Origin of the sequence: Lentzea sp. NPDC005914, assembly GCF_040629405.1 — a bacterium.
Lineage (GTDB): Bacteria > Actinomycetota > Actinomycetes > Mycobacteriales > Pseudonocardiaceae > Lentzea.
This window is the reverse complement of the sequence record NZ_JBEXVQ010000001.1, coordinates 571,485-628,802: the sequence shown is the minus strand read 5'-3', so window position 1 is coordinate 628,802 and position 57,318 is coordinate 571,485. Positions and strand designations below refer to the sequence as shown.

The following is a 57,318-nucleotide window of genomic DNA, read 5'->3' as shown; positions in this document are numbered from 1 at the left end:
ATCTTCCCCACCAGCACCACCCTACCTCGTACGCTGCCGGGGAAGATCATGTGACAGCCCGAACGGGGAGCTCCGTGCAACAGTTCCTTCAGCAACTTCCCGCGCTGATCGGTGTCCTGCTGGGTGCCGCCGCGACGTTCACCGCCACCACGGCGGCGGAACGGGCCCGGTGGCGGCGAGCGCAGGCCGTCCGCTGGGACGAGAAACGGCTCGCCGCGTACTCCGAGTACGCGCACGCAATGAAGAAACTGATCTCCATCGCCGTGCAGCTGGCCACCACGCGCGGCGTGCATCCGGACGCCGTGACGGCAGGCCCGGAGAAGGACGTGCCCACGATGGCGGCGGCCGAGGAGGAGCGCACTTCCAAGTGGGAAGCGGTGCTCCTGCTCGGCAGCGGCGACGTCATCATCGCCGCCCGCGCCTGGCACAACAGCGTGTTCCGCCTGCAGCGCGTCGCCGCCGGGCAGTCGGAGGAGCCGTGGGCGGACGCCGTCCAGGCCGTGAGCAACGCCCGGCGAGAGTTCTACAAGGTGGCGAAGAAGGACCTCGGCATCGACATCGGCACCGATCCCGCGAGCTATGAATGGCAGCTCGCGAAGCTCGTCCCGATCGAGAACAAGAAGCCGGAGATCAGCAACTAGCGGCGGTACACGCCGAACTCGTACAGCGAGTAGCCCCACCCGGTGCCGCGCTGGGTGGCGTGGACCCGGACGTAGCGGCCGGTCGCGGTCACGTCGATCGAGTCCACTCCCCCGTTGCCGGACGTCGTCCCGTACACGGACCTCCAGTCGCTCCCGTTGCCGGACACCTGGATCTCGTAGGCGCGGCCGAACGCGCTCTCCCACACCAGCTGCACGTGCTGGAACGTCGTCACCGCGCCGAGGTCGACGCTGAGCCACTGCGGGTCCGACCAGTCGCTGGCCCAGCGCGAGCTCGGGTCGCCGTCGGTCGCGTTGCCCGGCGGGAACGGGGCGCCGTTGCCGGTCTGCTGGTACGACGAGGCGGTGGCCGGCTTGCCCTGGGCGACGTTCACGCCGTCCGGACGCGGTGCCACGACCCTGATGGACCTGGTCTCGATGCCGATGTTGCCGCGACCGTCCTCGGCCATGACGTAGACCTTCCACACGCCGAGCCGATCGGGTGCGGTGACGGTCAGGCGGTTGCCGCCGACCTGGACGGGCGTGCCCGCGAGGCCTCCGCTGTTGTCGACGTACTTGGAGTTCCACGCCGCCGACCACGTGATCGGGTCGCCGTCCGGGTCGGACGCCGCCACGTCGATCGTCAGCGGAGCGCCCGCCGCGACTGTCTGAGCAACGTTCATCGCGGTGATCACCGGCGGGGTGTTCGAAGGTGTGGCGCCGCCGAACGCGCGTTGCACCGAGTAGAAGGACAGCCGCTTCTTGCCCGCCGGGGTCAGGTTGAACCACACCGCGCCGAAGTCGTACTCGGTGCCGTAGTGGAAGAGGGTGCCGCCGAGGGAAACGCCGGTGTGGCCGGCGATGCAGTCCCAGGCCTGGGTGTAGCCGTCGCGTTTCTGCACGTCGGTCGGCTCCGCGGGCACGCCGTTCGCGTCATTCGGCACTTCCCACTCACCGGGCGGACCGGCCTCGGTGAGGATGTACGGCTTGGTGTAGCCGCCGTTGATCCAGTCCTGGCGCACCTTGCAGACGTTGCCGTAGGAGTTCACGGCGTAGAGGTCGAGGTCGGGCGTGTACGCCTTGAGATACACCCACGCGCCGGTCCACGCGTCCGTGTTGGTGACCGGGTGGTCGGGATCGATGGCGTGGATCGCCCGTGCCGCTTCGTTGAGGTAGCGGGCGTAGGCGACGCGCTGGTTCTCCAGTTCGGTGCCGGCGTAGCAGTTCTGCAGGCCGAGGATGGACTCGTTGCCCACGTTCCACATCAGCACGCCGGCGTGGTCCTTGTAGGCGGTCACCCACTGCCGGATCGTGGCCAGCACGTCGGTTTTGTACTGGGTGTCGGTGACGTAGTTGACGCAGCCGCCGGAACCCGGACCGCCGCCGGGCTGCAGCCAGAAGCCGTTGATCACGCGCAGGCCGCCGGCAGCGGCCGCGTCGAGCAGGGGCTTGGTCGACGCGTCGGTGCCCCAGGTGCGCAAAGTGTTGACGCCCATGGATTTCAGCTCCGGTACGTACCGCGCGGCGTCGGCGGCGGGCGGACCCCAGGTGAGGCCCTTCACCGTCCACGGCTGACCGTTCACCGTGAGCTGCCAGTTGCCCTGCGAACCGGTGACGTGCACGCCGGTGGGCGCGGCACCGACCGGTCCCGGTACGGCCAGAAGTCCTGCCAGCACGGCGAGAACCGTGCCGATGAAGCGGACGCGAACCATCGCGCCTCCTGCCACAGGTAGGGGGTGAATGCGGGGAGAGCGCTCTCACAACCCTGGCGGCGAACGTTACGACCAGACGTCGGCGGTGTCAAAGAACCGGTCTTGACACCTCGGCGGCTCCAGCGGGAACCTGGTTCGGAGAGCGCTCTCCCGGCCGGTTCCCCACGTCGGCAGGAGGACAAAGGTGTCCCGGAAACTCAGCGCACTGGCGGTCGCGGCCGCTCTCGTCACTGTCTTCTACCCCGCGGCTCAGGCAGACGACCTGGTCACGCACCACGAGTTCCAGGCGAACTGCTCCGTCACGCACCACCTCCCGGACGACCCGATCGTCTTGCCGGGACTGCCGGGCGCGTCGCACCTCCACACGTTCCTCGGCAACAGCTCCACGAACGCCCGCAGCACCAACGACTCGCTCAAGGCCGTGGAGACGAACTGCAAGACACCGGACGACAAGTCCGCGTACTGGTTCCCGTCGGTCTACAACGGCGATCAGATCGTGCCGCCGAACTTCCCCCAGGTGGTCTACTACAAGTCCGGAATCCTGCGGTACCAGGACGTCGTGCCGTTCCCGCCGGGAATGCGGTTCGTGGTGGGCAGTCCCGGCGCTTCGCAGGAGGAGTTCCGCACGGCGCCGGGAGCGGTCGAGGGCTGGGAGTGCGGCGACAGCTCCCACAACTGGGACATCCCGGCCTGGTGCGTGCCGGGCAGCCAGCTCAACATCCGTTACCAGGCACCGAGTTGCTGGAACGGCCGCGACCTCGACTCCGCGGATCACAAGTCACACATGGCCTACCCGGATCGCGCGACCCTGGTGTGCCCGTCGTCGCACCCGGTGGCGGTGCCGATGATCGAGTTCAAGATGGCGTTCCCCGTCTCCGGTGACATGTCGCGCGTCCGGCTGTCCAGCGGGCGCGGCTACAGCTGGCACTACGACTTCATGAACGCCTGGGACGCGCCCACGCAGGCCGCACTCGTCCGCCACTGCGTCAACGGCGGTCTGCAGTGCGACCCGCGTGGTTTCGATCAGTACAAGCCGGACCGGGGCGCCGCCCTGGGACCGGACTACCGCCTGCCGAGGTGAGGTCGATCAGGCAGAGGCCCGTACGACGAGCTCCGGTTCGAAGATGACGGATCTCGGCCGCTGTCCCGGTTTTTCCAGGCTTTCCAGCAGAAGCTCGGCCATCGCGGCGGCCATCTCCTCCACTGGCTGCCGCACGGTCGTGAGCTGCGGACGGCAGGCCAGCGCGGGCGAGCTGTCGTCGAACCCGATCACGGCGACGTCCTCGGGAACGCGTTTCCCGTGCGCCTGCAACACGAACACGGCAGCTTGCGCCATCAGGTCGTTCGCGGCGAACACCGCGTCGAGGCCGGGGCAGTCGAGCAGCAGCCGTTCCATCGCGGCCGCACCGCTCTCCGCTGTGAAACCGCCCTCGGCGGCGGGAACGTACGGGAAACCGTGGCGGGCCATGGCATCCCGGAACCCGTTGTGCCGGTCCTGGCTCGCCGGCACGTCCAGCGGGCCGGAGATCGTGGTGATGGTCGTCCGGCCCGCCGCGACCAGGTGATCGGCGGCCATCCCGCCGCCCGCCCGGTGGTCCATGTCGACGTAGCTGACCGGCATGGACCTGCCTGGCCGCGCGTACAGGACCGCGGGCACCGAGGCTTCCAGCAGCCGTGCGGGCAGTGGATCAGCGGAGTGCGTGGTCACCAGCAGGGCGCCGTCCGCACTCCCCTGCCGCAGGAACTCCACGACCTCGGTCCGCGCCTCGTCCGAGTCGGCCAGCATCAGCACCGGGTGCACGGCGCGCAGACGCAGGAAGTCGACCACGCCCGCCGTGACCCGGCCGAAGAACGGATCGGTGAAGACGTCCGATCCCCCGCCCGCACCGGAGATCACCAGCGCGACCGTGCCAGTGCGGCGCGTGACGAGAGACCGGGCCACGCGGTTGGGCGTGTACCCGGTCTGCTCGATCGCGTTGCGCACCGTTTCCCGCAGTTCAGGGTCGACGTTGCGGGTGCCGTTGACGACCCTCGAGACCGTCGCGCGGGACACGCCCGCGACTCTCGCGACGTCCTCCAGCGTGGGCGCGCCCTTGCTCATACGCCCGTTGTACCACGTGTGGAGAGCGTTCTCCCAACATCAAGAACTGACGGTGACGTCCGCTATCGCACCCCTCCAGAAGTCGACGTTCTGCCCACCCCACTTGGCCCGTCCCACCGCCAGCGCGCCGGTGCTCGCGATCGCCGGACCGGCCGGTGCGGTCGCGACCAGTGCCCCGTCGACGTAGAGCCGGATCTCATCGCCTTTTCGCTCGCCCTTCAGTTGGTACCAGCGGCCGAGCTCCGGCTTGATCTCGTACCGGGCCCGGTTGCCGCCCGGCGTGCTGAACGCGAAGGCGCCCTGCCCGTACTGCAGGTAGAAGGGGTTCTCCTGCTGCCTGCCGTCCTGGCTCACCGCGGTCGCGTAGTTGCCGGGCAGCTCGTCCAGCCGAACCCGTGCGGACACCGTGTAGTCCTTGGTCGTGTCGATGACCGGACCGTACGTCTCCGCCGAGCCGTTGGTGAGCTCCAGCGTCTTGTCCTTCCACACCGTGCCGGTGGGGCTGAGCGTCAGCGGGTTGGCGCCGCTCGAGTCCCTGGCCACCGTTCCCCTGCCCTCGTCGAGCTTCCACCCGCCGCGGCCCGCGTACGGGTACGGCTTGCCGGAGTTCGCGCCCGCCTCGATCACCCGCCTGTTGATCTCGCGGACCGGTCCCGGGTCGACCTTGATGCGCTTGCGGTCGTAGGTCCAGAACCCGTTGAGCTCGGTCTCCAGGTCCGTGACCTGCGTGTAGACCGACGCGGACAGCTCGTCGCGCGCCTGCCCGAGGTAGAACGTGCGGGTGTTGTCGACGTACTTCGCCGTCAGCGCCGCCTTGTCCGCCACGCCGCTGTAGATGTTCGCCGGCGCACCCGGCCACTGGTGTCCCGGCGTCCGCAGGGTGAACCCGCCGTGCTCGCCGTCCATCACCACGCGCTTGCCGTCCGGACGCGCCGGGTCGGTGTTGTTGTAGTCGTGGTGGTCGATGACGTCACCCCTGCCGGAGTCTCCCTTGGACGCACAGCAGTTCACGCCGCTGTGCGCGTTGACGATCCGGCTCGGGTCGGCGGCCTTGACGGCGTCGGTGATCTGACCGGTGACGGTGCGGTCCCACTCGCCCCAGCCCTCGTTGAACACGATCCACGCGAAGATCGACGGCGAGTTGTGCAGCTGCTCCATCATCTCGCGGTTCTCGGTGAGGAACGCCTGCTGCGCCAAGGGGTTGTTGCCGTCCTCGACGGACACGAAGTCCTGCCACACCAGCAGTCCCAGCCGGTCGGCGTGGTAGTACCAGCGGGCCGGTTCGCCCTTGATGTGCTTGCGGACCGAGTTGAAGCCGAGGTCCTTCTGCGCCTTCAGGTCGAACACGAGCGCGTCGTCGCTCGGCGCGGTGTTCAGGCCGTCCGGGAAGAAACCCTGGTCCAGCATCATGAGGCTGAAGATCGGCTTGCCGTTGAGCGTGAGCTTCTTCTGGCCGTTCACGTCCGCGACGCCGGTGGAGCGCATGCCGAAGTAGCTCTTGACCTGGTCCCGGCCGAGCTTGATCTCCAGCTGGTACAGGTAAGGGTCGTCCGGCGTCCACAGGTGCGGGTTGGGCACCGGGAGCTTGAGCGCGGTGTTCGCGGGCCCGGTGACCGTGCCGACCTGCCTGCCCCTGGCGTCCTTGGCGATCGCCGTGACCGGGGTGTTCCCGGCGGACTTGACGGTCAGGGCCAGCTCGTTGGTGGTGAGGTCCGGCGTCATCTTGATGTCGTCGATCCCCTTGTCCGGCACCGGTTCCATCCACACCGTCTGCCAGATGCCCGACGAAGGCGTGTAGAAGATGCCGCCGGGGTCGCGCGACTGCTTGCCCTTGGGCTGGTTGGGCCCGGTCGTGTCGGTCACCGCGACGACGATCTCCTGCTCACCGCCGCGTTTGAGGGCGTCGGTGATGTCCGTGCTGAACGCCGTGTAGCCGCCGGAGTGCTCGGCGACCTGCTTGCCGTTCACCCACACCCTGGCCTCGTGGTCGACCGCGCCGAAGTTGAGCTTCACGCGTTGCCCGGACCAGTCGCGCGGGACGGTCACCGTGCGGCGGTAGAACATGTGGTCCTCGTGCCGCTCGAGCCCGGAGAGCTGCGACTCGATCGGGAACGGCACGATCACGCGTTCCTTCAGGCGCTGCCCGAACACCGGCTGCTGCCCCGCCTTCGCGCCGGCGAACTCCCACGGCCCGTTGAGGTTGAGCCACCTGTCGCGTTCCAGCTGCGGCCTCGGGTACTCCGGCAACGGGGTGCGCGGGTCGGCCTTCTCGCCCCACGGCGTCCTGAGCCGCTGCGTCGACGAGTTCGCGACCGTGCGCGCGGTCTTCTCGACCTTCTTGCCGTTCACCGCGAGCTGTCCGCCGCCGTCGTAGAAGAGCCGGACCCGCTGGCTCTTCAGCACTCTCTCGCTCAGCCGGACCGTCAACCGGTTGCGGCTCGCGGTGATCAGGTCGACCGGCATCGGCGTCGCGTCGACGTCGATCCTCAGGTGGGCTTTCAGGTCGGCGACGTTCGTGACGCGGCCGTCGAACTCCGCCGTCAGCACTCGTCCGTCAGCGGAGATCTGGGCGGTGCGCGGCACGACCTGGAAGTCCGCGGGCGGTGTGAACGCCGACTCCGGCACGACCTGCTTCGGCGTCGTGGCGCTGGACCAGCGCAGGAACATGTTGGCGCCACCGGTGTCCTGGAACATCTCCAGCCGGAAGTCGTACTGGCGCCCGGCGGTCAGCGGCACGGGCGCGCTGGTCTGCTCGCGGTCCCAGTCGCCCACCCAGTGGTCGATCACCGGTTTGTCGTCGACGAACAACCGGAAACCGTTGTCCCCGGTGGCGTAGAACGTGTAGTCGCCGGTCTGCGGCACCGCGATGCGACCGGTCCAGCGCGCGGTCGTGTGTTCGGTGCGGCCCGCCAGGAACCCGAACACCGACGTCAGGTCCTGGTGGTTCACCTCGCCGTCGAGCACGGTGCCGGCGAGGGTCGCGAAGTCGCGCGCGCCCGGCGCCGACATGCTGAAGTACTCGCCCTTCAGGCCGTGCACGGGCTCGGCGGCACCCGCGGGTGGTGTGCCGGGCGCGACGCCCAGCGCCAGCAGCAGCGCGACGAGTACGGGGGCGGCTTTTCTCATCGACGAAGGTCCCCTTCGTTTTTACAACGTTGTAAGAGCGCTCCCATCTATCCAGGCACAGCCTTCGAAGACCGGCTACGGCCGATCGGAGGTATCGGGCATGTCAAACAGGACAAGTTCGGTCACACTGTGAGAGCGCGCCCACGAATCACGACTGCAGCGGGATCTCCAGGCTGACGGTTCCGCGCAGGTCCAGCCACGCCCTGTCCCGTCCGCGCACCAGCCGCAACACGACCTCTTCGCAGTGCGGGCAACGCGCCACGATCCCCGGCGCGTTCTGGTACACCCGCAACGTCGCCACCGAACCCTTGTACCCACAGCCCGCGCACTGGCCCGTGGCCACCGTCAGGTCCACCGCGAAGATCTCCCGCAGGTCCCCCGCGAGCGAGTTGCCGTCGACATGGCTCATCGGAGATCTCCTGTCAGCCGAAGCGTTCGGTGCGAACGCGGCGCGGATCATGGCCCAGCGCCACGAAGATGTCGGACACCGTCTCGACGAACCCGGTCGGCCCGCACACGAACACGGCAGGGGTGAACTCGGCGGGCCAGGCGTGCGTGTTGATGGTGGCCACACCCAGCCGGCCCGGCGGCTCCGGAGATCCTTCCGGAGCTTGCCGGGTGTACACGATCTTCACGTCCAGACCGGCGTCCTCGCGGGCACGTTGCCGCAACTCGTCCGCGAACATCACGTCGTCGGGCGTGCGCACCGAGTAGATCAACCGGAACGGCACACGGCTGCCCTCCCCGGCCCGCACCCGGATCATCGCCATCAGCGGCGCGATGCCCGATCCGCCCGCCACGAGCGTCACCGGCGCCTGATCGGTGGCACGCCACACGAACCAGCCGCCGACCGGGCCGCGCAGTTCGATCTGGCCGCCCACGGGGAGCACGTCGCACAGGTACGGCGACACCTCGCCGTCCTCGACCCGTTGCACGGCGAGCTCCACCCGATCCGATGCCGAGGAGATCGAGTAGCTGCGCTGCACCGAGTAGCCGTCCTCGGCGGTCAGCCGCAGGTCGACGTGCTGGCCCGGCAGGTGCCCGGGCCAGTCGGGCACGTCGAACACGAGGCTGCGCGCGCTCTTCGTCAGGTCGGAGGCGGACGCCAGTGCGGCCACCCGCCAGGTCAGTCGCCCTGATATCGCTGCTCGCGCCATGGGTCTCCGTAGTCGTGGTAGCCGGCGGTCTCCCAGAAGCCGGGCTCGTCCTCAAGCAGCAACTGGATCCCGCGGACCCACTTCGCCGACTTCCAGAAGTACAGGTGCGGCACGAGCAGCCGGGCCGGGCCGCCGTGCTCGGGCGTGAGGTCATCGTCGTCGTAGCGGTAGGCGATCCACGCCTGGCCGTCGAGGAGGTCCTCCAGCGGCAGGTTGGTCGTGTAGCCGCCGTAGGAGTGGATCAGGGCGAAGTCCGCCGCCGTCTCGACGTCCTCCAGCAGCACGTCCAGCGAGACGCCCTTCCACCGGGTGCGCAGCTTGGACCACTTGGTGACGCAGTGGATGTCGGTCGTGATCTTCTCGGCCGGCAGGTCCATCAGCTGCTGCCACGACCACGTGTACTTCCGCCCGACCTCGGTGCTGACGGTGAGCTCCCAGCGGTCGGTCGGCACGCGCGGGGTCGGTCCCGCGGTGAGCACCGGGAAGTCCTCGGTGAGGTACTGACCGGGCGGGAGCTGCACGTCCGGTGACTGACGCCGCCCGGTGAAGCCGGGAGAGACGATGGCCATGGCGCCAGTACACAGCACCGGCTCCGAACATGCACGCGTACCGGCACGGTGTCGAGGAACTCGGTCCGGCCACCGGCGGTGTCGGCGGTGTCAGCGGCGGCGGTGTCGGCGGCGATGTCGGCGGCGATGTCGGCGGCGATGTCGGCGGCGATGTCGGCGGCGATGTCCGCGGCGACGTGCCCGTCCAGCCGGATCAGCACGAGCCGCGGTCCGTCCACCTGGTGCGCCCCCGTGTCGAGCGGCCACTCCGGCGCCTCGCCCCGCACGACCTGCGCGAGCTTCCACGCCAGACGCGCGAAGGCCCGGCGAGGAGTGCCCCATGCCAGCGGACCGCACGGGACAGGGCGAGCCGCCTCGCCGGTGTGGCGACGTGACCCTCCGGCCAGACCAGCACGAGGCCGGGCGAGGAGTGCCCCGCGCCCGGCCCGAGGCGCCACGTCAGCGGAAGACGACCGTGCCGTTGCCGTTCAGCAGCACCCGGTGCTCGCAGTGCCAGCGGACCGCGCGGGACAGCGCGAGAGCCTCGGCGTCACGGCCCGCCGCGGTGAGGGCGCGCGGGTCGTAGGAGTGGTCGACCCGCAGCACCTCCTGTTCGATGATCGGCCCCTCGTCCAGGTCGGGCGTGACGTAGTGCGCGGTTGCCCCCACGTACTTCACGCCCCGGTCGTAGGCCTGGTGGTACGGCTTGGCGCCCTTGAAACCGGGCAGGAACGAGTGGTGGATGTTGATCACCCGGCCGGCCAGCTTGGCGCACAGGTCGTTGGACAGCACCTGCATGTACCGGGCCAGCACGACCAGGTCGGCCTGGTACTCCTCGACCAGTTCCACCAGGCGTTGCTCGGCGCTGTGCTTGGTGTCGGCGTTGTTGGGCACGTGCACGAAGTCGAGCCCGGCCGCCTCCGCCATGGGACGCAGGTCCTCGTGATTGGACACCACCGCGGCGATCTCACCGCCGAGACTGCCCGCGCGCCAGCGGAACAGCAGGTCGTTCAGGCAGTGACCGGCCTTCGACACCATCACGAGGATGCGCGGCTGCCGCTCGTCCCACAGGTCGAAGTCCATCTCGAACTCGGTCGCCACGGCGGCGAACTCCTGTGCGAGCTCGTCCAGTCCGGCCGAGGAGCAGGAGAACGCGGTGCGCAGGAACAGCCTGCCGCGGACGTCGTCGTCGAACTGCTGGTGCTGGACGATGTCGCAGCCGTGGCCTACCAGGAACGACGTCACCGCGTGCACGATGCCCGCCCGCTCCGGGCAGTTCAGGGTCAGGGTGAACTTCCCCATCACGCCACCACCAGGTACTCGGCGCACGCGTCGCTCAGCCAGGCCACGAGGTACTCGGCGAACGAGGACCGCACCAGCAGCGTGACGGTGTCGGCGCCGGTCACCTGCAGGATGATCCCCGTCCGTGCGAGGAGCGTCTGCACGCAAGTGCCGACGGGAGCCGAAGACGGGTGCAGGTCCACGGAACATCCGTGAGCCAGCACGTCCCGGACGTGCGGCCCTTCCAGGACCACGGTCGTGCGCTGAGCCGAAGTGTCCACAACGGACCCTCGGAGACCACCGAACGCGCCACGCAACACCTCCTCGATCGCGACCTGCAGGCCGGGAGCCGCCACGACGAGGAACTCGTCAGGGCCGAGCCACAGCACCTCGACGTCCCCGAACGGGCCAGAGCCCGTCGTGAAGGTGCACGCGACCGCGGGGAACTCGACGCCCAACGCGGACCCCAGCGCCGACGGGTCCGGCACGCGCACCGTGACCTGCGAGCGGAACGGCACCTCCGCGACCGTCAGCGCGGGTGCGAGCGCCGCCAGCCGGTCGGTCCAGGCCGCCAACGGACTGGTCGGGTCAGCCGTCACGACGGGCTCCTTCCTTGTCGTAGAGCACGGATTCGGTGACGGTGACCGGCACGAGCGCGTCCTCGACCGGTACGTACAGCGTCTCGCCGATGCGCTCGTGACCGGACCTCACGAGAGCCAGGGCGAAGGTGCGGCCCAGCGCCGCGCTGGGATAGCTGGACGTGACGTGGCCGAGCATCCGCACCGGCGGTTCGGGCAGGCGGTCGGTCTCGACGATCTGCGACCCCTCCGGCAGCAGCACCGAGGGATCCACGGGCAGGAGGCCCACCAGCTGCTTGCGGTCCGTGCGATTGTTCTCCGCGCGGGCGAACGAGCGCTTGCCGATGAAGTCCGGCTTCTTCTTCGACACCGCCCACGACATGCCGAGATCCTGCGGTGTCACCGTGGCATCGGTCTCCTGGCCGATGATCGGATAGCCCTTCTCGGCCCGCAACACGTGCATGGTCTCCGTGCCGTACGGCGTGATCCCGTACTTTTCCCCGGCCGCCATGAGCGCCTCCCAGACGGCGAGGCCGTGCCAGGCGGTCACGTTGATCTCGTACGCCAGCTCGCCGGAGAAGCTGATCCGGCAGACCCGCGCGGGCACCCCGGCGACGACGGTGTCGTGCCAGGTCATGAACTCGAACGCCTCGTTGCTGACGTCCAGACCGGGCGCCACCGCAGCCAGCACATCGCGGGATCGAGGGCCCACCAACGGGATCGTCGCCCAGTGCTCGGTGACCGACGTGCAGTGCACGTCGAGGTGCGGCCACTCCGTCTGCAGCCACTCCTCCATCCAGTCGAGGATCTTCGCGGCGTTGCCGGTGGTCGTGGTGACGATGTACCGCTCCTCGCCGACCCGGATCACCGTGCCGTCGTCGATCACCATCCCGTCCACGCCGCACATGACGCCGTAACGGATCCGGCCGACCTTCAACGAGCTCATCAGGTTCGTGTAGAGCATGTCGAGGAACTTGCCCGCGTCACGGCCCTGGACGTCGATCTTGCCCAGCGTCGAGCCGTCCATCATGCCGACGCTCTCGCGCGTGGCAGCGCACTCTCGCAACACGGCCGTGTGCAGGTCCTCGCCCAGCCGCGGGTAGTACCAGGGCCGCTTCCACTGGCCTACGTTCTCGAACAACGCCCCGTGCGCCACGTGCCACGGGTGGATCGCCGTGACGCGCACCGGGTCGTGCAGCTCGCCGCGGTCGCGTCCGGCCAACGCCGCGAACGACACCGAGGTGTACGGCGGCCGGAACGTCGTCGGTCGCTGGTCGGCCAACTCGACGCCCAGCGCCTCGGCGACGATGCCCGCCGCGATCATGCCGGACGTCTTGCCCTGGTCGTGAGCCGTGCCAATGGTCGTGTACCGCTTGATGTGCTCCAACGAACGCAAGCCCGCACCAGTCGCACGCAGTACGTCTGAGACGGTCGCATCCCTTTGCAGGTCAACGAAACTCGCGTCGTCATCCCCCGGCACCCGCCACAGCACCAGACCGGAACGTGACGTGCACCGCGAGTCCGAGGCAGGCAACGGAATCTGACCGCGCGGCGTGAACCCGGCTGCGATCGCGGCCGCGGCACCGGCGTTGCGTCCCTGCCGCGCGCACGCCGTCAGATCCATCTCACCGGTCGCGGACCCCGCGACGTGGACGGTCTCCAGTTCCTCGCCCGGCACGAAGGCGCCGAGCTCGGCGTCGTAGCGCAGCTTGCCGCGGGCCTGGCTGAACAGGCTGACGACGGGGTTCCAGCCGCCGGACACGAGAAGTGTGTCGCACGCGACCTGAACGGCGTCTCGCGCGCCATCCGCCTCGGCGACCAGCACGCCGGCCACTCGCCCCGTGCCCTCGGTCCCCACCACCACGTGCCCGGCCCTCACCTCGATCCCCCGCGCCGCACACTCGGTGGCGAGCCGGGCGGGAGCTTCAGGCCTGGCGTCGACGATCAGCGCGATGTCCACACCGGACTCCGCGAGGTCGATCGCCGCGCAGTACGCGCTGTCGTTGGTGGTGAACACGACCGCGCGCGACCCCGGCAGCACGCCGTAGCGGTGCAGGAACGTGCGAGCGGCCGACGCCAGCATGATCCCGGGCCGGTCGTTGCCGGCGAACACCACGGGTCGTTCGTGCGCCCCGGTCGCGAGCACGGTCTGCCTGGTGCGGATCCGCCAGACCCGTTGCCGGGCAACCGAAGCCGGTGCCGCGAACCCGAGGTGGTCGGCGCGCTTCTGCAGCGCGAGCACGAACCCGTCCTGGTACATGCCGAACGCCGTGGTGCGCTCCAGCACCAGCACACCGGGCGTGCTCCGAAGCTCTGCCACGACGTCCGCCACCCACTCCGCGGACGGCCGGTCGTCGAGGTACTCGTCCACACCCAGCAACGCGCCGCCGGCCTGGTTCTGCTCGTCCACCAGAACCACGCGCGCACCACTGCGAGCTGCGGTCAACGCGGCAACGAGTCCAGCAGGTCCCGCGCCGACGACGAGCACGTCGCAGTGCTCGTGCTTGGCGTCGTACCGAGCCGGGTCGGGCTCAGCCGCCAGCCGTCCCTGTCCCGCCAGGCCGCGCGCGACCAGACCGTCGTAGAGCTCGACGGTCGTCGCGAGCAGCATCGGCTCGGGGAACGGTTCCTCGATCTGCACCAGCGACGTCGGGTCCTCGGAGCCCGCCGCCACGATGCCGCGCGGCCGGCCGAACTTCACGCTGCTACCGATCTCGTGCACGCCATGAGCGAGCAGCGCTGACGCGAGAGTGTCGCCGGGATGCCCGGTATAGCTCTGACCGTTGAAGGTGAAGCGCAGCAAGGTGTTCCGGTCGATCTGGCCACCGGTGGGCGTGCGGAACGTCACGAGGTCACCTCAGGCATCGGCTCGCCCGCGCGGTAGACGGCGAGCAGGTCGTGGGAGCGGGTGTCGCGCACGGCGTTGAACCACCGCCGGCACCCGGCGCTATGACTCCAGCGCTCGGCGAACGGGCCGCTCGGGTTCTCCCGGAAGAACACGTACTGCGCCCACTCTTCGTCCGACAACGCCGACGGGTCCTCGGGATACGCGACGTGGGCCTGGCCGCCGTAGTGGAACTCCGCTTCCTCGCGCGGCCCGCACCACGGGCATGGGATGAGTTGCATCGTCAGCTCCTAATGCGCGACGGCGGCGGCGCCGTGCTCGTCGACGAGAGCGCCCGTGGTGAAGCGCTCGAGGGTGAACGGCTCGTTGAACGGGTGCGGCTTGTCGTGGGCGATGGTGTGCGCGAAGCAGTCACCGACACCGGGCGTGGCCTTGAACCCGCCGGTCCCCCAGCCGCAGTTCAGGTACAGCCCGCCGACGGGGGTGAGGCCGACGATCGGTGACGCGTCCGGGCTGACGTCGACGATGCCCGCCCACGTCCGCAGCAGGTGCGCCCGCGCGAAGACCGGGAACAGTTCGAGGGCCGCCGACATCTGCTGTTCGATGATGTGGAACGAACCCCGCTGGCCGTACCCGTTGTAGCTGTCGATCCCGGCGCCCATCACCAGTTCTCCCTTGTGCGCCTGGGAGACGTAGACGTGCACGGCGTTCGACATCACGACGGTGGGGTGCACGGGCTCGAGAAGCTCGGACACCAGCGCCTGCAACGGATGCGAGGCGAGGGGCAGCCTGAGCCCCACCATCTTGGCGAGCACCGAGCTGTGCCCGGCCGCGCACAAGGCGACGCGACCAGCCGCAATGCGACCACGAGAGGTCTCGACGGCGGTGATCCGGCCGCCGGACGTCTCCAGCCCGGTGACCTCGCAGTTCTGGATCAGGTCGACGCCCATCGCGTGCGCGGCTCGTGCGTAACCCCACGCCACGTAGTCGTGCTTCGCGATGCCCGCACGCGGCTGGTACGTCGCCCCGAGAACCGGGTACCGCACGTCCGGCGAGATGTTGACGATCGGGCAGATCTCCTTGACCTGCCCCGGATCCACCCACTCCGCGTCGATGCCGTTGAGCCGGTTCGCGTTGACCCGTCGCACGCTGTCCCGCACGTCCTGCAGGCTGTGCGCGAGGTTCAGCACACCGCGCTGGTCGAACAGGATCGGGTAGCCGAGGTCGTCCTCCAGGCCCTCCCAGAGCTTCAGCGAGTGCTCGTAGATGCCGGAGCTCTCGTCCCACAGGTAGTTCGACCGGATGATCGTGGTGTTGCGGGCCATGTTGCCGCCGGCGAGCCAGCCCTTCTCCAGCACCGCGACGTTCGTGATGCCGTGGACCTTCGCGAGGTAGTACGCCGTGGCGAGACCGTGCCCTCCCCCGCCGACGACCACCACGTCGTAGGAGGCCTTCGGTTCCGGGTTCTCCCACAGGAAGTCCGGGTGCTCGGGCAGATGTGCTCCGGGCGGGCTGGTCATGCGACGCCTCCAGCGAAATCATCTGGTCGACTACTGGTATATCAGTCTGTGCGCTACCGTAGGACACATGAACACTCGGGTCAACGACGAGCCCGCGGCCGCCTCACTCACCGAGCAGGCGTACGGCGTCCTGCGCGATCGCCTGGTGATGCTGGAGATCAAGCCGGGCGAGCCGATCAACGAGGAGCGGCTGCGCACCGAGCTCGGTGTCGGCCGCACCCCGATCCGCGAGGCGTTGAAACGGCTGGAGCAGGAACGGCTCGTCGTCGCCTTCCCCCGCCGCGGCACGTTCGCCACCGACGTGAACATCTCCGACCTCGCGCACATCTCCGAGGTCCGCCGCACGCTGGAGCCCCTCGCCGCCTCCGCCTCGGCCGAACGGGCCACAGCAGAAGACCGCGCCGCGCTGACCGAACTGCGCTCGCGGCTCGACACGACGCCGTCCGGCGACAACATCGAGCTGCTGCGCACCGACGTCGGCGTGCACCGCGCGATCTACCGCTGTGTGCACAACCCGTTCCTCGAGGACACCCTGATCTCCTACGACAACCTGGCCACCCGCATCTGGTGCGTGTTCCTGCCGCGACTGTCCGGAATGGCCGGTCACGTCGACGAACATGTGCCACTCCTGACCGCGATCATCGAGGGAGACGCCAAGAAGGCGGGCGAGCTAGCTTCGCAGCACGTCATCGGTTTCGAGCGCGCGATCCGGGCGTTGATCTAGCACGAGCGGGTCGCTGCGCAGGTCCTTCACCAGCGCCACGCACGCCACGACCATCACCAGCACGAACGGTGCCGCGGCGATGATCGTGAGGTTCTGCAGGCCGGTCAACGCGGTCGCGCCGCCACCGCCGACGAGCAGCATCACCGCCGCCACACCACCGGTCGCCACGCCCCAGAACACCACCAGCCGCCGGTGCGGCTCGATCGCGCCGCGCTGTGACAGCGTGCCCATCACCAGTGAGGCGGCGTCGGCACCGGACACGAAGAAGATCGCCACCAGGACCATCACGACCACACCGGCGACCGCCGCCAGCGGGAACTGGTCCAGCATCCCGAACAGTTGTGACTCCGGGTTCGCCGCGCCCGCCAGGTCCGTGCCTTCGCGCTGCAACGTGATCGCGGTGCCACCCATGATCGTGAACCAGATCAGGCTGACCACCGACGGCACCAGGATCACTCCGCTGACGAACTGCTTGATCGTCCGGCCGCGGCTGATCCGCGCGATGAACATGCCCACGAACGGCGTCCACGAGATCCACCACGCCCAGTAGAAGATCGTCCACGACGACAGCCAGCTCTCCATCGCCTCGCCACCGGAGGCGCTGGAGCGGGAGATCATGTCGCCCATCTCGCGGAAGTAGTCCCCGACGGCCGCGGGCACCAGGTTGAGGATCAGCACCGTCGGCCCGACCACGAACACGAACACAGCAAGCACGGTCGCGAGCACCATGTTGATGTTCGAGAGCCACTGGATCCCCTTGGCGACACCGGACACGGCCGATGCCACGAACGCGACGGTCAGTACCGCGATGATGCCGACCAGCACGCCGACGCCGGGGTTCTCGTCGACGAACCCGCCCGCTTTGAGCCCGCTGCCGATCTGCAGCGCGCCCAGCCCGAGCGACGCGGCGGACCCGAAGAGCGTCGCGAAGATCGCGAGGATGTCGATCAGCCTGCCGAGCGGCTTCTCCGACACCCGGTCACCGAACAGCGGGGCGAACGCGGCGCTGATCAGCTGCTTGCGGCCGCGCCGGAACGTCCCGTACGCGATCGCCAGCCCCACCACCGCGTAGATCGACCACGGGTGGATCGCCCAGTGGAACAACGACGTCGCCATCGCCGTCTCGACCGCCGCGTCCGTGCCGCCCTCGACCGTGCCCGGTGGAGGCTTCACGAAGTGCGCCAACGGTTCCGCGACGCCGTAGAACATCAGCCCGATGCCCATGCCCGCGCTGAACATCATCGCGACCCACGAGATGGTCCGGAACTCCGGCCGCTCGCCGTCCTGGCCGAGCGGGATCCGCCCGTAGCGACTGAAAGCGAGCCACAGCGCGAAGATCACGAAACCGGTCGCAGCGGTGAGGAACGCCCAGCCGGTGTTCTTGATGACCCAGCCGAGCACGGTCTTGGACACGCTGCCCAGGCTGCCGGTGCCGACCACGCCCCAGGCGAGGAACGCCGTGGCGACGGCCGCGGACAGCGCGAACACCGGCCTGTCTGTTTTCGTGGTGGGAAGGAACTTCGGTCCGGCCATGGCCTGCTACCACCTCGTCGTGGACGTGGCTTCCTGAACCCAGCGGTGGAACTCCCCGATGTGGTGCTCGGAGGGAACCAGCACACCCCCTTGCGCGTAGGCCCGCGACGACATCGCGGGCTGGCACCGTTCACATGCTTCGAAGTCCTGCTCGTTGACGCGGTGGAACAGCTCGACCGACCGCGACACGTCCTTGCCGGTCGCGACGACGTCCTTGGCGTAGAGCCAGTCGCACTCGACGATCGTGCGGTCGGCGGCCATCGGGAACATCCGGTGGATGATCACGTGGTCCGGCACGAGGTTGATGAACACCTGCGGCCGCACGGTGATCGCGTAGTACCGGCGGTCCTGGTCCGAGTCCACCCCGTCCAGCCGGTCGAACCCCTCGCCGCCGTCGATCGTGAAGCCCTTGATCTCCTCGCCGAACACCGCGCCGTGCCCGACGTAGTACTGCGCGGCATACCCGTCCGCGAACTCCGGCAGGACCTCCGTGAGCTCCGGGTGGATGGTCGCGCAGTGGTAGCACTCCATGAAGTTCTCGATGATGAGCTTCCAGTTGGCCTTCACGTCGTAGGTGATCCGCCGGCCCAGCTCCAGCTCGCTGACCTGGTAGTTGCCGATCGCGTCGAGGTTGCCGAGCCGCTCCCGGACGTCGCGCTGCACGGTCTGCTCGAACGACGGCGGCTCCTCGGCCAGGCACAGCCACGCGTAGCCGAGCCACTCGCGGAGGTGGACGGTCTTCAGCCCGTACTCGACGCGGTCGATATCGGGCATGGAGGTCAGGTTCGGCGCGGCCACCAGCCTGCCGTCGAGCCCGTAGGTCCAGGCGTGGTACGGGCACTGGAAGTTGCGCTTGACCGTGCCGGTCTCCTCGACGCACAGCTTGGCGCCGCGGTGCCGGCAGATGTTGAGGAACGCGCGCAGCTCACCATCTCTCGCGCGAGTCACGAGCACGCTCTCGCGTCCGATCTGGACAGTCTTGAAGTTGCCGGGGGCCGGCAGATCGGCGCTGCGCACCGCGCAGAACCACATCTGCTCGAAGATCTTCTCCTGCTCCAGCTCGAAGTTCGCCGGATCGGTGTAGGTGTGGCCGGGCAGGGTCGGGATGAGGCTCGACGGCAGCTCGGTGTGGGTCATGCGCGGATCCGCTTCATCTCGGGGTCGAACAGCGGTTCCGCCGCCACGACCGCTGGCACTCGGTCACCGAAGTACTCGATCTCGACCGGCGTTCCCTCGATCGCGAACTCCGCGGGCAGCCAGGCATAAGCGATGTTCTTGCCGATCGAGTAACCACGCGCGGCACTCGTGACGTACCCGACCGCGTTGCCGCTCGCGAACACCGGCTCGGACCCCATCACGACCTGGTAGTCGTCATCGATGGTCAAACACGTCAGCTTGCGCGAGACCGTGTCCTCGGACCGGCCCTCCAAAGCCTTGCGGCCGTGGAAGTAGCCCTTGTTCATGCGGACCGCGAACCCCAGCCCCGCCTCGAACGGGTCGTGCTCGGCGGTCACGTCCGCGCCCCACGACCGATAGCCCTTCTCCAGCCGCATGCTCGTGAACGCACTGCGCCCGGCGGCGATCACACCGTGCTCCTGGCCTGCTTCCCACAAGGTGTCCCACAGACGGCGCCCCATGTCGGCGGTCGTGTAGAGCTCCCAGCCGAGTTCGCCGACGTACGACAGCCGCATGGCGGTGACCGGCACGTCACCGATGAACGCCCGTTGCGCCTTGAAGTAGCCCATGGCCTCGTGCGAGAAGTCCGCACGGGTCAGGGGCTGCAACAACTTCCGCGCGGCCGGTCCCCACAATCCGATGCAGCAGGTGCCGGGGGTGATGTCGGAGATGTGCACCCCGCCGTTCGGGGGCAGGTGCCGGCGCAGCCAGTCGAGGTCGAGCGGACCGTTCGCCCCGACCTGGAACCGGTCGGAGCCGAGCCGCGCGATCGTGAGGTCGCTGCGCACTCCCCCGTCCTCGTTGAGCAGCAACGTGTAGACCACCGAGCCCGGCTTGCGGTCGAGCTGGTTGGTGGTCATGGTCTGCAGGAACGTCAGCGCCTCCGGGCCGCTGACTTCCAGGCGCTTCAACGGGGTCATGTCGAACATCGCGACCCGCTTGCGCGCGACCAGCGCTTCGGCACCGGCGATCGGCGACCAGAACCGGGACGCCCACTCGTTGCGCTCCGGAATCTCCGCGACCTCGGGCAACTGAGCGTTGGCCTCGTACCAGTGCGGCCGCTCCCAGCCGGACGCCTCCAGGAACACCGCGCCGAGCTCGGCCTGCCGCTCGTGGAACGGGCTCACCCGCAACGGCCGCGGCCGCTCGGCGGGCTGCAGCGGGTGCAGGACGTCGTAGACCTCGACGAAGCTCTGGCAGCTGCGCTCGTGCACGTACTCGGGCGAGCGCTGCACGTCCTCGAACCGGTTGAGGTCGCAGCCGTGCAGGTCGATCTTCGGCTGACCGTCGACCATCCATTCGGCCATCGCCTTCGCCACCCCGGCGGAGTGCGTGATCCACACGGCTTCGGCGACCCAGAACCCGTCCAGGCCGGGGTGCTCGCCGAGCAGCGGGTTTCCGTCGGGGGTGAAGGAGAACAGGCCGTTGACGCCCTCCTCGACCTTGGCGTCGCCGAGCACCGGCAGCAGGTCGACGGCGGCGTCCCAGGAGGTCTCGAAGTCCTCCGGCGTGAACGCGATCTCGGACGGCATGGTCGGCGCCACGTCGTGGTCGAGGATGTCGTCCGCGGAGATCGGCATCGGCCGGTGCCCGTAGGCGCCGATGCCGATCCGGTCGACGTGCTCGCGGAAGTAGAGGTCCGCGTCCTGGTGGCGCAGCAACGGCTTCGACATCTCGGACAGCTCGTCGTTGACGCCCTGGAGCACCGGCAGCGGGGTGGTCTTCGCGTACTGGTGCGCCATCGGGACCAGCGGGATGTCGAGGTCGACCATCCGCCCGATCCGCGGTCCCCACATGCCGACGCACGACACCACGATGTCAGCGGCGAACGTGTCGTGCTCGGTGACGACGGCCTTCACGCGGCGGCCGCTGCGTTCGATCCCGGTGACCTTGTGGTGTGCCAGGAACTTCGCACCGCGGTCCATCGCCCTGCGCGCCTGCGCCTCCGCGGCGCGAAGAGGCTTGGCGAGACCGTCGGACGGGATGTGGAACCCGCCGAGGATCTTGCCGGGGTCGAGCAACGGGTGCAGCCGGGCGCACTCCTCCGGGTCGCGCAGGAAGCTCTCGACGCCCCACGACGTGGCCCAGCCGTGCCTGCGCTTGAGGTCAGTCCAGCGTTCCGGCGTGGTCGCGACTTCGAGCCCGCCGAGCTGCTGGAAGCACCACTTCCCGTCGAGCGTCATCGCCGTGTACTTCTCGACGGTGTACTTGGCGAACGAGGTCATGGTCCGGCACCCGGTCGTCTGGAAGACCAGGCCCGGTGCGTGCGAGCTGGACCCGCCCGTGGCGAACAGCGGTCCCTGTTCGAGGACGGTGACGTCGGTCCATCCGCGTGCGGTCAGCTCGTCGGCCAGCGCGCACCCGACGATGCCCGCTCCGATGAGCACGACACGGGGGTTCACAGGACCACCACCGAACGCAGCACGCGGCCGTGGTGCATGTCGTCGAACGCGCGCTCGACGTCCTCCAGCCCGATCGTCTCGGAGACGAACGCGCCGAGGTCCAGCCGGCCCTGCAGGTAGAGGTCGATGAGCATCGGGAAGTCCCTGCTGGGCAGGCAGTCGCCGTACCAGGACGACTTCACCGCGCCGCCGCGGGAGAACACGTCGATCAACGGCAGCTCGAACTTCATGTCCGGCGTCGGCACACCCACCAGCACCGCGACACCGGCGTGGTCGCGGGCGTAGAAGGCCTGGCGGAAGGTCTCCGGGCGGCCGACCGCGTCGATCACGACGTCGGCGCCGTTGCCCTCGGTCAGCGAGCGGATCATCTCCACGACGTCCTGGGTGCGGGCGTCGACGGTGTGCGTGGCGCCGAACCGTTCCGCCCACTGGAGTTTCACGGGGTCGAGGTCGACGGCTATGATCGTGCGCGCGCCGGCCAGCCGTGCGCCCGCGATGGCCGCGTCGCCGACGCCGCCGCATCCCAGCACCGCCACGCTGTCGCCGCGGGTGACCGCGCCGGTGTTGATCGCGGCGCCGATGCCCGCCATGACACCGCAGCCGAGCAGGCCCGCGACCTCGGCCGGTGCCTTGGGGTTCACCTTCGTGCACTGTCCGCTGTGGACCAGAGTCTTCTCGGCGAACGCACCGATGCCGAGTGCCGGGCTGAGTGGCGTGCCGTCGGCCAACGTCATCGGCTGGGACGCGTTGTGGGTGTTGAAGCAGTACTGCGGCCGGCCGCGCAGGCACGAGCGGCAGGAGCCGCACACCGCGCGCCAGTTGAGGATCACGAAGTCGCCGGGCTCCAGCTCGGCGACGCCCGCGCCGACGGCCTCGACGACACCGGCGGCCTCGTGCCCGAGCAGGAACGGGAACTCGTCGTTGATCCCGCCTTCGCGGTAGTGCAGGTCGGTGTGGCAGACCCCGCAGGCCTGCACCTTCACCAGCGCCTCGCCGGGGCCGGGGTCCGGCACGAGGATGGTCTCGACGGAGACCTTGGCGCCGCGCCCCGCCGCCACAACACCGTTGACTGCGTGTGCCACTGAGACTTCTCCTCTTCTACAGGTGGGGGTAGAGCGGGTGCTTCTTGGCGAGCCGGGCGACGCGCGCGGACAGGTCGGTCTCGTCGAACGACGGCTGCAGCGCGGCGGCGATGATGTCGGCGACCTCGGTGAAGTCCTCGGCGGTGAACCCCCGCGTGGCCAGCGCGGGCGTGCCGATGCGCAGGCCGGAGGTGACCATCGGCGGACGCGGGTCGAACGGCACGGCGTTGCGGTTGACGGTGATCCCGACGCGGTGCAACCGGTCCTCGGCCTGTTGTCCGTCCAATGAGGACTCGACCAGGTCGACCAGCACGAGGTGCACGTCGGTGCCGCCGGAGAGCACCTTCACCCCGGCCGCGGCCGCGTCCGACTGGGAAAGCCGTTCGGCGAGGATCGCCGCGCCCTCGAGGACCCGGTGCTGACGCTCGCGGAACTCCTCCCCCGCGGCGACCTTGAACGACACCGCCTTCGCCGCGATGACGTGCTGCAACGGCCCGCCCTGCTGACCGGGGAACACCGTGGAGTCGACCTTCTTGGCCAGCTCCTTCGTGCACAGGATCACTCCGCCACGGGGACCGCCGAGGGTCTTGTGCGTGGTGGTCGTGACCAGGTCCGCGAACGGCACGGGGCTGGGGTGCAGGCCTGCCGCGACGAGGCCGGCGAAGTGCGCCATGTCCACCATGAGCCTGGCGCCCACCGCGTCGGCGATCCGGCGGAACTCGGCGAAGTCCAGCTGCCTCGGGTACGCCGACCAGCCCGCGATGATCAGCTTCGGCATGGTCTCCAGCGCCAGCCGTTCGACCTCGGCCATGTCGACGCGGCCGGACTCGCGATCCACGTGGTAGGCGACGACGTGGTAGAGCCGGCCGGAGAAGTTGATGCGCATGCCGTGCGTGAGGTGACCGCCGTGTGCGAGGTCGAGACCCATGATCGTGTCGCCCGGCTGCAGCACCGCCGCCATCGCCGCGGCGTTGGCCTGCGCGCCCGAGTGCGGCTGGACGTTGGCGTGCTCCGCGCCGAACAGCGCTTTCACGCGCTCGATCGCCAGCGCTTCCACGACGTCGACGTGCTCGCACCCGCCGTAGTACCGGCGTCCCGGGTATCCCTCGGCGTACTTGTTCGTCAGCACCGAGCCCTGCGCCTGCAGCACTCCGACCGGCGCGAAGTTCTCGGAGGCGATCATCTCCAGCGTCGACTGCTGGCGGTGGAGCTCGGCCCGGATCGCGGCGGCGACCTCGGGGTCGAGCTCGTCGAGGTCCTGGTCCAGAACTGTGGTGGGGACGGAGAGCGACACGGGCCAACCCTTCCGAGCGAGTTCCGTAATACGCAACACTGTTCGCATTATGCAACTGCAGGGCCTCACCGTGAGGCTCGCCAGGATGCTTGTCAAGACCCTGTCGCACGGACGGAGCAGGGTTCGTTTCTTCGTGAATCTCTTTCACAGCAGGGAATGCGTCTGCGAACGGTGTTGACGCGCGCCCCGAACGTGAGTCATCCTGCTGTTGCGCAGTGCACACCGTGTTCCGTAATACGCAACGGAGGCTTGAGGGATGATCACCGTTTGCGCCGTGGACGATCTGCCCGCAGGCGAGTCTCTGCGGATTCCGGGTGAGGTTGCGATCGCGGTCTTCAACGCGGACGGCGAGTTGTACGCCATCGACGACACCTGCAGCCACCAGGACGCCTCGCTGTCCGAGGGCTGGCTCGAGGGCTGCTTCGTCGAGTGCCCGCTGCACGCGGCGACCTTCGACCTCCGCACCGGCGTCCCGACCTGCCTGCCGGCCAAGAAGGCCGTGCGCACGTACCCGGTCGTGGTGGAGGACGGCGTGATCTACGTGGACACGCGCGTGCGCGAGCCTGTCGCATGAGAACGGTGGCGGTCGCCGGCGCCTCGCTGGCGGGCCTGCGTTCTGTGCAGGAGCTGCGACACCAGGGCTTCACCGGCCGCGTCGTCGTGATCGGCGAGGAGCCTCACGCGCCCTACGACCGTCCGCCGCTGTCCAAAGCGTTCCTCGCGGGCACCCGTCCCGCCGCGGACCTCGCTCTCGGCGATCTGGACGAGCTCGACGCCGAGTGGCGGCTCGGAGTCCGTGCCGACCGCGTCGATCCCCACGCGGGCGAGATTCACCTGTCGACCGGCGAGGTCGTCCGCGCCGACGGTCTGGTGATCGCCACGGGCGGCCGTGCCCGGACCCTTCCCGGCGATGTGGCCGGACTGCACACGTTGCGCACACTCGACGACGCCGTGGCGCTGCGCGCGTCGCTGTTCCCCGGCGCCCGAGTCGTGGTCGTCGGCGCGGGCTGGATCGGGGCCGAGGTCGCGTCGACCTGCCGCGCGCTGGGCCACGAGGTGACCGTCGTGGAAGCCGCCCAGGTGCCGATGGAACGCGCACTCGGCGCGCTCGGCTCGCTCTGCGCCGAACTGCACGCCGACCACGGTGTCGACCTGCGCCTGGGTGTCGGCGTCGCGTCCTTTCTGGACAACGGCGCCCAGGTGACGGGCGTGCTGCTGCAGGACGGCACTCAGCTGCCCGCCGACGTCGTGGTGGCGGGCATCGGCATGGAGCCCGTGACCGAGTGGCTGCACGGCTCCGGGATCCCGCTCGGCAACGGCGTGCTGTGCGACACCGGCTGCGTCACGCCGATCCCGTCGGTGGTGGCCGTGGGCGACGTCGCCCGTTTCCGCACCCGCGACGGCCGTCAGGTGCGGCACGAGCACTGGACGAACGCCTCGGAACAACCGGTCGTGGCCGTGCGCAACCTGTTGGCGGGCACCACGATCGACTCGTTCCGCCCGTCCGGGCTACGTCTGGTCGGACCAGTACGGCGTCCGCCTGCAACTCGCGGGCGACACCACTTCTGCCGACGAGGTGGTGGTGATCGACGGCTCGCCGGACGACCGCAAGTTCGTGGCCGAGTTCCGCCGCGCCGGGCACACCGTCGGCGTCCTCGCGATGAACAACGCCAAGCTCTTCGGCAGGCTCCGCAGGCAGCTCACGTCCGCGGCGCTCCCCTAGCCGAGCTGGTCTCGGCGACGGGTCAGGTAGGCGATCTCCGCGGTGTTGCCCGCCAGCTCGACGGCCCGGTCGTAGGCCGCGCGGGCCTCGGTGCCGCGGCCCAGCCGGCGCAGCAGGTCGGCGCGGGCCACGTGGTAGGCGTGGTAGCCGGCCAACGCTCCGTCCAGCCGGTCGATCGTCGCCAGTGCCACCTGCGGGCCGTCGATCTCGGCGACCGCGATGGCCCGGTTGAGCGCGACGACCGGCGACGGGTCGAGGCGGACGAGCTGGTCGTAGAGGGCGACGACCTGCGACCAGTCGGTGTCGCGCACGTCGCGGGCCGAGGTGTGCACGGCGTTGATCGCGGCGAGGATCTGGTAGCGGCCGGGAGCCACCCCGGCGGCCAGCCGCTCGCGCACCAACTGGTGGCCCTCGGCGATCAGCGCCGGGTCCCAGGCTCCGCGGTCCTGCTCGGTGAGGGAGACCAGTTCGCCGCCCGCCGAGACTCGGGCGGTGCGGCGGGCATCGGTGAGGAGCATCAGCGCGAGCAGCCCGGCCACCTCACCGTCGTCCGGCAGGAGGGCGCGGATCAGGCGGGTGAGCCGGATCGCCTCGGCGGTCAGGTCCTGGCGCACCGGATCGGTGCCGGGACCGGTGGCGAGGTAGCCCTCGTTGAACACGAGGAACAGTGCGGTGAGCACACCGGAGACGCGGGCGGGGAGATCCTCGGCCGACGGCACGCGGTACGGGATGCGCGCCGCCTTGATCTTGGCCTTCGCCCGCGTGATCCGCTGCCCGATCGCGCTCTCGGCCACCAGGAACGCGCGGGCGATCTCGGGCACGGTCAGACCGCCGACCATCCGCAACGTCAGCGCCACGCGGGCCTCCACCGCCAGCGCCGGGTGGCAGCAGGTGAAGATCAGCCGGAGCCGGTCGTCGTCGATGACGCCGAGAGGCTCGGGCGGGTCGTACGTCATCTGAGCCTCCCTCTGCTTGTCGTCGCGCTTGTTCTCACGCCGGATCCGGTCGATGGCCTTGCGGGTCGCGGTGGTGGTCAGCCACGCGCCGGGGTTGGGCGGCACACCGTCGGCGGGCCACCGCTCGACGGCGATCGCGAACGCCTCGGCCGCGGCCTCCTCTGCGATGTCCAGGTCACCGAAGCGCCTGGTCAGGGCGGCGACCACCCAGGCCCACTCCTCGCGGTGCGCCCGAGTGACCGCTTCCTCGGCGTTCACTGAAATGGCCGCACCTCGATCTTGCGGTCGCAGACCTTCGACGCCTCGGTGGCGAGCTTGAGCGCCACGTCCAGGTCGGGGGCCTCCCACACCCAGACGCCGGCGAGGTACTCCTTGGACTCCACGAAGGGCCCGTCGGTGAACAGCGGCTGCTCGCCCCGGTTGTCCACGACCGTGGCCGCCTCGGTGTCCGCGAGCCCGCCCGCGAAGACCCAGTAGCCCCCGGCGATCAGCCGTTCGTTGAACTCGCTGATCGCGGGCTGCCGGTCCGTGCTGCCGGGGTTGCTCTTGTCGTCGATGACGGAAACCAGATACCGCATCCGAAGATCCTCTCGTGTGGTGTGCAGGGTGTCAGGCCGACGGGTACTGCGGGCGCCCGGCCGGCCGGTAGACCTGGATCGTCACGCCCTTCGAGTCGACCCGTGACTCGACCAGCTCGAGCGCGTGGTCCAGGCCGTTCTCCGGGAACAGCCGCGTTCCCTGGCCGAGGATCACCGGGACGACCATCAGGGTCATCTCGTCGACCAGGTCGTTCTCCAGCAGCCAGCGGACGAGCGTGCCGCTGCCGTGCACCTGCAGCTCACCTCCCGGCTTGGCCTTCAGGTCCGCGACGGCGGCCGCGAGGTCGCCGGTCAGGGCGGTGGTGCCCGCCCACGACGGATCGGTGACCTTCGCCGACGCCACGTACTTGGGCTGCGCGTTCAACGCCCGCACCACGGGCTCCCAGCCGGGGGCGTCCTGCTCCGTCCAGGATCCTCACGAGCCGGCGAACAGCTCGTAGGTACGCCTCCCGAACAGGAAAGCGTCGGCCCGCGCGTAGGTCTGCTTGATGAACGCGTGAGTCTCGTCGTCACCCTTCCCCAGAGCCCACCCGCCGCGCACGAACCCGTTCCTGCGGTCCTCCTCCGATGCGCCGCCGTTGCCCTGCACCACGCCGTCGAGGGTGATCTGGGTGATGGTCGTCAGCTTCATGATCGCGGTTCCTCCGTCTTCGCGCCGCCCGTCGCGGCCTCACCCCTCCTACGAACTCCCCCGCCCCGATCCGACACCGCCTGCGAAACTTTCTTCGAAGATTTTTTCGTGCGGCTAGCCTCGGGCAGATGGAGGACGTGCGAGTCGACATCACCGGCACCACCACGGTGATCTGGATGAACCGCCCGGACCGGCGCAACGCGGTCGACCGCCGCATGGCCACCGAGCTGCGGGACGCGTTCCTGGCGTTCGACGCGGACCCCGGCCAGCGCGTGGCCGTGCTCGCGGGCGAGGGCGGGACGTTCTGCGCGGGCGCGGACCTGACCGTCGTCGGAGATCCCGAACGTCGCAACGACCTCGACCCGGACGGCGCCGGTCCGATGGGGCCTTCCCGGTTGCGGCTGAGCAAACCGGTGATCGCGGCCGTCAGCGGGTACGCGGTCGCGGGCGGGCTGGAGCTGGCGTTGCTCGCCGACCTGCGCGTGGTCGAGCGCGACGCGGTGTTCGGCGTGTTCTGCCGGCGGTGGGGCGTGCCGTTGATCGACGGCGGCACGGTCCGGCTCCCCCGGATCGTCGGGTTGGGGCGTGCGCTGGACCTGATCCTGACCGGACGACCCGTGGCCGCCGACGAGGCGCTGGCCATCGGACTGGCCAACCGCGTCGTCGAACCCGGTCAGGCGGTGCCCGCCGCGATGGAGCTGGCCGAGCAGATCGCCGGGTTCCCGTTCGAGTGCGTGCTCGCGGACCGGGCCTCCACCTACGCGGCGCTCGACCTGCCGCTGGCCGAGGCGTTGCGGGCGGAAGGTGCCGCCGGGGTGCCGATCGTGCGGCAGGAAGGTGTGTCCGGCGCCGCCCGTTTCGCGAGCGGCGCCGGACGACACGGCCAGTTCTAGTGGTGTGGCTCGGAACGTTGCCGGGGGAATTCGCGGTCAGACGGGTGCATCGTGGTGCCGCCCCCACGTCCTCGTACTGGTTGTACGGGGGCGTGGGGGCGGTGCCGCGAGGCGCCCTGCTGAGCGTGGATTACCTCGCCGACGTTCCGAGACGCGCCACTAGCGCACGATGCCGCCGACGATCGGCAGCACGACCTTGCTCACGCCCAACGACACGTTCAGCGCGATACCCGCGGCTCCGGTGTCCGTGGCGACGTAACCGCTGTGGTTCGTCACGATCACGACGCCGATCCGGTGCCCGGCCGGGATCAACGCGTCCTTGGCGTGCATCCGCCAGGTGACGTCCACGGTTCCGGTGGTGGGCAACGGGATCGAGGTCTCCAGTGAGGCGCGGTTCTTCGCGTCGATGGACCCGCGGGTCAGCATGGTCGCGGTGACCGCCTGCACCGAGACGTCCGGTGGGCGGGCGCATCCGGTGCGGTCGCGCAGGTTCGCGCGCGTGCAGGTCTCGGTGGAGAGCTCGATCGGCGAGCGGTCGGTGAGCACGGCCTGGGTGCTCGGGCCGTAGTCGACGAGCAACGCGGTCAGCGGGGTCGATGGGCGGTTCGAGGCGACTCGGGCGGTGAGGCTGACCTCGCCGGACAGGCGGGCGGGCTGCGTGAGCGGTGGCGTCACGTAGACCAGCCTGCGCGGATCCGCCGTCTCCGGGTTGGCCAGCATGAGCGACTCGCTGAGGTTCGCGTTGTCCCCCAGACGTTGCGTCCCGGTGCCCGGGGTGGTGGTCAGCGAACCCGACATGCCACCGGCCGCCGGCCCGAAGTACAGCGTGGTGCCCGCGGTACCCGGCCGCGGCCAGGCGGTGTCCTGCTCCCAGCTGCCGTCGGGCTTCTGGACGTCGGCCATGGGCTCGTTCATGATCCCGTTCTCGACGCCCTTGAGCCAGTGGTCCATCCACAGGCCCATCACGCGCTGCCACTCGGCCTGGCGGAACGAGATCGGGTCGAGGTGACCGCCGCGGTGCAGCCAGATCTTGCGGGGCACGTTGCGGTCCGCGAGCTGCTGCCACCAGCGGCCGAACTGCGAGGTCTTGACGTTCCAGTCCGACTGGCCGTGCACGACGAACACCGACGCCGTCACGTTCTGCGCCGTCTGCCGGTAGTCGCGGGCCTTCCAGAACGACGTGTAGTCGAAGGACTCGTCGCCGTCCTCCTTCGCCAGCTTGTCGAACACCGGCTTGCACTTCGCCTTCTGCGCGGAGCTGACCACGTAGTTGGCGAGGTAGGTCGGGTAGTCCTTGGAGTGCGCGCCGCGATAGGCGATGCCCTGGTCGCGCGAGTACTCGTACCAGCTGGAGATCGCCGCGATCGGCACGATCGTCTTGACGCCGTGGATGTTCGCCGCCGCGGCCGCGTTGGGCAGGGTTCCGTTGTAGGACACACCGAGCATGCCGACGTTGCCCGTGCTCCAGCTCGCCACCGCGGGCCTGCCGTCGGCGTAGAAGGCCTTGGCGCGGCCGTTGAGCCAGTCCACGACGGCGCGGACGCTCGCGGTGTCCTCGGGGCCGCCGGTGGTCGGGCAGCCGGTCGAACGGGAGGTGCCTTGCATCTCCATCTCGACGACCGCGTAGCCGCGTGGCACGAAGTACTCGTCGTACCACCGGCTGAAGCCGCGCGGCACGTCCATCGCCTGTTTCGCCGTGCCCAGCCCGTAGTAGGGGCTGGCCTCCATGACGATCGGCACCTTCCCGGCCGTGTCCGGACGCATCACGTCCGCGGCGATCCGGTCGAGCTTGCCGTCCGCGTCACTGTCGATCGTGGACTCGACGTAGACCGTCTCGGTGACCGCCGCAGGGGCCGCCTCCGAGACAGGTGTGATCATCGTCGTGGCCGTCAGCAGGATGGCCGCGACGAGGGTGACCCTTCGCATGAGTTCCTCCGTCGGAGGGCCCGTTCACCCGCAGGGGTGTGGTGAATCGGGCCCTTCCAACGGATCTCACCGAATCCGGTGGTGCCACCGGTACGGCCGAAAGGTCTGAACAATTACCGGTTCAGGCCGCGACGAGCTCCTTGTCGCGGTCCGGCGTCTTGACCTTGGGCTTCTTGTTCGGCAGCGAGAGCCGGAAGACCTTGTGCCACGCCGAGAACACCTGCTTGGGCAGCGGCCCGGTCACGTACTCCAGCTCGTACTTCTCGAACAGCGCGCGCACCTTCACCGCGACCTCGGCGTACCGGTTGCTCGGCAGGTCCGGGAACAGGTGGTGCTCGATCTGGTGCGACAGGTTGCCGGTCATGAAGTGCATGGCCTTGCTGCCGCTGATGTTCGCCGAGCCCATCATCTGGCGCAGGTACCACTGGCCGCGCGTCTCGTTCTTGATCGACCGGCGCTCGAAGACCTGCACGCCCTCGGGGAAGTGCCCGCACATGATCACCGAGTGCGACCAGATGTTGCGGACCAGGTTCGCGGTGAACGTGGCGGCGAGCGTGGTGAGGAACGACGGGCCCGACAGCAGCGGGTGGATCACGTAGTCCTTGAGCACCTGCTTGCGGATCTTGCGGCCCACGGCCTTGGCCCGCGCGCGGAACTCGGGGTTCTTGCGGCGGCGCTTGTGCAGGTTCTTGCCGAGCTCCAGGTCGTACGCTGCGATGCCGTACTCGAAGAAGCAGGCGTTGATGAAGTTCCACAGCGGCTGCGCGAGGTAGATCGGGTGCCACTTCTGGTCCTCGTCCACGCGCATGATGCCGTAGCCGAGGTCGTTGTCCTTGCCGATCACGTTGGTGTACTTGTGGTGCAGCTCGTTGTGCGAGTGCTTCCACTGCTCGGCGGGCGAGACGTGGTCCCAGTCCCAGGTGGTGGAGTGGATCTTCGGGTCGCGCATCCAGTCCCACTGGCCGTGCAGGATGTTGTGGCCGATCTCCATGTTGTCCATGATCTTCGCCACGGACAGGCCGGCGGTGCCGACGATCCACGCGGGCGGGAAGAGCGAGAACAGCAGGATGCCGCGGCTGACCAGCTCGAGCTTGCGCTGCGCCGAGATCACCTTGCGGATGTAGGCGGCGTCCTTCTCACCTCGGCTGGCGAGCACCTCGTCGCGGATCGCGTCGAGCTCGCGGCCGAGCTCCTCGATCTGTTCCGCGGTCAGGTGGGCGGTGGGGTCGATGGCGGTCATGTAGCTCGCTTTCGGGGGGACAGTGGCTGGGGGTCGGGCCACTTCGCGGGCGGAGGGGAAAGTCTGTGGCTAGCGTTCGAGCTCGCACGGGCCGGCTGCGGCGGACACGCAGGTCTGCACCACCACTCCCGGCTCGGCCTCGGTGATCTCGCCGGTGCGCAGGTCGCGGACGGCGCCCGCCTTGAGCGGGGTGCTGCAGCCGAAGCAGATGCCCATCCGGCAGCCGGACGGCATGAGCACGCCGGCCGCCTCGCCGACGTCCAGCAACGGTGTGGCGCCGTCCGCGTCGACGGTCTTGCCGGTGGTGCCGAACGTGACCTCGCCGCCGTCGCCGGCGACGACGATCGTGGGCCGGAAGCGTTCGGTGTGCAGGCTGTCCGACTTGTCGTGCTTCGCCCAGTGCGCCTCGGCGGCGTCGAGCAGGCCGGTGGGTCCGCAGGCCCAGGTCTCGCGCTCGGCCCAGTCGGGCACGAGCTCGGCGAGGCGGGTGAGGTCGAGCATGCCGTCGGTGTCGGTGTGCAGCTCGGTGAGCCGCAGTTTCTCGTCCGCGACCAGGTCGTGCAGGTCGTTGCGGAAGATGACGTCCTTGGCCTGGGGCGCCGAGTGCACCAGGACGACGTCGTCGAGTTCGGAGTCGCGCAGCATGCCCATGACGGGCGTGATGCCGCTGCCGGCGGTCAGGTAGAGCACCTTCGCGGGCTTGGTCTCGGGCAGCACGAAGTCGCCGGTGGCCTGGTCGAGCTGGATCACCGTGCCCGGCTTCATCCGGCGCACGAGGTAGTTGCTCACCTTGCCGTCCGGGATCGCCTTCGCGGTGATCGTGATGCGGCCGTCGGCCCGGTTCGCCGGCGAGGTGACCGAGTAGGCACGCCACAGGCGCACCCCGTCGACGTCGACGCCGATCCGCACGTACTGACCGGCCCTGTGGCCGCGCCAGCCCTTGCCCGGCCTGATCACGATGGTGGCGGCGTCCGGGGTCTCCAGATGCACGGCCTCAACGCGTCCTCGCAGGTCAGCGCCCGCTCGAAGGGGACTGACCAGGTCGAGGTAGTCCGACGGCAGCAGCGGCGTCGTGACCATCTCCAGCAGTTTCCACGCCCTGCTGCGAAGGGCGGCACTCGTCATGACTCCAGCTTGATGCGCCTCAGGGCGTAAAGTCCTGTCCGCAGGACGTGAATTTGGTCGGCTGAATTGTTCGCGGGGAACAAAACATGAGCCACGCAATCCGGAGAGCCACCGAACTGGCCCTTGATGAGACGACGGTCACCGCGCTACGGGCGGCGCTGAAGACCACCGCCGACGAGGTGGTCCAGGCCATCATCGACGAGGTCCCGTCGTACGCCAACGCACTTTCGGGCCGCATGGGCGGCACTATCCGCCGAGCCGTCCGCACGGCCCTCGGACACTACCTCGACCTCGCCAGTGGCAACGTCACCAGCGGCGACGCGGGCGACGCGGCCTACGAGCTGGGCCGGGGCGAGGTCCGCGACGGCCGGTCGATGGACGCCCTGCTCAGCGCCTACCGCGTGGGCGCCCGCGTGGCCTGGCGAGGCCTCGCCGCGGGCGCCGTACCAGCTGGTCTCCCCGCCGCCGAGGTCGCCAAGTTCGCCGAGCTGACCTTCGCGTACATCGACGAGCTCTCCGCCGCGAGCGCCGCGGGCCACGCCGACGAGCTGGCCGCCAGGGGCCTGGCGCACGAGCGCCACCTTGAGCAACTGGCTCGCGACCTCCTCGCCGGCGCGGGCTCGGACGTGCTGCTGGCCTCCGCCCAGCGCGCCGGGTGGCAGCCTCCCGTGTCGCTGACCGCGGTGCTGCTGCCCGCCGCCCAGGCCCGCCCGGCCTACCGCGCGCTCGACTCCAGCACACTCGTCCTGGACGACCTGCCCGACGCTCTCGGCGTGCTGCTCGTGCCCGACGGTGACCGGGCTCATCTCCTGCGGCAACTGTCCGAGCGCACCGCCGTCGTCGGTCCCGCGCGCCCATGGACCCGTGCATCCGCCTCTTACGAACGCGCCGTACGCGCGCGCTCGCTGTCCACCAAAATCCGCGACACCGAGGAGCACCTGCCCGAACTCGTCCTGAGCGCCGACATCGACGCGTTCGCCGACCTCCGCGCCCGCGCACTGGCACCGTTGCGGACGTTGCCCGTCGCGACCGCGCGCAGGCTGGAGGAGACGCTGCGGGCGTGGCTGCTGCACCACGGCAGGCGGGAGGAGGTGGCGGCGGCGTTGTTCGTGCACCCGCAGACCGTCCGGTACCGGATGTCGCAGCTGCGGGAGCTGTTCCCGGATCTGGCGTCGCCGCACCGGGTTCTCGAGCTGACGCTCGCGGTAGGCCTGGGAGTCACCTGACTTCCTAACACGACTCTCGGAAGTCCAGGTCTGACACGTATCGCGCCCACAGGTCCCGGTCGAGCCCGCCACCGGTGACAGCACAGGCGGTCTCGTCGAGCTTGCCGCGCAGCTCATGTGTCGGCTTGAGGTCCCACAACACGACGGTGCCGTTGGAGCCGCCGGTCGCCAGCAGGTCGCTGGCGGGCGAGAACTCCAGGTGGTAGACGGCGTCACCGTTGTCGGCGAGCGAGGTGCCGAGCTGCTCGGGCAGGATCCTGTTGCCGAGGTCCCAGAGGAAGACGCCGTTGGTGATGCCGCCGGTGACCATGATGTCGGCCGACGGCGCGAACGTCGCGGTGAGAACGCTTTGGGTGCCGTGCGGGACGAGAGGGTCGCCGAGGCGTCTGGGATGCTCGGGATCCTTGATGTCCCACAGGATGGCGGCGCCCTTCGCGTCGCCGGTCATGAGCAGGTCGCCGGCCGGGGACACCGCCGCGCTCGCCACGCGGTCGGAGTGCCCGAGCAGGCCCGCACCCAGCTGGCGGGGGTGCGCTGGATCGGTGATGTCCCACAGCCGTGCGCCGTTCGGGTCGCCAGGCCCGCCCTGCCACCGCCCCGACGAGTCGCTGGATCCCACGGCGGCGGAGCCGTTGCTGTTCGTCGTCGTGGGGATGGTCGGCGCGGCGACTGCCGTGGTGGTCATGGGTGCGGCTCCCGAGCCGCGGACCACGGCGAGCACACGGCCGTCGCGCACCTGGTCGACGGCGAGGACGCCTTCCTTGTCGAGCAACTGGGCGGACTTCGAGGTGCGTGCGGGATCGGCGACGTCCCACACCGTCGTGCCCGAGTCGCCGCCCGCGGTCAGCCTGGTGCCGTCGGGTGAGAACACCAGCCGCCGGATGATGTTGGTGGACCCGGTGAGCGCGGGATCCAGCCTGCGCGGGTGGTCGCGGTCGGCCAGGTCCACGAGGACGACCTTGTCGTTGCCCTCGGTGAACGCGAGGAGTCTGCCGCCGGGGGCGAACGCGACCGCGTCGACGCCCTCGTGGTCAGAACGCGCGGTCAGCGTGTCGATCTTGCGGGGACGAGCGCGGTCGGTGATGTCCCACAGTTCGACGGTGTTGTCGCGGCCGGCGGTGGCGAGCACGGTCGCGTCCGGGGACAGGGCCATGCCGTAGATCTCCTTGTACCGCCCGGCCCGGTGGACGGCGATCGGCGGCCCGAACGCACGCGGACGGCCTGCCCTGGCCAGGTTCCACAGGGTGATGCGGCCGGAGGTGCTGCCGGACGCGACCATCTGCCCGTCCGGGGAGAACGTCGTGATCCGGTCCTCCTCGCCGGCCTGCAGCCGTTCCGTGCGCGACGGGAAGTCGATGCTTTCGGTGTCCCACAAGACAAGCCCGGTGTCACGCCCTGCCGTGGTGGCGAGCGCGTCGCCGTGCGTCGAGAACGTCACGCGCGACCCGATGCTGACTCGGACGAGGTCCCTGGCGGGCTTGGGGTTCGCGGGATCGCTGATGGTCCACAGGCTGGTGCCGCGCAACTGGCCACCGAGGGCGAGCTTCTTGCCGTCGGCGGAGAACGAGATCGTGCCGACCAGGTCCTTGGGGGTGAGCGTGATCCGGGCGAGCGACCGGGGCGCGGCACGGTCGTGGATGTCCCAGAGCACCACCGGGTCCTCGGTTCCCCCGCCCGACGTGGCCATCAGAGCGCCGTCGGGAGAGAACGCGAGAGCCTCCACCTTCCCGGCATAGGCGGTGACCGGAGCGCCCGCGGGGTGCACGTTCGCCGGATCGCTGAGATCCCACAGCTGCACCGCGGGGCTGTCCTCCCCGGACGTCGCCGAGAGGGTGCCGTCCGCGGACAGCCATCCGCCGACGTTCTTGTCCTTCTGCCCCTGCACGGGCGTGCCGGTCTGACGGGGATGTTCCGGGTCGGCCACGTCCCACATCGTGACGGCGCCGTTGGTGCCGGTCGCGACCAACCGGCGGTCACCGGCCGCGAACGCGAGGTTCAGCCTCGACTTGAAGCCGATGAACGGGTCGCCGAGACGACGCGGCCGCAGCGGGTCGCGCAGATCCCAGAGCATGATCGCGCCCGAGTCGAACCCGGCGGCCAGGTACCGGCCCGTCGACGAGTAGGCGATCGAGCTCACCTGCTCGCTGACCCCGACGAGCTGGCCCGCGTAGGGCGTGGTGGTGAGGGTGCGCTGGAGTGCCGCGTAGGTCTCCGCGTCCGGGTGGATCTTGTGGGCCGCGAGGCCGAGCATCAGCGCCGTGCGCGGGTCGGACTCGCTGACCGCGCTCGCCTTCGCGCCCAGCTGCCGCACGGTGGCGACGAGGGCCTGCTCGCGTGCTTCCTGTTGCCGCTGGGCGGCGGAACGCTGCTGCACGAACGCGATCACACCCGCCACCAGCGCGACCACGATGAGCGCCGCGGACGCGCTGACGATCACGCGCCGCCGTGAGTTGCTGCTGCGCCTGCTGGCGGTCAGGAACTCACGGCCGGACTGGCTCAGCTCGGTCTCATCAACAGCACGGGCGCTGGTCAACTGGCGACGTTCCCAGAGGTCGTCGTCCCTGCGTTTTGCCGTGTGCCACGCGGCAGCGGCCTGCTCGATCGACCGGCGGGCCCTCAGCGTCTCCGCCGCCTTCCCGATCGCCTGCTCGAGCGGCGGCCACGCCGTGAAGAACTTCTCGTGCGACGCGCTGACCCTGGCCTCGCCGTTCTCCGCCGAGTCGACGGTCAGCAGCCGGTGCTCCACGAACGCGTCCAGCTCCGGCACCGGCACGCCGTGCCACCGCGTCGGGTTGCCCTGCTCGTCCACGGTCACCAGTCGTAGCAACGCTTTCAGGACGTCCTCGCGGCTGCGCCCGGTCTCGGCCAGCGCCACCTCGGCCTGCCGGGTCAACGCTCCCCGCACGCCGCCCAGCGCGTCGTACTGGGCAGCCGACAGCTCACCTCCGCGCGGCACGCCCTTGGCGAGCTGCTCGAGCGTGAAAGCCAGCAGCGGCAGCGCGTCCCCGCTCTCGGTGTCCTCCACGAGCCTCGCCACGAGGTCCTCGCCGACCTTGATCCCCGCCAGCCGCGCGGGTCCCTCGATGACCGTCCGCAACGTCTCGCGCCGCAACGGCCGGACCATGTAGGTCCGCGACCGCACGGCGGCGAGGTCGGGATCGACCGTCCAGTCGGCCAGGAACTCCGGCCTGATGGTCGCCACGACGTCGACCGGCCCCTTCAACGCCAGCCGCAGGTCCGCGGCGAACTTCGCCCGGTCCTCCGCCTGCGTGAGGAGCTCCTCGGCCTGGTCGATCACGATCAGGAGCCGCCTGCGGCGCTTGCCCGGCACGGCCAGCAGCAGCTCGTCGAACACCTCGCCCCGCTCCAGCGCGGCCTGCACGTCGCCGATCGGCCGCCCCGGGCCCAGATCCCGGAACGCCCCGGCGAGCTCGCGGACGAGTGCCTGGTGCGGATCGACGCCGGGCGTGAACACCGGCAACGTCCACCAGTCCGGCTCGTCGGCCATCCGCGGCACCAGACCTGCCCGCACGAGTGATGACTTGCCACACCCCGACGGCCCGAAGACGAGCAACACGGCGTTGTCGGACCGTTCCGCGGGCGATCGCAACAGACCGGTGAGCTTGTCGATGTCCTCGTTGCGCCCGAAGAACGCGCGGTGCAGCCCGGCGTCGAACGCCCGCAACCCGGGAAACGGCGACCGCTCGCCCGACCACCCGACACCGCCCGCGTGGTCGATGCGCCGCAACGCCTCCAGCACCGGCTCCCGCGCCGCCTCGACGTCCGCGTAGTGCAGCTGCGCGAGCAACGGGTGCGTGACGCCCTTCTCCGCACACACCGGCAGCAACACCACACCCCGCGACCGGGCGATCGCCACCTCGGCCACGCACCAGACCGAGTTCAGATAGGCGTTGGTGACGACGCAGACCGTGGCGTCGGCGCGGCGCAGCTGGTCGTACAGCCGCTGTTCCCACTCCTCGCCGACGACGATGCCGTCGCGAAGGTCCCGGTCGAGGAACACGGTGTGTCCCTCGTCGACGAGCCACCTGCGCAGGTCGGCGGCGACGGCGGAGTCCTCACCGGCATGACTGATGAAGACGTTGGCCACACCCGCAGGATCGCCGTTCGCAGCAATCCCGTTACTGCCCGTTGCGCAACGACCACGCGGCGATCTCGGTCCTGGTCCGCAGCCCCAGCTTGGCCAGCACGCTGCGCACGTGGGTTTCGACGGTCCGCTCGGACAGCACGAGCCGGGTGGCGATCTCCCGGTTCGTCAACGCCTGCGCGACCAGTGCTACCACTTCGGACTCGCGCGGCGACAACGGATCCGCGGCCCGCTCCTGCACCCCGATCCGCCGCAGCAGCCGGTCAGCGGCCTCCAGGCGCAACGGAAGGTCCAGCGCGGAACTCGGACGCCGCCTGAGCGGCCAGCACCCGAGCCTCCGCGAGCGAATCCAGCTCCACGAGGGCCTGGGCGAGGCCGAGCCGGCTCAGCGCCACGAATGGCCGGGCGCCGATCCGGGCGTTCATCTCGGCGGCCAGGCGGTAGTGCGACACGGCGACCGGGACGCGGCCGCAGGTCATCGCCAGGTCGCCGAGCAGGTGGGGCGAGGCGGCGCTGCAGAACACCGCGCCGGAGCCGTCGGCCGAGAAGTCCGGCTCCAATGTGGACAGACGGGAGTAGACGAGGTCCGTGGTCTCGGTGTCGCCGAGCATGCAGGCGACCTCACCGATCTGGCTGAGCAGCGGTGCCCACGTCGGACCCACCTCGACGGTGGCGGGCATCGTGCGGAACTCCTCGAACGTCGCGCGCGCCCGGTCCAGGTCTCCTCGCAGCGCGTGCAGGAGGGGGACGGACACGCGGGCCAGTGGAATGTCGGCGACGTGCTCGAGAACGCCCAGCGCTTCCTCGGCGGACTCGGCGTCGATGGTGCCGTTCAGGTGGGCCAGCCGGAGCAGGAACGCGTGGTACATGCCCACCGCCGCGGTGACACCGATTCGTTCGGCCAGGGCGCGGGCCGTGTCGTTGTGTTCCAGGGCAACGGAAAGCCTGCCCACCAGGGCCGCGCGGGTGGCCCGCAGCCGGTACAGGTGCCACCAGGCGATGGGGTGCTGGCGGGCGGCGGCGAACTGTTCGATCAGGGCCAGTTCGCGGTCGACGGAGACGAGGTCGCCGGCCTGGAACGCCGCATCCACCAGCCAGACGTGGCCCCACAGCGCGGCGTGGGGCTGGTGAGCCGAGGAGGCCAGCGCCACGGCCCGCAGAGCGAGCGAGACCCGTTCGGCGCGGAACTGCGGCGCGCACAACGACAGGTGCCGGGCGTGGATGCCGTCCAGCTCAGCGTCCGGGTCGCCGCTGCGCGAGGCTAGTTCCAGTGCGGTGGCGGACAACGAGCGGGCCAGCGAGGCGGAACCCGTTGCGGTGGCGGCCATCGCGCGCCGAGCCAGCAGGCGGGCGCGCAGGACGTCGGACGGGTGGTGCTCCAGCGCCTGCGCGCACAGGTGGTCGACGGCGGCGAGCAACTCGGGGCCGCCGAGCCCGGTGATCACCAGGGCGGCCTCGGCCATCAGATCGGACGCGCCGGCGTCCTGGGCCAGGCGGATCGCGGTCCGGCAATGGTCGAGGCTGCTGTCGACCTCACCGCACAAGAACTCGGCGCGCGCGAGGTCGAGCGTCAGCGCGGCACGCTCCTCGGAGGAGCCGGCGGACTCCAAAGCCAGCAAGGCGAAACGCCGAGCATCGTCGTACGCCAGGTCGGTGGTGGCGGCGTGGGCGGCGGCGGTGGCCCAGCGGGTGCACTCGGCGGGCTCGTCGGCGCGGCTCCAGTGGGTGGCGATGCGGCCGGGAGCGCCGCCGGCCGAGATCAGGGCTTCCGCGCAACGCCGATGCAGGTCGAGGCGCTTGGACGGGGAAAGGTCCTGGTAGATCGCGTCACGAACGAGGGCGTGCGTGAAAGCGAGAGGATCGGCCTCCAGCACCCGCGCGGCAACGGCCTCGTCCAGCAGCGGCCCCGGCGAGGCGATACCGGTGACGGCCTCCAGCAGGACCGGTTCGATCCGCTCCCCCAGCACGCTCGCCGCGTCCAGCACGTCGCGGACCTGTGCGCTGAGGCCGTCCAGTCCGGACAGGACGAGCTTGTGCAGTTCCGGGTGGACGGTGATCTCACCGCTGCCGGTGATCCGGTCGAGCAGCATCCGGACGTAGAGCGGGTTGCCGCCGGTGTCGCTGATCAGCCGCGCGGCCAGCGAGTCGGGGTCGGTGACCGTCGTGACGCGACGGATCCAGCCCGCCACGTCCTCGCGTCGCAAACCGCCGAGCCGGATCACCTGGGCGGCCGGGGCCCGGAGCAGCTCGGGCAGCGGGTCGCCGCGGTAGGTCGCGACCACCACGATCCGGGCGCTGCCGAGCTCCCCCGCCAGGTGAGTGAGCAGGCGCAACGAGGTGAGGTCCGCCCAGTGGACGTCCTCCAGGACGATCAGCAGGCCGGTGGACCCGGCCTCGGCGACGAGAGCGTCCACGGCGTCGGCGACCATCGCGAACCGGGACGTCGCGTCGGCCGGATCGAAGTGCGAACCGGCCAGTACGCGGCCCAGTGACGGCAGGTCGCGGGCCACCCGGCGCCACGGCCACAGCGGCGGCATGCCGGGGTCGTCCACGGCCTGACCACGTGCGGAACCGATGCCGTACTCGGCGGCCATGTCGAGCGCGGCCGTGGCGAGCCTGGACTTGCCGATGCCCGCGTCGCCGCCGACGAGCACCAGCCTGCCCGTCGCCGCCACCAGGGCCGCGCGCAGTCCGGCCAGCTCGCGGTCGCGGCCGAGGATCGGGACCTCCACGCCAGCAGTATCGCGGCTCGGTGCCGATTCAGTACCGCACTCCGTGCTGGCACGGATCCGCGTGGCACCCGTCTCGCCAAGACTTCGGTGGCAACGAACCACAGGAGGAACGCCATGTACGCGCAACTCACCTACTTCGACCGGCCACGCAGCTCGGAGCAGCTCGCCGCCGAGGACTTCGCGAACTCCGAGCGGATCAAGCCCGCCGTCGAGCGGGTGCCGGGCAACATCAGGACCTACGTGCTGCGGCGCGAGGACGGCTCGGAGGTCGTCGTGTCGCTGGCCGAGACCGAGCAGGCGCTCATCGACAGCCAGAAGGCGATCATGGGCTCCACGCTGCTGCCCGGCGAGGACCCGGCGTTGCTGACGGGCGCCGACCGGGTCGAGATCTACCCGGTCCACCAGGTCTTCGAGCACGGAGAGGCACGGTCATGACCGCCACCAGGACGCTGGCCGCCGGCGTGTGGCGGGCCGATCTCACGCGCAGCACCGCGTCGTTCCAGGTCGGCAACCTGGGCCGCAAGGCTCACGGGACCGTGCCCGTCACGGCCGGGACCGTCGAGATCGGCGACGACGGGCAGCTGCGGGGCGTGCACGGGACGCTCGACCTGGCCGCGATCGACACCGGGATCGCCAAACGCGACCTGGACCTGCGCAAACCGAGCCTGCTCGATCTCGACCGGCACCCGACGATGACGTTCACCGCCACGTCCTGCGAGCCGGCCGACAACGGCTGGAACGTCATCGGCCCGCTCCAGGCGAGGGGCGGCTCGACCGAGCTGAGCGGGGTCGTCGAACTGTCCACCGTGAACGGTGAGACGGTGATGACGGCGACCGCCCGGCTGGACCGCAGGACGCTGGGGATCCGCGCACCGCGGTTCATGATCGGCGCGTTCGTCGACATCACCGTCACCGCGGTGATCAGTAGGCCTTGATCTCGGTCAGGCCGGTCCTGAAGCCGGCCGTGTGGGTCATCACCACCCGCAGCCGCTGGGTGCTGACGGGAGTGAACTGGACGAGGTTGTAGTTGGCGCGCGGAACCGCGGGTGTCCTGGTCTGCGCGCCGACGTCCACCCACGCACTGCCGTTGTACTGCTGCACCACGTACGACGACGGCGCCCGGTACCGGTTGCCGGCCCTGTCGTCGCGGAAGTACAGCCGCACCTCGCTGACCTGGCGCTGCTGGCCGAAGTTCAGCTCGAACCAGTCGGACGCGTTCGCTGAGCCGGTCGTGCCCCAGATCGGTTCGTTGATCGGGAACCCGTCCACCGCCGCGCCGACCGATGTGCCGGACGCGGTGTAGGAGGCTGACGGGCCGGTCGCCAGGTTCGGCCTGGTGGACGTCAGGTCGACCCCCGCCTTGGCGAACACGTCGACCATCCGCGGGCTGTTCTGCACGACGTCACGCGGAGCCCGCACACCGGGTGCGGCACTCCGGTACACCACGGAACCGCCGGACGGCAGCGTCACCGACCCGGTCGCCGGGTCGTACAGAACGCGCGTCAGCCGGTCCACGGTGAAGGCGCGCGTTCCGTTGAGGTAGACCGAATATCCCTGCGGCACACCGTTGTAGCGGGTCACGCCGTCGGCGGGGTCGTCCCACACGACGCTCAGGTCGGCGTTGCGGTGCCGCAGGTTGTTGACCGCGAAGTGCGACCAGCCGATGTTGATGGGAGACAGCTCGATCAGCCCATCCGTGCGCGGCCGCAGACCGGCGGCGTCCTCGATGACCGTCCAGTTGCTGCTGCCGAGGATGTTGTGGTGGATCCACGACCTGTACTGGATCGTGCTGCCGTTCCAGTCGGCCCAGAACTCGTTGGCGTCCGGCCACTGCGTGTTGCCGCCGACGTACTGCGCCCAGGCGTTCCAGTACAGCAGCTTCTTGTAGTCCTCCGCAGTCATCCACTGGTTCGGGTAGTTGCGCAGCACCGACGAGTACAGCCGGAACTGCACGGTCGAGTTGATCGTGGAGAAGTTGTTCGAGCCGGGGTGACCGGCCGCGGCCGCCTCCGCCTTGTCCTTCTGGTTGGCGGTGTAGAAGGGGAACACCGGGTACTCGGACGGCTGGGCGAAGAGCCGCAGCGCCTGCTTGTACTGGTCCGTCGAAGGCATCAGGCCGACGGAGTACGGGTAGTAGTTGTTGATCTCCTTCCACGGCACGTGCTCGTTCGTCTGCACGTGCTTGTGCTCCAGCAACTGCCGGTTCGGGTTCCACAGGGTGTTGATCACGCCGGAACGAATCCGATCCGCGAGCGCCTGCATCTCGGAGGCTTTGGCGGTGTTACCGGCCAAGGCGTAAGCCTGTTGTGCGGCAACCGCTCCGCTCCACACGTACGCGGTCTCCGCGCGATCCATCCGGCCCGGCCGCCAGTCGAACGACACCGCGTCGGCGTCGTTGCCTGTCAGCGCGCCCCAGTCGTACTCGATCACACCGTTGTTGTTGGTGTCGTAGTAGGACAGTTGCCCCTTGGCGTCGCCTTCGGCGTAACGGGCCAGCAGCGCGGCGATCGCAGGTTGACCACCGTGGATCTCGTAGCTGCGCCAAGCCGCCTCGGAGATGTACTGGGTGTAGGAGTTGGACCAGTTCTCGGGGTCACCGGGGTTGTCCATGAACCGGCCGCCCTTGGACGTCTGCCCGGCGGAAAGCCATGGACCGTACGAGTAGACCGGGTCACGCAGGTACTTCAGGTCATCGATGTGCATCGGCTGGGTCAGCACGATCGCGTTGTTGTAGCCCGTGGCACCTTCGACCGAGATCGGGAACTGGTAGTCCTGGCCTGGGATGTCGACGTCGAGGTGGTTGAAGCGCATCAACCACCAGCGGTAGTAGATGTTCTTCTTGATCGCCGGGTCCGGCACGTCGATGTAGGGGATGTTGTCCGCCCACCAACGGTTGTACGTGCGCACGTGCGTCGCGAACGCCGTCGAAGGCGAGTAACCGCGGTAGGCCTCGTACTCCGACGACGACTCCGGGATCTCGGTCGTCAGAAAGCCCATCTCGACCTTGGTGGACACGGTCTGCCCCGCGCCGACGGTGATCGACCGGTCCAGGCCACCGTTGTTGACGCTGAAACCGTCCCCGGCGAACCGCGGGCGGATCGTGGTCAGGTTGTTCTTCACCGGCCTGCTGCCGGTCAGCTCACTGCCGCTCGCGGTCGTCGCGTACGGCGAGGTGGCCCTCAGCTGCAGCGTCGCCGAAGAGCCGCCGGTGTTGACGATCGCCAGATTCGTCACGGCCACGTTGTTGTGGGTGATGAACTTCGTCATCTCCACCCGCAGCGAACCGCTGGTGAAGACGCTCCTGTAGTGGCTGGGCTTCTGCACCCGGCTGCTGACCTGCTCGGTGAACGTGCCGGGCGACAACGCGACCTGGTAGGCGTTCTGGCCGCTGATATCGTCCCAGTAGGCGGATCGGCCGCCGAACCCGATCACGGCGGGGTCGTGGGTGTACATGAACATCCCGCGGCCGCGCGTCATCAGGAAGTTGCCGGACGGGTCGTTGCCGGGCCGCGCGAGCAACCGGTCCATCCAGAAGTCGGTGCCGCCGCTCTCCGCGTCGTAGATCGCCCGCATCGTGCTGCCGGTGTCGTAGCCCACCGGTGGCGCGGGGATCGAAGGCCCGGTGAACGCCGGATAACCGATGTTCTGCTCGGCCGACGCGGGACTCAGGCCACCGGCGAGGAGCACCACGGCCACAGCAGGTGCCGTTAGGCGGCGAAGGCTTGCCATTCCAGGACTCCCGTCGAGAGGCCGGTCTTGGCGGTGATGCTCAACCGCAACCGGGTCGTGGACACGGTGGGGAACGTGCTGGTGTTGAAGGTGTTCGCGGCCGTCCCACAGCCGGGCAGGTCCGCGTAGGCGGTGCCGGTCCAGTACTGCAGACGGCAGGACGCGGGCACGTCGATGCCCTGGTCGTCGTCGAACCAGTACACGGCCGACCGGGTGATCGACTTCGCGGACGGCCACGTGTACTCGAGCCACTGCGTGCCCTGCTCGGGCCAGTTGCCGTAGACGAGGTTCGAGCGGTCCGCCGAACTCGCAGGCGTCGCGCCGTTGTTGACCGCGGCGAGGTTCTCCCACGGCGACACGTACGACGTGCTCGCCGTAGCGCTCAATGCGAGGTTCCCGCCACCACCGCCGGGGTTCGGCGGCGGACCGGCCGCCGTCTGGACGACCCGTTGCATCGTGCCGTCAGCGTTGAAGTGCAACAGATCCACGGCGACGGACCGCCGGAAGTTGCCACCGCCGGGTGCCTGGGCGTTGTGGTAGACCATGTACCACTGCCCGTTGAACTGCGCGACGCCCGCGTGGTTGGTGGTCGACGAGACCTGTCCGAGCACCACACCCCGATGCGTCCACGGCCCCATCGGGCTGGTGGCGGTGGCGTAGCGCTGGCAGGCGTAGCTGGACGACGTGACGCAGCCGTTCGTGTCGTTGGCCGCGTAGATCATGTAGTAGAGGCCGTTGCGCTTGAACATGAACGGCGCTTCCCAGAAGTTGTCGAGACCCTGCGGCGTCACGACGGGACCGTCCAGCTCGATCATGTTCGGCTTGAGCTTCGCCGCCCGCGCGCCCCAGTAGCTGCCCCAGTAGAGGTAGGCCTGGCCGTCGTCGTCGGTGAAGACCGTCGGGTCGATGTTGAGCCCGGACGAGTTCGGGGTGCTGTCGCTGATCAGCGGCCCGCCCTTGGCGTCGGTGAACGGCCCGAGCGGGCTGTCGCCGACCGCCACGCCGATGTCCATCCAGCCGGGACCGTTGCCGTTGACCGAGGTGTACCAGTAGTACTTGCCGTTTCGCGGCTCGACCTCGCTGGCCCAGGCGTCCGCGCCGGCCCAGCGGAACGTGCCGAGGTTCGCCTTGGCGCCGTGGTCGGTCCAGGTGGCGGCGTCGGTCGACGAGAGCACCCGCCACTCGCGCATCAGGAAGTTCTGCTGGCCGGACGCGGCCTCGTCCCGTCCGGCGTAGACGTACATGGTGTTGCCGACGACCAGCGGAGCCGGGTCCGCGGTGTAGACCGACGTGATGATCGGGTTGGCCGCACTGGCGGGCGTTGCGACCACAACGCCCGCGAGCAACGCAATCGCGGCGCCGAGCAGGGTGGCGCGCATCGATCCTCCTCAGGTACCGGTGGAATGGAGGTTCGCGACCTCTGCGGCGGTGAGGGCGCGGCCGTAGACGCGGAAGGAGTCCACGGCGCCGTCGAGATAGGGGTCGTTCGCGTACTGGGAACGTCCGATCCAGTTCTCCGTGGTGCTGGCGAAGCGCGCCGTCAGCGCCGTGTTGCGCGCGACCTCGGCGCCGTTGACGTACAGGACGCCGAGATCACCGTTCTGCGTGACCGCGACGTGCGTCCACACGCCCTGCGGTAGCGCATATGGTGCGTTGATCTGCTGTTCCGAGCCAGCACCGTTCGTAGTGATGGCGAACCTCGCACCGCCCGCCGAGCTCTGTGGTGTGAGGAAGGCGTAGGTGCCCGTACCGGACCCGAAGTCGAACACCCGCGACCAGGTCGTCACGGTGTCCAGCCGCACCCAGGTGGCGATCGTGAACGCCGGTGCGCCGGCGAGCAGTCCCGGCGGCAGCACGACGTGCGCGCCGGAACCGGCCAGGTCGACCGCTCCCCCGCTCTTGCCCGTCGTCCACGCCGCGCCACCCGCGAGCGCGGCGGTCAGGCCGTTGCCGGTGGCGTCGCTGGTGTCGCCGTCGAACGGGTAGTGCGCGATGAACAGCGGGACCTGCGCGGCGACGGTCCAGTAGACCGTGTAGCGCTGCCCGTGGACCTTGTAGAACGGCATCAGCGTCACCTGGCCGGTGCTCGCGGAAGCCGTGTACTGCAACGGTGTCGACGTGGCTTTGATGGTCGACACCTGCAGCACGGGCATCGACGACAGGTTGTTCGTGCCGTACGCGCCAGCGAGCACGATCGGCCCGTGCCGGACCGCCTGCACCGCGCGGTTGTCCGGAGTGGACTCGCGGTGCAACGCCATCGGCAGGCTGATGTCGACGACGTCACCGCTCGACCACGTGCGGTTGAGCCGTGCGTAGGACCCCGGTGTGACGGGATCCTGCACCACCCCGTTGAGACGGATCTGCGCACGTGAGGCCCAGGCCGGAATGCGCACGCGCAGGTCGATCGTGCCGGACCCGGTGATCGTCAGCCTGGTCGAGCCTGACTCCGGGAACGACGTCTCCTGCCGCACGGTGAACCCGCGCCAGCTCAGCGTCGAGCCGATGAACAGGTTGACGTACAACGTCGTGCCGGACTGGGCGTAGATGCGCCCGGTGTGGCAGGTGTTGGTCTCCATCCCGGTGCCGTGACAGCAGGTGAAGTCGTTGTAGTCGTTGCTGTACGTGCGGATGCCACCGGGTCGCAACGGCGTGTAGTAGCTGTGGTGGCCGTGCGCCGAATCCGGGTTCTGCGCGCCCAGCAGGTGGTTGTAGAGCGTCTTCTCGTAGAAGTCGAAGTACCGCGCGTCATCGGGGTTGCCGCGGAACAGTTGCGCGGTGAGCTTGAGCATGTTGTACGAGTTGCAGGACTCGCACGTGTTGTCCGACAGCTCGGCCGCGATCCGGCCGGGTGCCTTGAAGTACTCGCCGTTGGAGTTCCCGCCGATCGCATAGCTGTGCGCGGCGACGACGAACTCCCAGAAGTTGCTCGCGATGTCGCGGTACCGGGACGTGCCCGTGGCGTGGTACTCGCGGATCGCCCCGATCGCCTTCGGGATCTGGGTGTTGGCGTGGTAGCCGGTCAACGCGTCCCGGTTCTGCGCCAGCGGGTCGAAGATCTCCGCGTGGTCGAAGTACTGGGCGGTGGTGAGGTGCGCCGGATCGCCGGTGAGCTGGTAGAGGTTGGCCAGCACCTCGTTCATGCCGCCGAACTCGGTGTCGAGCATGTTCTGCCGCTGGTCGTAGGTAAGCCTGCCGTTGCGCCACGCCGCCCACGACGCCATGCGCGTGAGCACGGTCAGGGCCTGGGCGCTGCCGATCAGCAGGTGCACGTCGAGCAGCCCGGCCATGATCTTGTGCAGGGTGTAGTAGGGCGCCCAGACCTGTTCGCGGGCCTCGACCCGGCCGATGAAGCTCTCCGGGAACGCCGAGAGGTAGCCCGTGCTGAACCCGGCGATCCGCGCCCTGTCCTGGCACACCGCCAGTTGCTCGACGAGGTAGTCGGCCTTCGCCGAGAACGCCGTGTCCCCGGTCGCCGCGAACGCCTGGGCGAGCGCGGACAGCACGTGCCCGGTCGAATGGCCGCGCAGTTCGGTCGACGGTGACTCCCACCCTCCGCAGGGGACGACCCCGGACGACAGGCCGACGTTGGTCCGGAACGTGTGCAGCAGCCGGTCCGGGTCGAGGAACTCGAGGTAGGCGTGGGTGCGGAGGGTGTTGTCGCGGAAGGGCCCCGGCAGCAGCGAGACCGCGCCCAGCGGGAACAGCTCGGCGGACACCCCGAAGTCGGAGCGTGCCGCGGCGAGCGCGCGTGCGGGCAACGCCGACGCCGCCACGGCGAACGCGCCCGCACGCAACACGGTGCGTCGAGAAGGAGTGATCATGGTGTCAGAACCCGTACCTGTTCTTCAGGTGCCGCCAGAAGTCGCGCAGCATCCACTTGTCGAACTCGGTGATCACCGTGGAGCTCCCGGCCTTCATGATGAACCGGTCGACCCCGCTCGGTGTCCAGTCGTAGAAGTCGTCCAGCCCGAACGTGTGCCCGACCTCGTGCAGGAAGATGTGCACGTCCGACGAGTTCAGGTTGCCCATGAAGTACTCGCTGCCGATCCGCTGGCCCCAGTCACCGCCGGCGCCGCCGCCGAAGCCGGCCGTGAGCCACAACGACTGGTCGTAGTGCCGAGCCACCCCACCAGGGCAACGCGGATAGGTGCCGCCGCGGTTGAAGAACCTGCCGCACCCTTCAGAACATTGCGGCGCGTTCTCGCGGATGTCGTTGACGTAGATGTCGACGGAGTTGTCCGTCCACTTGAGCTGGTTGCGGTCGCGTACCGACCAGCCGACGACCTTGATCGGCACCGACGCGTACGGGAAGTTGTTGTGGCCCGCCATCGCGTCCATCCACTTCTGGTACTGGCGGGCGAGCTGCGCGTGCACGGCGTCGCGTTGTTGCGCGGTCACCGGCTGGGGCGAGTCCCAGCGCACGCAGAAGTTCAGGTAGCCCTTGTTGGCGAAGAGCTGGTCCCACCCGTAGTTTCGGAAGCCGTAGAGGTCGCCGTAGGTGCTCTCGACGTGCTGCCAGACCTGGTTCAGCGGGGTCACCAGGTTCGCGGGCGGGTTCCACGTGTCCGCTCTCGCGGGCGCCGCCACGCCCACCGCCATCACCGCCGCGAACAGCGCGGCCACGAATCCTTTCCCAGTTCGGATCATGCTGATCTCCTCAACCTTTGAGGGCGCCCGAGGTGAACCCGCGGACGTAGCTGCGTTGCAGGAACGCGAAGAGCACCAGGCACGGCACCGCCATGAACACCACACCGGCTTCGAGGGCGGCGTAGTCGATCGAGCCGTGGCTCGCGGTGCGCATGTTCACCACGGCCAGGATCGCGGTGAACTTGCCGGTGGAGTTGAGCAGGATCAACGGAGCGAAGAACTCGCTCCACGACGAGAGGAACGCGAACAGCCCCACGGTCACCAGACCGGGCCGGACGGCGGGCAGCATGATCCGCACCAGCGTGCCGAAGCTCGAGCACCCGTCCACGCGGGCGGACTCCTCCAGCTCGATCGGCACGGCCTCGAAGCTGTTGCGCATCATGAAGACCGAGAACGGCAACTGGAATACGACCAGCACCAGGCTCAGTCCGACCAGCGAGTCCTCCAGTCCCAGCCAGCCGAGCAGGACGTACAACGCGATCAGGATGGTCGCGTACGGCACCATCAGGATCGCGAGCGTGAGCAGGAACAGCAGGTCGCGGCCGGGGAAGCGGAACCGGCCGAACGCGTAGCCCGCGAACGTGGACACGACCAGCGTGCCGGCGACGGTCAGCGCGCTGACGATCACGCTGTTGAGCACGTGCACCGCGCGGATCCCGTTGGCGGAGCTGAACAGTCGCGCGTAGTTCTCCAGGCCGAACCCGGTGTCCGTGCGCACCGACGCCCACCCGCTCCACACCAGCGGGAACAGGAACAGGATCGCGAGCGCCGTGCCCGTGAAGTAGTAGGAGGTCCTCATGCCGTCCTCCTGCGCAGGACGGCGAACTGAAGTGAGCTCACCACCGCGAGCCCGGCCAGCAACACCACCGAGATCCCCGCCGCCGAGCCGAGGTCGAGCCGCACGAACGCCTCCCGGTAGATCACCATCACCAGCGACGTCGTGCTGTTGTCCGGGCCGCCGCGCGTCAGGATCCAGAACTGGTCGAACGCGAGCAGCGACCCGGTGATCATCATCGTGAGCACCAGCGCGATCGTTGGCCGCATCAACGGCACGGTGATCCGGCTGAACATCTGCCACCGGGTCGCGCCGTCGATCCGCGCGGCCTCGTAGACGTCGAGCGGGATGGCCTGCAGCCCGGTCAGCAGGATCAGCATGTTGAACCCCGCGAACCGCCACAGCACGAGCAGCACGGCCGATCCCAGCGCCGGGCTGTCGCCGGACAGCGGCACCGGCCCGATCTCCTCGCTCAGCAGGCCGAGGAACAGCAGCGAGGCGCTCGCGAACCCCACCGCCATCGGCAGGAAGAACGCGGTGCGGAAGAACCCGACGCCCGGCCTGCGGTTCTGCACCAGCAACGCCAGCCCGAACGCGAGGGCGAACAGCAACACCGTGATGAGCACCGTGTACTTCAAGGTGAACCAGGCCGCGTCGCTCAGCAGGGCGTTGCCGCCGATCGCGGTGTAGTTCGCCGGCGCGCTGAACCGGGGCTTGCCCAGCAACGGCCAGCGGTGCAACGACATCCAGCCGACGAGCAGCAGCGGAACCACGAAGAACAACCCGACCAGCACCGCCGCGGGTGTGACGTAGAGGGCTCCGCTGATCGCTCGCCTGCGCACCGGTCACTCCTGCCGCAACGACTTGGTGATCGCCTCGTTGCCCGCCAGCAGCGCCGCCGACGCGTTACCGAACAACGCACCGCGCACGGTCGTCAGCCACGGCCCCTGCGGGTCGTTGAACGTGGCGTTGAAGTTGCGGGCGTACGGCGTCTTCCCCTTGGCCACCAACCCGTTCGCGGTGACCAGTCGTGGATCGGCCGAGGAGTACTTGTTCGAAGCCAGGTCCGTGCGGACCGGCACGCCCTTGCGTTTCGCGATCACCTCGACCTGGGCCTCGTCCGACATCGTCCAGGCCAGGAAGTCCCACGCCTGCTGCGCTTTCGAGCTCGTCGCACCGATGCCGATCGCGTCGCCGCCGACGAACGTGGACTCGCCGCCGTTGATCCCGGGGATCGGCGCGATGCCGGTCTTGACGCCCTTCTCCTCGATGGCGTCGAGCCACACCGACGGACCGGGCGCGATGCCGACCTTCCCGCCCTGCAACGCGCCGAGCCAGGTCGGCCCGGCCTCGCCCTTCGACGCGGGCGACGCGGCACCCTGGTCGTAGAGCTCGCGGTAGAGCGCGAACACCTCGGCCATCTCGGGTGAGTCGACCCGTGCGCTACGGCCGTCGTCGTCCAGCACCTCACCGCCCGCGGCCCACACCGACGGCCACAGCGTGAACTCGACGCAACCGCCGCAGTTCCCGCCGAAGTACGTGCCGTTGACGTCCCCGCCGAGCTGGTCGATCTTGCGGGCGTGCTCGGCGAACTCGCGCAGGGTGCGCGGTGGCTTCTCCGGGTCGAGACCGGCCTTGGTGTAGAGATCCTTGTTGTACAGCAGCACCGACAGGTCGATCGTGTGCGGCACGGCGTAGTTGTGGCCCTCCCACGTTCCCGCACGGACGTGGGAGGGGGCTACGGAGTCCTTGAACGGCAAGGACTTGAACTGATCGGAGACGTCGGCCCACAGTCCCTGCGCGGCGTACTGCGGCGCGAACACCACGTCCGCGGCGAACAGGTCCGGCAACGACTTCGCTCCCGCGGCCGAGGCGAGCTTCGCCGGGTACTCCTCGTTGGGGTATGCGGTGACCTCGATCTTGTTGCGGTGCCCGGCGTTGTAGGTGTCCGCGTAGGCCTTGGACACCGACTCGGTCGCCGCCCTAGTCCACAGCGTGAGGGTCGCGCCGTCGTCGGCGGCACCAGGTTCGTCCGCACCGCACGCCGCGGTGGCCAGCAGCAGCACAACTGCCGCGAGCATCGCTTTCACGGTCTCTCCTTTGAGACGTGTTCAGATGGTGGGCAGCCACACCCGCATGGTGGAGGGGCCACGGCGGGCCCAGCGGTGGTAGGGCGTGAGGTGCACCGGGACCGGCGTGCCCGGTCTCCCGGACGGATCGCCGTACGGCCACGCGGAATCCAGCGGTGTCTCGAACCGCGCCCGCACCACCGCGCCGTCACCCGCCTGCTCCGGGTCCTGCCCGGTCCAGACCTTCAGCGCGTCGAGGTCGTTCTCCCCCAACGACTCCGCGCACAGCACGAGCGGCCCTCGTTCGACCGCGACACAACCGCGCACGGCGTCGATGCGCGGGTCCGGCCAGACGAACCTCGGCCGCGTCGGCAGTTCCAGCCGGATCTCCTGCCCCGCCGTCCACTCGCGGGTCAGGACGGCCTCTCCCGGTGCGACCGGCCGGCGCTCCTCGTCCACGGTGAGCACCGCCCCGGCCGCCCAGTCGGGCACGCGCAGGCTGATCGACCAGGGTTCGCCGCCGCTCCTGGTCACCCGCACGGCCACGTCTCCCCCTTCGGGGTACGACGTCCGCACCTGCAGCCCGACGGGTCGGCCGTCGGCGAGCCGGGTCTCGATGTCGCAGTCGGCGTACTGGTGCACGCGCAGCCCGGTGTCGTCGGCGGTGACGAGGTAGGACGAGAGGCTCGCCACCAGCCGCGCGAGGTTGGGCAGGCAGCACGACACCTCGAACCACGGCGCTCGCGGCCCGCCGCCGACGTCGAGCCGCTCGCCGTCGCCGCTGGGCCGCGCCGGAGTCCGCTGGTGCAACGTGTTGGCGTAGAAGAAACTCCGGCCGTCGTCCCCGATGGCCGTCGCGATCACGTTGTGCAGCAGGCGATCCACGACACCGGCGTAGCGGCTGTCGCCCGTGGCCAGCAGGAGTCGTTGCGCCAGCATCACCGCGGCCACCGCGGCGCACGTCTCCGCGTACGCCCGGTCCGCCGGCAGCACGAAGTCGTCGCCGAACGCCTCGTCCTGATGCCGCGATCCCATGCCGCCGGTGAGGTGCGTGCGCCGAGCCCACGTGCGCTCGAACTGCGAGGCCACCGCTTCCAGCAGGTCGTCGTCGCCGGTCTCGACCGCCACGTCCACGGCACCGCACGCCAGGTACAGCGCGCGCACCGCGTGTCCGCGAAAGACGGTCGCCTTGCGCACCGGGACGTCGTCGTTGAAGTACGACCAGCCGAACTCGTGGGCGGGCAGGTTGCGGTAGCCGCGCCGTTCCACGAACATCGCCGCCTGGTCGAGGTAACGCTGCTCCCCCGTCACCCGGAAGAGCTCCACCAGCGCGGTCTCGATCTCCGGGTGCCCGCACACGCCGGTGCCGGGCTCGCCGAAGACCTCGCAGACGTGGTCGGCGGCGCGCCGGGCGACGTCCAGCAACGGGCCTTCGCCCGCGGTTCTCGTCCTGGCGACGGCCGCCTGCAGCAGATGTCCGGTGCAGTAGAGCTCGTGGCCCCAGGCCAGGTCCTCGTATCTCGGCCGCTGCCAGTGCCGGCCGAACGACGTGTTGAGGTAACCGTCTTCGTCCTGGGCCGCTGTGAACATTCCCGTAAGCGTTTCGATTCGGGCGTTCAGGTCGTCGTCCGGGCATCTGCCGTGTTCCCACGACATCGCCTCGACGATTTTGTAGACCTCGGAGTCGGAGAACTCCCGGCCTTTCCGGTCAGGTGATTGTTCGCCGTTGGCGGCGGCGGTGAAGTTGCCGGTCCAGCCGAGCCGGTCCATCCAGTCCAGTGCGTGGCCGAGGGTCGCCTCGCCGTTGACACGTTGGCGTTCGGCCCAGAAGCCACCGGTGATGCGCACCTCGTCCGTCCCAAGTGGACGCAGAAGTCCGCGGGACGGGACCACCGGACCGCGGATCGACTGGGTGTTGCGCATCTGAGCCACACCACGCACTCTGGTGACCGAAAACGATTTCGACAATGCGCCATCAGGAGCAGAAATCGTCGAATCAACGGTCGAATCTCATTCGAAAGGGTTTCGATGGGCAGGCGGCGGTCGGAAGCGGTGACACTCGGGGACGTGGCGAAGCGAGCGGGCGTGTCGATCGCCACCGCGTCCAAGGCGATCAACGACCGGGGCGAGGTCGCCGCGGCCACCAGAGCACGTGTGCTGCGGGCGGCGGCCGAACTCTCGTTCCAGCCCAACGTCCTCGCCCAGGGACTGGTGGCGGGCAGAACGCGGGCGATCGGCCTGCTCACCGACGAGTTCGACGGCCGGTTCGCCATCCCGATCCTGCTGGGCGCCGAGAACGCGTTGTCGGACCAGGAGATGTCGGTGCTGCTGTGCGATACGAGGGGCGACGCGATCCGCCGCAACCACTACATCCGCACGCTGCTGGCCCGTCAGGTCGACGGGTTCATCGTCGTGGGCGACAGCAACGACGTCCGCGCGTCGCTGACCGCCGACCTCCCGGTGCCCGCGGTCTACGTGTACTGCCGGTCGACCAACCCGGCCGACCTGTGCCTGGTCTCCGACGACGAGGGCGGGGCGCGGCTCGCCATCGAGCACCTGATCGCGTTGCGGCGCAAACACATTGCGCACATCACCGGGCCGCAGCACTACCGGGCCGCACGTGATCGCGTGGCGGCGGTGCACGCCGTTCTGGCCGAGCACGACCTGTCGCTCGCCGGTGGCCAGCCGCTGCACGGCGAGTGGTCGCAGCGCTGGGGCCGGCACGCCGTCCGGCTGCTGATGGCGACCGCACCCGAGGTCGACGCGATCTTCTGCGGCAACGACCAGATCGCGAGCGGTGTCACCCAGGCGCTCGTCGGGCTCGGCCGGCGCGTGCCCGACGACGTGGCGATCGTCGGGTACGACAACTGGGAGATCTTCGCCGCGGACTGCACACCGCCGCTGACGACGATCGACCTCAACCTGCAGCAGCTGGGCACGACCGCGGTCACGCACCTGGCCGCGGCGCTGTCCGGAGCTCCCGCCGCCGGGGTCGTGCGGCAGCCTTGCCGGTTGGTGGTGCGCGAGTCGTCGGCGTGACCGGTGTCAGTAACCTGTCAGCGCCCACCGAGATCCCTCTCCCCGCGAAAGCCAGGGAGGGGGTCACGTGAGATCAACGCTCATCGCGGTGGCGGTGGCCGCCGGATCGGTCACCACCGCGACAACGGCCACAGCCGCCGTGAGTCCGGAGCCACCGGCGATCATCCAGACAGCGACCAACGAGTACCAGCACTTCTTCGTCGACAACGACGCCGTCGGGATCTACGGCGTGTCCGAGGGACAACTCCGGTATCGCGGACAGGTCGCGTTCGGCGGCGAGTTCTCCCCGTGGGAGAACCTCGGTGGCAGCGAGCTGAGCGGCCGTCCGACGCTCACCCACGACCGTGAGATCGTCCGCGGCGCCCAGCTGACGGTCCGCCAAGGCGCCGGCGCCGCCGTGTACCAGCACTACGCGGACAATCCGCCGAACAACAGGTTCATCAACCGGGGCGGCTCGATCGCCGGCACCCATCTGGTGAGCGCGAGGGACGCGCGGCGGGGCACCCGGCTGTTCGCCACGACCCCGGACGGCCAGGTCGTGACCAACGGCTTCGGGAACCTCGAGTGGGCGTCTCTGAACAACCCGAAGACCGGCCTTCCGCCGACCGCCGCGTTCGACGAGGTGCGAGAAGGCTCGGACGTCGTGATCCGTGCCGCCGACGGTCACGGACCAGGCCGGCGCGACTCATCTGTGCGGCCTCGACGCACTGGGCAACGACACGGGCTGCCGGGTGCTGCGCTGAGGGCGACGCGGCCACCGTCTCGCTTCGAGTCCCGGAACGCCTCGAAGGCGATCACGGTGGCCGTCTTGCCGCACTACGACAGGAACCCGCCGTACAGTCCATTCCGGATCGCGTTCTTCTGCTGCTCGTTGAAATGCGTGTTCGGGTAGTTGTAGAACGACGCGGACATCGGTGTGCCGTCGGTGAACGACGAGTCGGGCAGGCCGAACGCGTGGCCCAGCTCGTGCACCATGCCGCCGTACCACCGGTTCATCGGCCCGTTGACGCCCGCCGCGCCGTCGGCGTCGTGGCCGGAGAGGATCACCCAGCCGTTGCCGCCGCCTCCGCCCGCGCCCGGTCCCTCCGCGCTGATCTCGCCGACGTTGAGCCACCGCCGGTCCGGGTCGCGGAGGTTCATCTTGCGCAGCAACTCCTGCTGCATGTTGAACACGGCCCACCAGTAGCGGTCGCCGCCGTTGGGGGTGTTCTCGTACCAGCTCCGGTCGTGGTCACCGGTGACGACCTCGACCACGGGACTGTTGAGCTGGAACGTTTTCCCGAGTTCCTGTTTGTAGTAGCGCTGGGCTTCCCGCACGACTTTGGCGATGCCGTCCGGGTAGCGCTGGTCGTACTGGACGTCGTAGGGCCGCAACCAGTAGACGCGCACGGTCTTCTCCGGGGGCGCCGAGGCCACGTCCGCCGCTGCCTGCGGGGCCATCGCGAGAAGCAACCCGATCACCGTCAGCAGGACCGTTCGAATGCGTCCGCGCGAAAACTTTTCGTAGTTGACCATTCTTCGGAACGTATTCTTCGAATAATCGTTCGACAAATGGAGAATTCTGTCGAATTAATGGAACGAGTGGACGGACAGGTGTCCGCTACGCTGGCGGCATGCCTGCGCGACCCGACACCGGCCCCGACTTCATCGAGGCGCTCGCGCGCGGCCTGGAAGTGATCCGCGCGTTCCAGCCGCGGCGTCCTGTGATGGCGCTGAGCGAGGTCGCGTCGCTGACCGGACTGGCGCGGCCGACCGCGCGGCGCATTCTGCTCACGCTGGTGGAGCTCGGCTACGCGCGGCAGAGCGAGAACGGGTTCGCGCTCACGCCCCGCGTGCTCGAGCTGGGTGTGGCGTACGTGCGGTCGACCGGGTTGTGGGAGGTGGCGCGGCCGCACATGGAACGGCTCGGCGCTCGTACCAACGAGTCCGTGTCGATCGCGCAGCTCGACGGGTCGGACATCGTCTACGTGGCACGGGTGGCGGTGCCGAAGATCGTCACGCTGTCCGTGCAGATCGGGACCAAGTTCCCGGCCTTGCCGACGTCCCTGGGCAAAGTGCAGCTAGCCGCTCTGCCGGCCCAGGAGCTGGAGGCGGTGCTCGCGCAGCCGACGCGGTCGGGCCTCACGCCGCGGTGGCAGCCCGACCCGGCCGAGCGCGACGCCGAACTGCGGGACGTGCGGGCGCGC

The 57,318-nt window shown here is 69.4% G+C and carries 47 protein-coding genes and 2 pseudogenes (2 of these 49 running past the window's edge); 14 read left to right on the top strand and 35 right to left on the bottom strand.

What is annotated here, in order from left to right; translation table 11 throughout:
• Positions 1–11, bottom strand: the start of a protein-coding gene (locus ABZ345_RS02680) for an NYN domain-containing protein (RefSeq protein WP_359842193.1). Its footprint begins 844 nt before the window's first position; only the first 11 of its 855 coding nucleotides appear in the window; the start codon lies at positions 9–11; the stop codon falls past the left edge of the window.
• A 63-nt stretch (positions 12–74) separates the two neighbouring features.
• Between ABZ345_RS02680 and ABZ345_RS02675 the strand changes: the two genes are divergently transcribed.
• Positions 75–641: a hypothetical protein gene (locus tag ABZ345_RS02675; protein ID WP_359842191.1), complete on the top strand. Its 567-nt coding sequence runs from the start codon at positions 75–77 to the stop codon at positions 639–641.
• Here ABZ345_RS02675 and ABZ345_RS02670 read toward each other — a convergent pair.
• Complete coding sequence (locus tag ABZ345_RS02670; protein ID WP_359842189.1) at positions 638–2,350, bottom strand: discoidin domain-containing protein; 1,713 nt, start codon at positions 2,348–2,350, stop codon at positions 638–640. The genes ABZ345_RS02675 and ABZ345_RS02670 overlap by 4 nt on opposite strands.
• 184 nt (positions 2,351–2,534) lie before the next feature.
• Here ABZ345_RS02670 and ABZ345_RS02665 point away from each other — a divergent pair, with 184 nt between their 5' ends.
• Positions 2,535–3,431: a DUF1996 domain-containing protein gene (locus tag ABZ345_RS02665; protein WP_359842187.1), complete on the top strand. Its 897-nt coding sequence runs from the start codon at positions 2,535–2,537 to the stop codon at positions 3,429–3,431.
• Between the two features lie 6 nt (positions 3,432–3,437).
• On the opposite strand, the gene ABZ345_RS02660 is transcribed toward ABZ345_RS02665, so the two are convergent.
• The 5 genes from ABZ345_RS02660 to ABZ345_RS02640 all read right to left on the bottom strand — a co-directional run bounded on the left by ABZ345_RS02660 (position 3,438) and on the right by ABZ345_RS02640 (position 9,303).
• On the bottom strand, positions 3,438–4,451 hold the full coding sequence (locus tag ABZ345_RS02660) for a LacI family DNA-binding transcriptional regulator (protein ID WP_359842185.1): 1,014 nt from the start codon (positions 4,449–4,451) through the stop codon (positions 3,438–3,440).
• Between the two features lie 39 nt (positions 4,452–4,490).
• Positions 4,491–7,577: a PA14 domain-containing protein gene (locus ABZ345_RS02655; RefSeq protein WP_359842183.1), complete on the bottom strand. Its 3,087-nt coding sequence runs from the start codon at positions 7,575–7,577 to the stop codon at positions 4,491–4,493.
• 148 nt (positions 7,578–7,725) lie between these two features.
• Positions 7,726–7,986, bottom strand: coding sequence for a DUF6510 family protein (locus tag ABZ345_RS02650; protein ID WP_359842181.1), 261 nt, complete (start codon positions 7,984–7,986; stop codon positions 7,726–7,728).
• Between the two features lie 13 nt (positions 7,987–7,999).
• The gene (locus ABZ345_RS02645; protein WP_359842179.1) at positions 8,000–8,734 is read right to left on the bottom strand and encodes a ferredoxin reductase; all 735 of its coding nucleotides are present in this window, start codon (positions 8,732–8,734) and stop codon (positions 8,000–8,002) included.
• Positions 8,704–9,303, bottom strand: coding sequence for a sulfite oxidase-like oxidoreductase (locus tag ABZ345_RS02640; RefSeq protein ID WP_359842177.1), 600 nt, complete (start codon positions 9,301–9,303; stop codon positions 8,704–8,706). Before ABZ345_RS02640 ends, ABZ345_RS02645 begins: the two co-directional genes overlap by 31 nt.
• A gap of 29 nt (positions 9,304–9,332) precedes the next feature.
• Between ABZ345_RS02640 and ABZ345_RS02635 the strand changes: the two genes are divergently transcribed.
• Complete coding sequence (locus ABZ345_RS02635; protein ID WP_359842175.1) at positions 9,333–9,677, top strand: hypothetical protein; 345 nt, start codon at positions 9,333–9,335, stop codon at positions 9,675–9,677.
• Between the two features lie 64 nt (positions 9,678–9,741).
• Here ABZ345_RS02635 and purU read toward each other — a convergent pair whose 3' ends face one another.
• Genes purU through ABZ345_RS02610 form a run of 5 tightly spaced genes read right to left on the bottom strand, consistent with a single transcriptional unit; the run spans position 9,742 to position 15,506 of the window.
• Positions 9,742–10,584: a formyltetrahydrofolate deformylase gene (gene purU, locus ABZ345_RS02630; protein WP_359842173.1), complete on the bottom strand. Its 843-nt coding sequence runs from the start codon at positions 10,582–10,584 to the stop codon at positions 9,742–9,744.
• Positions 10,584–11,162 carry a sarcosine oxidase subunit gamma family protein gene (locus tag ABZ345_RS02625; RefSeq protein WP_359842171.1) on the bottom strand — a complete coding sequence of 193 codons (579 nt, stop codon included), beginning with the start codon at positions 11,160–11,162 and terminating at the stop codon, positions 10,584–10,586. The genes purU and ABZ345_RS02625 overlap by 1 nt, the downstream gene beginning before the upstream one ends.
• Positions 11,152–13,989, bottom strand: a complete 2,838-nt coding sequence (locus tag ABZ345_RS02620; RefSeq protein ID WP_359842169.1) for a 2Fe-2S iron-sulfur cluster-binding protein — start codon at positions 13,987–13,989, stop codon at positions 11,152–11,154. The genes ABZ345_RS02625 and ABZ345_RS02620 overlap by 11 nt, the downstream gene beginning before the upstream one ends.
• Positions 13,986–14,267, bottom strand: a complete 282-nt coding sequence (locus ABZ345_RS02615; protein ID WP_359842167.1) for a sarcosine oxidase subunit delta — start codon at positions 14,265–14,267, stop codon at positions 13,986–13,988. The genes ABZ345_RS02620 and ABZ345_RS02615 overlap by 4 nt, the downstream gene beginning before the upstream one ends.
• A gap of 9 nt (positions 14,268–14,276) precedes the next feature.
• Positions 14,277–15,506: a sarcosine oxidase subunit beta family protein gene (locus ABZ345_RS02610; protein WP_359842165.1), complete on the bottom strand. Its 1,230-nt coding sequence runs from the start codon at positions 15,504–15,506 to the stop codon at positions 14,277–14,279.
• A gap of 67 nt (positions 15,507–15,573) precedes the next feature.
• Here ABZ345_RS02610 and ABZ345_RS02605 point away from each other — a divergent pair, with 67 nt between their 5' ends.
• Positions 15,574–16,230: a GntR family transcriptional regulator gene (locus ABZ345_RS02605; protein ID WP_359842163.1), complete on the top strand. Its 657-nt coding sequence runs from the start codon at positions 15,574–15,576 to the stop codon at positions 16,228–16,230.
• Here ABZ345_RS02605 and ABZ345_RS02600 read toward each other — a convergent pair.
• From ABZ345_RS02600 to glyA, 5 genes are read right to left on the bottom strand one after another with little or no spacing between them, the layout of a single operon-like run.
• Positions 16,177–17,763 (bottom strand): BCCT family transporter, encoded by a 1,587-nt coding sequence (locus tag ABZ345_RS02600; protein ID WP_359842161.1) that lies wholly within the window; start codon positions 17,761–17,763, stop codon positions 16,177–16,179. The genes ABZ345_RS02605 and ABZ345_RS02600 overlap by 54 nt on opposite strands.
• Positions 17,764–17,769: 6 nt before the next feature.
• Positions 17,770–18,900 (bottom strand): aromatic ring-hydroxylating dioxygenase subunit alpha, encoded by a 1,131-nt coding sequence (locus tag ABZ345_RS02595; RefSeq protein WP_359842159.1) that lies wholly within the window; start codon positions 18,898–18,900, stop codon positions 17,770–17,772.
• Entirely contained in the window at positions 18,897–21,341 is a 2,445-nt protein-coding gene (locus tag ABZ345_RS02590; RefSeq protein ID WP_359842157.1) for an FAD-dependent oxidoreductase, read from the bottom strand. The genes ABZ345_RS02595 and ABZ345_RS02590 overlap by 4 nt, the downstream gene beginning before the upstream one ends.
• Positions 21,338–22,423, bottom strand: a complete 1,086-nt coding sequence (locus ABZ345_RS02585) for an S-(hydroxymethyl)mycothiol dehydrogenase (RefSeq protein WP_359842155.1) — start codon at positions 22,421–22,423, stop codon at positions 21,338–21,340. The genes ABZ345_RS02590 and ABZ345_RS02585 overlap by 4 nt, the downstream gene beginning before the upstream one ends.
• Positions 22,424–22,439: 16 nt before the next feature.
• Positions 22,440–23,717, bottom strand: a complete 1,278-nt coding sequence (gene glyA, locus ABZ345_RS02580) for a serine hydroxymethyltransferase (protein WP_359842153.1) — start codon at positions 23,715–23,717, stop codon at positions 22,440–22,442.
• Positions 23,718–23,973: 256 nt separating this feature from the next.
• On the opposite strand from glyA, the gene ABZ345_RS02575 reads away from it, so the two are divergent.
• From ABZ345_RS02575 to ABZ345_RS02565, 3 genes and pseudogenes are all read left to right on the top strand, one after another.
• On the top strand, positions 23,974–24,291 hold the full coding sequence (locus ABZ345_RS02575; protein WP_359842151.1) for a bifunctional 3-phenylpropionate/cinnamic acid dioxygenase ferredoxin subunit: 318 nt from the start codon (positions 23,974–23,976) through the stop codon (positions 24,289–24,291).
• Positions 24,288–25,103 (top strand): annotated as a pseudogene (locus tag ABZ345_RS02570) (NAD(P)/FAD-dependent oxidoreductase); the annotation flags it as partial. The gene ABZ345_RS02575 and the pseudogene ABZ345_RS02570, both read left to right, overlap by 4 nt.
• 154 nt (positions 25,104–25,257) lie before the next feature.
• Positions 25,258–25,440: an oxidoreductase C-terminal domain-containing protein gene (locus tag ABZ345_RS02565; RefSeq protein WP_359842252.1), complete on the top strand. Its 183-nt coding sequence runs from the start codon at positions 25,258–25,260 to the stop codon at positions 25,438–25,440.
• Here the strand turns inward: ABZ345_RS02565 and ABZ345_RS02560 are convergent.
• The 3 genes and pseudogenes from ABZ345_RS02560 to ABZ345_RS02550 all read right to left on the bottom strand — a co-directional run bounded on the left by ABZ345_RS02560 (position 25,437) and on the right by ABZ345_RS02550 (position 27,626).
• Positions 25,437–26,654, bottom strand: a complete 1,218-nt coding sequence (locus tag ABZ345_RS02560) for a DUF6596 domain-containing protein (protein ID WP_359842149.1) — start codon at positions 26,652–26,654, stop codon at positions 25,437–25,439. The genes ABZ345_RS02565 and ABZ345_RS02560 overlap by 4 nt on opposite strands.
• A complete protein-coding gene (locus ABZ345_RS02555) occupies positions 26,651–26,974 on the bottom strand; it encodes a YciI family protein (RefSeq protein ID WP_359842147.1) in 324 nt (107 codons plus the stop codon). The genes ABZ345_RS02560 and ABZ345_RS02555 overlap by 4 nt, the downstream gene beginning before the upstream one ends.
• A gap of 31 nt (positions 26,975–27,005) precedes the next feature.
• Positions 27,006–27,626, bottom strand: a pseudogene (locus ABZ345_RS02550) (dihydrofolate reductase family protein).
• 128 nt (positions 27,627–27,754) lie between these two features.
• Here ABZ345_RS02550 and ABZ345_RS02545 point away from each other — a divergent pair.
• On the top strand, positions 27,755–28,519 hold the full coding sequence (locus ABZ345_RS02545; RefSeq protein WP_359842145.1) for a crotonase/enoyl-CoA hydratase family protein: 765 nt from the start codon (positions 27,755–27,757) through the stop codon (positions 28,517–28,519).
• A gap of 159 nt (positions 28,520–28,678) precedes the next feature.
• On the opposite strand, the gene ABZ345_RS02540 is transcribed toward ABZ345_RS02545, so the two are convergent.
• From ABZ345_RS02540 to ABZ345_RS02530, 3 genes are all read right to left on the bottom strand, one after another.
• Entirely contained in the window at positions 28,679–30,445 is a 1,767-nt protein-coding gene (locus tag ABZ345_RS02540; protein ID WP_359842143.1) for a CocE/NonD family hydrolase, read from the bottom strand.
• A gap of 121 nt (positions 30,446–30,566) precedes the next feature.
• Positions 30,567–31,685 (bottom strand): acyl-CoA desaturase, encoded by a 1,119-nt coding sequence (locus tag ABZ345_RS02535; protein WP_359842141.1) that lies wholly within the window; start codon positions 31,683–31,685, stop codon positions 30,567–30,569.
• 69 nt (positions 31,686–31,754) lie between these two features.
• Complete coding sequence (locus tag ABZ345_RS02530; RefSeq protein ID WP_359842139.1) at positions 31,755–32,810, bottom strand: ferredoxin reductase; 1,056 nt, start codon at positions 32,808–32,810, stop codon at positions 31,755–31,757.
• An 86-nt stretch (positions 32,811–32,896) separates the two neighbouring features.
• On the opposite strand from ABZ345_RS02530, the gene ABZ345_RS02525 reads away from it, so the two are divergent.
• Positions 32,897–34,036, top strand: a complete 1,140-nt coding sequence (locus ABZ345_RS02525) for a helix-turn-helix domain-containing protein (RefSeq protein WP_359842137.1) — start codon at positions 32,897–32,899, stop codon at positions 34,034–34,036.
• 4 nt (positions 34,037–34,040) lie between these two features.
• On the opposite strand, the gene ABZ345_RS02520 is transcribed toward ABZ345_RS02525, so the two are convergent.
• Genes ABZ345_RS02520 through ABZ345_RS02510 form a run of 3 tightly spaced genes read right to left on the bottom strand, consistent with a single transcriptional unit; the run spans position 34,041 to position 40,873 of the window.
• The gene (locus ABZ345_RS02520; protein ID WP_359842135.1) at positions 34,041–38,144 is read right to left on the bottom strand and encodes a TIR domain-containing protein; all 4,104 of its coding nucleotides are present in this window, start codon (positions 38,142–38,144) and stop codon (positions 34,041–34,043) included.
• A gap of 31 nt (positions 38,145–38,175) precedes the next feature.
• Entirely contained in the window at positions 38,176–38,424 is a 249-nt protein-coding gene (locus ABZ345_RS02515; RefSeq protein ID WP_359842133.1) for a LuxR C-terminal-related transcriptional regulator, read from the bottom strand.
• Positions 38,405–40,873 carry an AAA family ATPase gene (locus tag ABZ345_RS02510; protein ID WP_359842131.1) on the bottom strand — a complete coding sequence of 823 codons (2,469 nt, stop codon included), beginning with the start codon at positions 40,871–40,873 and terminating at the stop codon, positions 38,405–38,407. The genes ABZ345_RS02515 and ABZ345_RS02510 overlap by 20 nt, the downstream gene beginning before the upstream one ends.
• 114 nt (positions 40,874–40,987) lie before the next feature.
• Here ABZ345_RS02510 and ABZ345_RS02505 point away from each other — a divergent pair, with 114 nt between their 5' ends.
• Complete coding sequence (locus tag ABZ345_RS02505) at positions 40,988–41,308, top strand: hypothetical protein (RefSeq protein WP_359842129.1); 321 nt, start codon at positions 40,988–40,990, stop codon at positions 41,306–41,308.
• On the top strand, positions 41,305–41,808 hold the full coding sequence (locus tag ABZ345_RS02500; protein ID WP_359842127.1) for a YceI family protein: 504 nt from the start codon (positions 41,305–41,307) through the stop codon (positions 41,806–41,808). Before ABZ345_RS02505 ends, ABZ345_RS02500 begins: the two co-directional genes overlap by 4 nt.
• Here ABZ345_RS02500 and ABZ345_RS02495 read toward each other — a convergent pair.
• From ABZ345_RS02495 to ABZ345_RS02460, 8 genes are read right to left on the bottom strand one after another with little or no spacing between them, the layout of a single operon-like run.
• Positions 41,795–44,602, bottom strand: a complete 2,808-nt coding sequence (locus tag ABZ345_RS02495; protein WP_359842125.1) for a discoidin domain-containing protein — start codon at positions 44,600–44,602, stop codon at positions 41,795–41,797. The two genes, ABZ345_RS02500 and ABZ345_RS02495, sit on opposite strands and share 14 nt — an antisense overlap.
• The gene (locus ABZ345_RS02490; RefSeq protein ID WP_359842123.1) at positions 44,581–45,981 is read right to left on the bottom strand and encodes a glycoside hydrolase family 43 protein; all 1,401 of its coding nucleotides are present in this window, start codon (positions 45,979–45,981) and stop codon (positions 44,581–44,583) included. The genes ABZ345_RS02495 and ABZ345_RS02490 overlap by 22 nt, the downstream gene beginning before the upstream one ends.
• 9 nt (positions 45,982–45,990) lie before the next feature.
• On the bottom strand, positions 45,991–48,423 hold the full coding sequence (locus tag ABZ345_RS02485) for a beta-L-arabinofuranosidase domain-containing protein (protein ID WP_359842121.1): 2,433 nt from the start codon (positions 48,421–48,423) through the stop codon (positions 45,991–45,993).
• Between the two features lie 4 nt (positions 48,424–48,427).
• Entirely contained in the window at positions 48,428–49,249 is an 822-nt protein-coding gene (locus ABZ345_RS02480) for a hypothetical protein (protein ID WP_359842119.1), read from the bottom strand.
• A gap of 10 nt (positions 49,250–49,259) precedes the next feature.
• Positions 49,260–50,048 carry a carbohydrate ABC transporter permease gene (locus ABZ345_RS02475; protein ID WP_359842118.1) on the bottom strand — a complete coding sequence of 263 codons (789 nt, stop codon included), beginning with the start codon at positions 50,046–50,048 and terminating at the stop codon, positions 49,260–49,262.
• Entirely contained in the window at positions 50,045–50,866 is an 822-nt protein-coding gene (locus ABZ345_RS02470; RefSeq protein WP_359842116.1) for a sugar ABC transporter permease, read from the bottom strand. Before ABZ345_RS02470 ends, ABZ345_RS02475 begins: the two co-directional genes overlap by 4 nt.
• A gap of 3 nt (positions 50,867–50,869) precedes the next feature.
• Positions 50,870–52,105 (bottom strand): sugar ABC transporter substrate-binding protein, encoded by a 1,236-nt coding sequence (locus ABZ345_RS02465; RefSeq protein WP_359842250.1) that lies wholly within the window; start codon positions 52,103–52,105, stop codon positions 50,870–50,872.
• A 30-nt stretch (positions 52,106–52,135) separates the two neighbouring features.
• A complete protein-coding gene (locus tag ABZ345_RS02460) occupies positions 52,136–54,016 on the bottom strand; it encodes a beta-L-arabinofuranosidase domain-containing protein (RefSeq protein WP_359842249.1) in 1,881 nt (626 codons plus the stop codon).
• Positions 54,017–54,160: 144 nt separating this feature from the next.
• On the opposite strand from ABZ345_RS02460, the gene ABZ345_RS02455 reads away from it, so the two are divergent.
• Both ABZ345_RS02455 and ABZ345_RS02450 read left to right on the top strand, forming a co-directional pair.
• Complete coding sequence (locus tag ABZ345_RS02455) at positions 54,161–55,132, top strand: LacI family DNA-binding transcriptional regulator (protein WP_359842114.1); 972 nt, start codon at positions 54,161–54,163, stop codon at positions 55,130–55,132.
• Between the two features lie 67 nt (positions 55,133–55,199).
• Entirely contained in the window at positions 55,200–56,024 is an 825-nt protein-coding gene (locus ABZ345_RS02450) for a hypothetical protein (protein ID WP_359842112.1), read from the top strand.
• Here the strand turns inward: ABZ345_RS02450 and ABZ345_RS02445 are convergent.
• Entirely contained in the window at positions 55,949–56,647 is a 699-nt protein-coding gene (locus ABZ345_RS02445) for a hypothetical protein (RefSeq protein ID WP_359842110.1), read from the bottom strand. The genes ABZ345_RS02450 and ABZ345_RS02445 overlap by 76 nt on opposite strands.
• A 98-nt stretch (positions 56,648–56,745) precedes the next feature.
• Here ABZ345_RS02445 and ABZ345_RS02440 point away from each other — a divergent pair, with 98 nt between their 5' ends.
• On the top strand, positions 56,746–57,318 hold the 5' portion of the coding sequence (locus tag ABZ345_RS02440; protein ID WP_359842108.1) for an IclR family transcriptional regulator C-terminal domain-containing protein. The gene runs 231 nt beyond the window's last position; 573 of the gene's 804 nt are visible here — the first part of the coding sequence; its start codon is at positions 56,746–56,748; its stop codon lies beyond the right edge, outside the window.

What these genes read in the sequence shown, in the direction of transcription:
- ABZ345_RS02670 (WP_359842189.1), bottom strand. Translation starts at nt 2,350, where the DNA reads ATGGTTCGCGTCCGCTTCATCGGCACGGTTCTCGCCGTGCTGGCAGGA.
- ABZ345_RS02660 (WP_359842185.1), bottom strand. Translation starts at nt 4,451, where the DNA reads ATGAGCAAGGGCGCGCCCACGCTGGAGGACGTCGCGAGAGTCGCGGGC.
- ABZ345_RS02655 (WP_359842183.1), bottom strand. Translation starts at nt 7,577, where the DNA reads ATGAGAAAAGCCGCCCCCGTACTCGTCGCGCTGCTGCTGGCGCTGGGC.
- ABZ345_RS02650 (WP_359842181.1), bottom strand. Translation starts at nt 7,986, where the DNA reads ATGAGCCATGTCGACGGCAACTCGCTCGCGGGGGACCTGCGGGAGATC.
- ABZ345_RS02645 (WP_359842179.1), bottom strand. Translation starts at nt 8,734, where the DNA reads ATGGCGCGAGCAGCGATATCAGGGCGACTGACCTGGCGGGTGGCCGCA.
- ABZ345_RS02640 (WP_359842177.1), bottom strand. Translation starts at nt 9,303, where the DNA reads ATGGCCATCGTCTCTCCCGGCTTCACCGGGCGGCGTCAGTCACCGGAC.
- ABZ345_RS02635 (WP_359842175.1), top strand. Translation starts at nt 9,333, where the DNA reads ATGCACGCGTACCGGCACGGTGTCGAGGAACTCGGTCCGGCCACCGGC.
- purU (WP_359842173.1), bottom strand. Translation starts at nt 10,584, where the DNA reads ATGGGGAAGTTCACCCTGACCCTGAACTGCCCGGAGCGGGCGGGCATC.
- ABZ345_RS02615 (WP_359842167.1), bottom strand. Translation starts at nt 14,267, where the DNA reads ATGCAACTCATCCCATGCCCGTGGTGCGGGCCGCGCGAGGAAGCGGAG.
- ABZ345_RS02610 (WP_359842165.1), bottom strand. Translation starts at nt 15,506, where the DNA reads ATGACCAGCCCGCCCGGAGCACATCTGCCCGAGCACCCGGACTTCCTG.
- ABZ345_RS02605 (WP_359842163.1), top strand. Translation starts at nt 15,574, where the DNA reads ATGAACACTCGGGTCAACGACGAGCCCGCGGCCGCCTCACTCACCGAG.
- ABZ345_RS02600 (WP_359842161.1), bottom strand. Translation starts at nt 17,763, where the DNA reads ATGGCCGGACCGAAGTTCCTTCCCACCACGAAAACAGACAGGCCGGTG.
- ABZ345_RS02595 (WP_359842159.1), bottom strand. Translation starts at nt 18,900, where the DNA reads ATGACCCACACCGAGCTGCCGTCGAGCCTCATCCCGACCCTGCCCGGC.
- ABZ345_RS02575 (WP_359842151.1), top strand. Translation starts at nt 23,974, where the DNA reads ATGATCACCGTTTGCGCCGTGGACGATCTGCCCGCAGGCGAGTCTCTG.
- ABZ345_RS02555 (WP_359842147.1), bottom strand. Translation starts at nt 26,974, where the DNA reads ATGCGGTATCTGGTTTCCGTCATCGACGACAAGAGCAACCCCGGCAGC.
- ABZ345_RS02545 (WP_359842145.1), top strand. Translation starts at nt 27,755, where the DNA reads ATGGAGGACGTGCGAGTCGACATCACCGGCACCACCACGGTGATCTGG.
- ABZ345_RS02540 (WP_359842143.1), bottom strand. Translation starts at nt 30,445, where the DNA reads ATGCGAAGGGTCACCCTCGTCGCGGCCATCCTGCTGACGGCCACGACG.
- ABZ345_RS02535 (WP_359842141.1), bottom strand. Translation starts at nt 31,685, where the DNA reads ATGACCGCCATCGACCCCACCGCCCACCTGACCGCGGAACAGATCGAG.
- ABZ345_RS02530 (WP_359842139.1), bottom strand. Translation starts at nt 32,810, where the DNA reads ATGACGAGTGCCGCCCTTCGCAGCAGGGCGTGGAAACTGCTGGAGATG.
- ABZ345_RS02525 (WP_359842137.1), top strand. Translation starts at nt 32,897, where the DNA reads ATGAGCCACGCAATCCGGAGAGCCACCGAACTGGCCCTTGATGAGACG.
- ABZ345_RS02505 (WP_359842129.1), top strand. Translation starts at nt 40,988, where the DNA reads ATGTACGCGCAACTCACCTACTTCGACCGGCCACGCAGCTCGGAGCAG.
- ABZ345_RS02500 (WP_359842127.1), top strand. Translation starts at nt 41,305, where the DNA reads ATGACCGCCACCAGGACGCTGGCCGCCGGCGTGTGGCGGGCCGATCTC.
- ABZ345_RS02495 (WP_359842125.1), bottom strand. Translation starts at nt 44,602, where the DNA reads ATGGCAAGCCTTCGCCGCCTAACGGCACCTGCTGTGGCCGTGGTGCTC.
- ABZ345_RS02490 (WP_359842123.1), bottom strand. Translation starts at nt 45,981, where the DNA reads ATGCGCGCCACCCTGCTCGGCGCCGCGATTGCGTTGCTCGCGGGCGTT.
- ABZ345_RS02485 (WP_359842121.1), bottom strand. Translation starts at nt 48,423, where the DNA reads ATGATCACTCCTTCTCGACGCACCGTGTTGCGTGCGGGCGCGTTCGCC.
- ABZ345_RS02480 (WP_359842119.1), bottom strand. Translation starts at nt 49,249, where the DNA reads ATGATCCGAACTGGGAAAGGATTCGTGGCCGCGCTGTTCGCGGCGGTG.
- ABZ345_RS02475 (WP_359842118.1), bottom strand. Translation starts at nt 50,048, where the DNA reads ATGAGGACCTCCTACTACTTCACGGGCACGGCGCTCGCGATCCTGTTC.
- ABZ345_RS02465 (WP_359842250.1), bottom strand. Translation starts at nt 52,105, where the DNA reads ATGCTCGCGGCAGTTGTGCTGCTGCTGGCCACCGCGGCGTGCGGTGCG.
- ABZ345_RS02460 (WP_359842249.1), bottom strand. Translation starts at nt 54,016, where the DNA reads ATGCGCAACACCCAGTCGATCCGCGGTCCGGTGGTCCCGTCCCGCGGA.
- ABZ345_RS02445 (WP_359842110.1), bottom strand. Translation starts at nt 56,647, where the DNA reads ATGGTCAACTACGAAAAGTTTTCGCGCGGACGCATTCGAACGGTCCTG.